Genomic DNA, 57,671 nt, shown 5'->3' with positions numbered 1-57,671 from the left:
GAAAGAACTGTTGTTGCATCTAAGTGAGAGAATGTTGTTGCTGGAGCTGGGTCAGTTAAGTCATCCGCAGGAACGTATACTGCTTGAACTGATGTAATTGAACCATGTTTTGTAGAAGTAATTCTTTCTTGTAAAGCTCCCATTTCTGTAGCAAGTGTTGGTTGGTAACCAACTGCTGATGGTATTCTTCCAAGTAAAGCTGAAACTTCTGATCCAGCTTGTGTAAATCTGAATATATTATCTATAAATAGTAACACATCTTGACCTTTATCTCTAAAATATTCAGCCATAGTTAAACCTGTTAAGGCAACTCTCATTCTGGCACCAGGTGGCTCATTCATTTGACCAAATACTAAGGCAGTCTTATCTATAACTCCTGATTCCTTCATTTCATAGTATAAGTCATTTCCTTCTCTTGATCTTTCTCCAACACCTGTGAATACAGATAATCCACCATGTTGTTTTGCTATATTGTTGATAAGCTCTTGAATAAGAACTGTTTTACCAACACCGGCTCCTCCGAAAAGACCAATCTTACCACCTCTTTGATAAGGAGCAATTAAGTCTATAACCTTTATTCCTGTTTCAAACATTTCAGGTTCTGTTGCTTGTTCTTCAAATGTAGGAGCTGGTCTATGAATTGGATAAAGTTCTGCTTCTTGTAACTTAGCATCCTCATCAATAGTATCTCCTAATACATTAAATAATCTTCCTAATACTTTTTCCCCTACTGGTACAGATATTGGCTTTCCAGTATCTTCAGCATTCATGCCTCTTCTAAGTCCATCTGTAGATGACATAGCTATAGTTCTAACTATATCATCTCCCATATGTTGCTCAACTTCAGCTACTAGTGTAGTTCCGTTCATATCTATATGAACAGCGTTGTAAATGTTAGGAAGAGACTCTGTTTCAAACTTAATATCTATTACTGGTCCTATTACTTGAACCACTTTTCCTATCTTGCTAGGCATTTAGAATACCTCCTTACTAATTTTGTGCTTGTGCTCCACTTACTATTTCAGTTATTTCTTGTGTTATTGCAGTCTGTCTTATTCTATTGAATTTAGTATTTAACGCATCTAATAAGTCATTTGCATTCTTTGAAGCACCATCCATAGCAGACATTCTTGAACTATATTCACTACATTTTGAATGTAGCATTATATTTTGAACTACTGCCTTTAAATAAACATCTAATACATTTTCAACAACCTCTGAGCCTGCTGGTTCTATTAGATATTCACCTTGTGATTTTTTATCACCTTGTTCTAAAGGTAAGAATTTTTTAGTTTTAACTTCTTGTTTAACCTGAGACATAAACTCTGTATAAACTATGTTTACTTCTCCAACTTCGCCTTCTTTATATAACCTTAGCGCATGCTCAAATATTATTCTAGATTCCTTTACTGTTGGCATATCTGAAATTTGAACATATTCAGCTATCGTTTCAAAATGATACTTTCTTACATATGGAATACCTCTTTGTCCAACCACCATAATTACTGGCTTAACTTCCATTTTGTCAGCTTCAGCCTTTAGTTTTTGTACAACATTAGCATTGTATCCACCACATAATCCAGAATCAGAAGCCATAACTATGTATAACTTCTTTTTTGAATTGTTGTTGTTAAAATAAATATTGTCATTTTCAACATCTAAAGATGCTAGAAATTCATTAGTTACCTTTTCTACTGACTCAAAATACTTATTATTAACACTAAGCGCTAATCTTATTTTTCTAAGTTTAGAAGTGGCTACAAGACCCATGGCTTTTGTAATTTTTCTTGTGTTTGTAACTGATTTAATTCTACGTTTTATATCAATTAACCCAGCTGCCATAACTTCCACCTCCTAAAATTTTGCATAGCTTAAAATAAGCTATGCACCTTGTAGAAATATTTTCTTAAATTCATTTATTGATAATTCTAACTTGCTCTTTATCTCATCATCTAAAGCTTTTTTCTCTATTATAGCTTTTGTAAGATCTCTATAGTGAGTATCAACATATTCAAAATATTCTTCTTCAAAACGCTTTATATCACTAACTTTGATATCAGATAAGAAGTTGTTTGTTACAGCATATAATATCATTATTTGCTTTTCAACATCCATTGGAGAATACTGATCTTGTTTTAAAACTTCAGTGATTCTCTTACCTTTTTCAAGTCTGTAACTTGTATCTTTATCTAAATCAGAACCAAATTGAGCAAAGGCTGCAAGTTCTCTATACTGAGCTAACTCAAGTCTTAAAGTACCACTTACTTGTTTCATTGCTTTAATTTGAGCACTACCACCAACTCTTGATACAGATATACCTGCATTAACAGCTGGTCTTTGTCCTGCATAGAATAATTCTGATTCTAGGAATATTTGTCCGTCAGTAATTGATATTACGTTTGTTGGAATATAAGCAGTTACATCTCCTGCTAATGTTTCAATTATTGGAAGTGCAGTTATAGAACCGCCACCAAGTTTTGCTGATAACTTAGCTGCTCTTTCAAGTAATCTTGAATGTATATAGAATACATCTCCAGGATAAGCTTCTCTACCTGGTGCTCTCTTTAATAGTAATGACATTGTTCTATATGCAACTGCATGTTTTGATAAATCATCATATACTATTAATACATCCTTACCTTTATGCATGAAGTATTCACCCATTGAACATCCTGCATATGGTGCTAGATATTGTAATGGAGCACTTTCTGATGCAGTTGATGCTACAACTATTGTATAATCTAATGCATCTGCTTCTTGTAATGTATTTACTATATTAGCAACTGTTGATTGCTTTTGACCTATTGCAACATAAATACAAATTACATCTTTACCTTTTTGGTTAAGAATTGTATCTATAGCTATAGCTGTCTTACCTGTTTGTCTGTCACCTATAATTAACTCTCTTTGACCCCTTCCAATAGGAATCATTGAGTCTATAGCCTTTATACCTGTTTGTAATGGTTGATTAACTGAACTTCTATCTATAATACTTGGCGCATGTACTTCTATAGGTCTGAATCCATCATTATTGACAGGTCCTTTACCATCTATTGGTTGACCTAAAGAGTTTAATACTCTTCCGATCATTGCATCTCCAACTGGTACTTCAACAATCTTGCCAGTTCTCTTAACAACGTCCCCTTCTTTTATACCCTTTTCTGAGCCTAAAAGAACGCAACCTACGTTATCTTGTTCTAGGTTTAGAGCCATGCCGTATACATCATTAGGGAATATTAAAAGTTCACCTTGCATACAATCATCTAAACCGTAAACTCTAGCAACACCATCACCTATTTGTACTATTGTACCTGAATCTACAGTCTGTATATTCTTTTCATACTTTTGTATTTCATTCTTTATTATAGAAGTAATTTCTTCTGGTTTGATATTCATAGACTCACCTCTATTCTCTCTTAAGCATTAATGCTTTCATTTCGTCTAATTTAGATTTTATGGTGCCATCAATGACATCATTTCCAACTTTAACGTATAGACCGCCAATTATGCTCTTATCAATTTCTTGTTCTATTATTATTTTTTTATTATATTTAATTTGAAGTTTATTTGTTAAGTTTTCAACTTGTTCAGAAGTTAACGGAATAACACTCTTAACATTAACATTAATTGTATTGTGCTTTTCAAGATAAATATTCTCCATCTCATTTAATTTTTCTCTTAAGAAAGATATTCTTCCTTTTTCTATAAGAACAATTAAGAAAGATAATAAATCTTTATCTATCTGACCTTCAAATATTCTTGTAAAAAGTTTCTTCTTTTCTACAGTACTAATTTGAGGATGTCTTATTACTTCTTGAAAATTCTCATCATTATCGATAAAGTCGCAGATTTCTCTCAAATCATCAAGATACTCTTGAACTTTACCTTTTTCTTCTGCTACTTGGTAAAGGGCTAATGCATATCTTCTATCTAAAAACTCATACATAATTAGATACCTACCTTAGCTATAAAATCATTTATTAATGCTCTATGCTTTTCATCGTCTATTGACTCTTCAAGAGCTTTTGCTGAGATTAACATAGCTAAATCAACAACTTGTGTTTTAACTTCATGTTGAGCTTTTTCTTTCTCTCTTGAAATTTCTACAGTTGTTCTCTCTAGTATAGCTTTTGCTTCTGCATTTGCTTCTTCTACTATCTCATCGTAGATCTTATCTGCTTTTTGTTTCTTTTCTTCTACTATTTTGTTTCCTTCAACTCTAGCAGTTTGTAATGCCTTTTGATTTTCAAGTAATAACACTCTTGCCTTTTCCGCATCATCTTCTGCTTTATCAATACTATCTTTGATTGCAGTTTCTCTTTCTTCAATAACGTTTTGTACTTTATCAAAGAAAAAGTGTTTAGCAAATAAGACTATAATGACAAAGTTTATCATTGAAAATATAACTATAGACACATCTATTTTCATATATCTCCTGACCTCCCTTCGGAGTCAAATTACTTATAATTAATTACTCACAAAGTTTTTTATTTTTTAATTAAACTTTTTATCAATAAAACATTAATAAATCTTATAGTTTAGCGAATAACATGATTGCTATTACTAGACCGTAGATTGCTGTACCTTCTGCAAGAGCACCACCGATTAGAAGAGTTGATGTTATCTTTCCACTTGCTTCTGGTTGTCTTGACACACCTTCAACAGCCTTACCTGTTGCTATACCAAGACCAATACCTGCTCCAAAACCTGTTAATACTGCAATTCCTGCTCCTAATGCTATCATTATAAAATCCTCCTTAAAAATAAATATTTTAATGTTCTGGAAGTAACTTAATATTAATCATTGTTAACATTAAAAATACAACCATTTGTATTCCACCATCAAATAAGTCAAAATATAAATGACCTATGATTGGAACTCCTACTGCAAAATGTCCCATATTCTTATAAATCAAGTCCAAAATAACTGTACCCGCAAGCACATTACCAAAAAGTCTGAGTGAAAGTGTTGCTGGGAATACTGCTCTTTCCATAATGTTGATAGGCAACATTGGAATAAATGGCTTACCATATCCCAATAAATAATGACCAAAACCCATCTTTTTGATTGCATTTGCATGAATCATTAGGAATGAACATAATGCTAAACCTAAGCAAACGCTATAATCTTTTGTTGGGGGAGTAATTCCAATTAACCCCGTAAAATTCATAAGAAGTAAAAATACTGCCAATGTTCCAAATATCGGTACATAGCTTTCATAGCTATTCCCCATATTAGACGTAACCACACCTTTTATTGTCTTATAAAACATTTCTGCAACAGTTTGCTTCTTGCCTGGAACCTTCTTTAAGTTGCTCGCTAACCAAAGTAGTAAAACTCCGACAATAATCATTATAATCCATTGCACAATTAAAGATAAAGTAATGTTAATATGAAAACTACCGATTGGAATTGAAAATATTGGTTCTATTTCCTCCACCTTATTCACTTCCTCTCTCTTTTCTAAAAAAGCAGATACCTATAGATAAATAGTTGAAAACTATTCCTGCACAGTAGCACAATATATTTATAAGGTTATCCTTAAATAAAAGGGCTGCTAGCACAACAACTATTATTCTGATACTATCTAGAATTATTATTCCTATTTTGTTTATGTTACTTTTTATAAGAAGACCTTCTAGTGTATAGCCTTTTATAATTAAGCTTATATTATACAATAAAAGCCCAGTAAAAAAACTTACACCAGCATCAAACCTCAATGCTATCATTAATACTATTGTAGTTAAAGATCCCAATGTTATGTTTGATTTAGATGTACCAATTAATAATTCTTTCAACTTTGAATTCATAAATAGATTTTCTCCTTGCTCGAGCATGTTCTTATTATATTACTCTAGGTTTCCTTTGTTAAATTCTAATTTTAAAGCATTTCTATCTAATATAGATTGCTATCATAATTTATCTCTTCAGTATTCTTGTTTACTCCTTCTATCTTCAAAAACATATTGGATTATAAACCAAAAAGATTTTTTTTAAATAAGCCTTCATTTTTCTGAATTTTTTCAAAAATGATTTTTTTCATTCTTACTCCAATGTTAACATTTTCATAAAACATGTTTAGACAATATTTTATGCTTTTTTGCTAAAATTATAAGTATTTTATTGTTTTTTATTATAATTTTGTGTTTTATTATAATTTCATGTCTATAATTCTATATTGTTTTAATGAATAATTTAATTTCATTTTATTCATCATGCAATTAATTTTTTTTTAATTTTTAACACTTTGTTAACATTTATAAATATTTTAGTATCAAAATCTTTTTACATTATTCCGTTTTATGTAATATACTTTTTTCTTATCAATCTGAAACTTTAGGTAATTACAATATTTATAGAACTTTTTTATACTGTTCAGTTCAATAATACTATTTTTGATTTTTTTATATCATTATTAATTCATAATTTGTATATACATGTCTCAATTAATTCTTACAAAAATTGAATATGATAGAAATACCTCATAATTAAGTAAAAAAATCAGGTTGGAATTCAAAAAATTCCAACCTGATTTATAAAGAACTATCTTTCAACTATAATAGCTGTTCCTAGTCCTCCACCTATACATAGAGTAGCTAAACCTTTTTTAGCATCTCTTTTTTGCATTTCATGAAGTAATGTAACTAATATTCTAGCACCAGATGCTCCAACTGGGTGTCCTAAAGCTATAGCTCCACCATTTACATTTACTTTGCTCATATCGAATTTTAAATCCTTAGCTACAGCTAAGCTTTGAGCAGCAAATGCTTCATTAGCTTCAATTAAGTCTAAATCTTCTACTGTTAAGTTTGCTTTTTCTAAAGCTTTCTTTGTTGCATGGAATGGTCCATATCCCATTATAGCTGGATCTAGTCCCTTTGATCCGTAAGATACTATCTTAGCTAATGGCTTTAATCCTAATTGTTCTGCTTTTTCTGCACTCATTACTACAAAAGCAGCTGCTCCATCATTGATACCTGATGCATTACCTGCTGTAACTGTACCATCTTTTATAAATGCTGGCTTTAACTTAGCTAAAGTTTCTGCAGTTGTTCCGAATCTTGGGAATTCATCTGTATCAAATACCTTTGGCTCTCCCTTTCTTTGAGGAATAACAACTGGTACTATTTCATCCTTAAATCTTCCTGATTTAATTGCTGCTTCAGCTTTTTGTTGAGAAGCTGCTGAGAAAGCATCTTGTTCTTCTCTAGTTAAGTTCCATTGTTTTGCTATGTTTTCAGCAGTTACTCCCATGTGATAGTGGTTGAATGCATCAAATAAAGCATCGTTGATCATAGAATCTACTAGCTTACCGTCTCCCATTCTTTGACCCCATCTAGCTTGGTTTAATAGGTATGGTGCTTGAGACATACTTTCCATTCCACCTGCTATAACTACATCTGCATCTCCTGCTTTTATTGTTTGTGCAGCTAAACTTACAGCTCTTAATCCTGAACCACAAACTTTGTTTATTGTTAATGCTGATACTTCTAATGGTAATCCAGCTTTAACAGCCGCTTGTCTTGCAGTGTTTTGTCCAAGACCTGCTTGAATAACGTTACCCATGATAACTTCTTCAACACATGCTCCATCAATTCCTGCTCTTTTAACAGCTTCTTTTATAACTAATGCTCCTAAATCTACTGCAGGAACATCCTTTAAACTTCCTCCGAATGATCCTAGTGCTGTTCTTACTGCACTTACAATAACTACTTCTTTCATAAAATATGACCTCCTAAATTATCTTAAGATTATTATTATCTTTACTAGTTTGAGTTCTAAGTATTAGTTTTTATTCATAATGTAATTATAACCATGTTTCATTGTTTTATCAATAGAAATTTGTTAAAAAAAACACAAACTTTTATTTACTCTTTCCACTAGAGATTTTCTCTTATTTTTTAGGCCTACTCAAAGTATTTTTCTATTGCATCAGCTATTCTCTTAGAAGCTAATCCATCACCATAAGGATTAATTGCTCTGCTCATCTTAGCGTACTCTTCCTCATTATTAAGAAGTTTATTAGCTTCTTGTTTAATTATTTCTATATTCGTACCAACTAACTTCACAGTACCAGCTGCCACTGCTTCTGGTCTCTCTGTTACATCTCTTAACACTAATACTGGTTTTCCTAAATGTGGGGCTTCTTCTTGCAATCCACCAGAATCAGTCATAACCATAAAGCACTTATTCATTAAATTATGAGTTTCCTTTGTATCTAAAGGTGGTAATAAATGTACTCTTTCCTTATTTTTTAATTTTTTATCAACAACATCTTTTACAATTGGATTTAAATGTACTAGATATATTAATTCAACATCCTTATTTTCGTCAACAATTTCACTAAGTACATCACAAATATTTTCTATTCCTTCTCCCCAATTTTCTCTTCTATGAGCAGTAATCATAATTACCTTTTTATTCTTGAAATCTATTTTATTTAATTCATCATTTTCAAAAACATAACCTTCTTTTACAGTATGAGCCATAGCATCTATAACAGTATTTCCTGTCACATATATGTCTTCTTCGGCTACACCTTCATTTAAAAGATTTTGTTTTGAACCTACTGTTGGTGAAAAATGCATGTCAGCTAAAGAAGCTGTTAATTTTCTATTCATTTCTTCTGGAAATGGAAAATACTTATCAAAAGTTCTTAAGCCAGCCTCTACATGCCCAACCTTTATTTGTTGGTAAAATGCAGCTAGAGCACCAGCAAAAGTTGTTGTTGTATCACCATGCACTAAAATTATATCAGGCTTTTCACTTACAAATAATTCTTCTAATCCTTCCAGCACTCTGTTTGTTATACCAGTTAGGCTTTGCTTGGTTTTCATTATGTTCAGGTCGAAATCAGGCACTATTTCAAACAATTCCAAAACTTGATCTAACATTTCTCTATGTTGTGCTGTTACACAAACCTTTGACTCTATTCCTTGTCTTGATTCTAATTCCTTTACTAAAGGAGCCATTTTAACTGCTTCTGGTCTAGTTCCAAATATAGTTAGAACTTTTATCTTCTTCAAAATTATCCCTCCGATTTAATATCCTATTTCATTACTTAATGAATCATCATCATCAATCCATTCTTGGACATCAATAACTTTATATTCTTGTTTATTTTTCCTAATTACCACTGTTTTAATTCCAGCATTTATTATCAATCTCTTACACATTGCACATGAGTTTGCATCTTCTACAAAAGTCCCATCTTTTGCATCTTTTCCTACTAAATATAATGTAGCACCTATCATATCTCTTCTTGACGCACTAATTATAGCATTAGCCTCACTATGAACGCTTCTACATAATTCATAGTGTGTTCCCCTGGGAACATTTTTTTGTTCTCTAATGCACATCTTTAAATCCATGCAATTCTTTCTTCCTCTAGGAGCTCCAGTATAACCTGTTGAAATAATTTCATCATTTTTTACAATTATTGATCCATAATTTCTTCTAAGACAGGTTCCTCTTTCTAATACTGTTTCTGCTATGTCAAGATAATAATTGTATTTATCCCTTCTCTCCATTGTTCACCTCTATCATAAAACTTATACTATTATAATTATACTCAATAATAATGTAAAATGTAAATTCAAAAAATCCACCATCTCTCTAAAGATAGTGGATTTTCATCATATATTATTTTGTTCCAAATAATCTATCTCCAGCATCACCAAGACCTGGTACTATATATCCATTTTCATTTAATTTTTCATCTATTGAAGCTATATATACATCTACATCTGGATGTGCTTCTGTTATATACTTAATTCCTTCTGGTGAACCAATTAAGCATACTAATCTTATATTTATAGCGCCTCTTTTCTTAAGCATAGTTATAGCATCTGCTGCTGAACCACCTGTTGCAAGCATAGGATCTACAACTATTACATCTCTTTCAGCAATGTCTTGAGGCAATTTACAAAAATATTCTACTGGTTGAAGAGTCTTTTCATCCCTATACAATCCAATATGACCAACCTTTGCAGCTGGTATTATTCTAAGCATACCATCAACCATTCCAAGACCAGCTCTTAATATTGGAACTATAGCTGTCTTCTTTCCTGCTAGCATCTTGCACTTTGTCTTGCAAATTGGTGTTTCTATTTCTACTTCTTCTGTATCAAAATTTCTTGTTACTTCGTAAGCCATAAGCATAGAAATTTCTTCTACTAACTCTCTAAAATATTTTGATCCTGTATTTTTATCCCTAACATATGCCAACTTATGTAATATTAATGGATGTGAAACTTGTGTTACTTTACTCATTATAAAATCCCCCTATTTTGAATACTTCTCTTCAATTTTTGCTATCATATCAATTCTTCTTTGATGCTTATCACCTTGGAACTTGGCATTTAAAAATGTATCTACTATATCTAATGCTAGTCCGCCACCAACAACTCTTGCTCCAATTGTTAATATATTTGCATCATTATGTTCTCTAGTTGCATGAGCACTAAATGTATCTGAACATAAAGCTGCTCTAATTCCTGGTACCTTATTGGCTGCAATTCCAATTCCAATTCCTGTACCACAAACTAATATTCCAAATTCAAATTCTTTTGATGCTACTGCTTCTGCTACTTGTAGCGCAAATTCAGGATAATCACAAGATTGTTCAGAATAAGTTCCAAAATCTTTGTATTCAATTCCTTTTGATTTCAGATGCTCTAAAATCTCATTTTTCAAAGCAAAACCTGCATGATCACTACCTATTGCTAGTTTCATATTAATACCTCCACCTTTAAGCATCTTCAAGAAATAAACAAATCATATGCTAGTATATTTGAGTTTATTATTTATTTTCAGATGCTTTATTTAAAAATATATAAAATTTCACAAAAAAAGAAGATTAACAGCAACCTTCCTTAAGTTTTGAAATAATAAGACTAATACATTGTTCTAGTTGAGTATAAGTCTTTTCGTAAGTTTCAATAACTCCACCATACGGATCTATTATTTCCTCATTTAAACCACAATACTCACCTATAGTAAATATTTTGTATTCATATTCCATATTATTTAATTTTAAAATATGCTTCATAAAATCAGTCATCACTAAAACTAAATCATAGTCATTTAACATCGATTTAGTTAGGCCAACTGCTTTTCTGCCACTCAAATCAATTCCTAATTTATTCTTTACAACTTTATAGGAGTGGTCTGAAATTATGCTATTGTTTACAATACTTATGCCCGCAGAACTAGAAATCAAATCAGTATTACATGACAAACTATTAAAAATAGCCTCTGCCATAGGACTTCTACATGTATTACCTGTGCAAACAAATAAAATTTTCATACCGCACCTCCTAAAATTAAATATCTATTATGTTAAATCCAGCTGATTTTTTTAACCTATTCATGACAGCCACTCCAACACCAGATTCTTCAAATGATTCACATAAGATTATATCTACCCCTTTATCATCAAAAGCTCTAAGTGTTTCAAAAAGGTTTTGTGCCACTGTCCCTAGGTTGCTTCTTTTACCTACTGAAATTACATTTTCAGAATTATATTCTGATTTTGTTTCATCTGTTGCCATAACACCAACATTCTTACCTTCAATTATATAATGTACCATTAAATCATTAATCTTTTCAATAGTTTTTTGTAAATTTCCTCGAATTATTATAACTTTTGCTTTAGGAGCATAATGTCTATACTTCATTCCTGGAGCTTTAGGCTTCATATCTTCCTTGGGTTTGTCTAATATTACTGGATCTATATATATTTTTTCATCTATCTCTCTAAGATCTTCTAATGTAACTCCACCCGGTCTTAATATGCATGGTGGATAAACTGAACAATCAATTATAGTTGATTCAACCCCTACATCACATTTTTTTTCTCCAAGGATATAGTCAACTTTACCGTTTAAATCTTCTACACATCTTTCTACATCTGTTGGTGATGGTCTACCAGATATATTAGCTGATGGAGCTGCTATAGGTGTCCCACTTTTCCTAATTAATTTCCTTGCAATCTCATTGCTAGGCATCCTTACCCCTACAGTATTTAAATTTGCAGAAGTTACATTAGGAATACAATCATTTTTTTCAAGAATTATTGTCAATGGACCAGGCCAAAATTTATCCATAATTCTTTCTGCTATTTCTGGTACATTCTTAGTATATTTTTTTAATTCACTTATATCTGCTATGTGTATTATAAGCGGATTATCTTGTGGTCTTCCTTTAGCAATAAATATCTTTTCAACTGCCTCTGCATTTAATGCATCTGCACCTAAACCATATACAGTTTCAGTTGGAAAAGCTACTATTCCACCTTTTTTTATAACATCTGCTGCTTCTCTTATAAGCATGTCTTTATTTTCTGCATTTATAATAGCTATCTTTGTTTCCACAAAAAAACCTTCCTTCAAAATCGTTTATATTTTTTTCTGTCCTCTAGATATCTTAATATTTTCTATGGCATCATCTGTAAAACTTGCCTTAACGCAATTAACATATATAACATTTAGCAGTTTATATTTTATTAAACCACCCTTTTTTATTGCAGTATAATAATATATATTATTGGAAGATACTTTACGTATTTTTTTATAATATGCTTCTACATTAGGATACTTTCTTAAAAAATTTTTTTCTATTATCGGCTTCATATATTTGTTTCTTACTTTAACAGTAGTTACTACGATTATTTCCATATCCTCTTTACAATGTTCCGTATGAACCAAAACAACTTTATCGCAAAGTACTAAGTTCTCATTACGGAAAGTTCCTGTCTTTATCTTCAAACGATTGTTATTACATACAAACCATAAAGCTCCATTATTTATATTTGCAATTATCCCTAACACTATTAATAATTCCAAAATTATTAACGCTAAAAGAAAAATAAATTGCGTCTTTCCGCTTAAGAATACTATTATAGGAAGAAGAAAAAATAATAAAAGCATAGTGGTAATAAAAATATTATTAGATTGTTTTTGTTTTCTGATTGCTTTTTCTATCTCCATAAAACTCCCCCTATATAAATTAAGTGTTTCAAAAAACATTGTTCTTTGAAACACTTTCTAAAATTAATTAAAATTCTGTATTACCCATTGATTGCATCTTCTCAGCTTGATCTGCTGTAATCAATGCATTAATTACTTCCTGTATATCTCCATCTAAGAAAGCTTCAAGTTTATACAATGTTAATCCAATTCTATGATCTGTCATTCTTCCTTGTGGATAGTTGTAAGTTCTTATTCTCTCACTTCTATCTCCAGTTCCTACTTGACTTTTTCTATCCTCAGCAATTCCTGAAAGTCTTTCTCTTTCAGCTTGCTCATATAATCTAGCCTTTAAAACTTTTAATGCTTTTTCTTTGTTTTTAAGTTGTGATTTTTCATCTTGACATGAAACCACAAGACCTGTAGGAATGTGAGTCATTCTTACAGCAGAGTCAGTTGTATTAACACATTGACCTCCATTACCAGATGCTCTAAACACATCTATCTTTAAGTCTTTTTCATTTATTTCAATTTCAACATCATCAACTTCTGGTAAAACTGCTACAGTAGCTGTAGAAGTGTGTATTCTTCCACTTGATTCTGTGTCTGGCACTCTCTGTACTCTATGAACTCCACTTTCATATTTTAACATAGAATATGCTCCACTACCTTTAATCATAAATACAACTTCTTTGAAACCGCCTATATCAGTTTCATTTGTACTCATCAACTCAACCTTCCATCTTTGAGTTTCAGCATATTTTGTATACATTCTAAAAAGATTAGCTGCAAATAATGCTGCCTCATCTCCACCAGCACCTGCTCTTATTTCCACAAATACATTCTTTTCATCATTAGGATCTTTAGGTAGTAATAGTATTTGTATTTCTTTTTCTAGCTCTTCCTTTTTTGCAGCTAAAGATTTAATTTCTTCTTGCATTAATTCTTTCATCTCTGCATCAGATTCCATTGATAACATCTCTTTATTATCATTTAAATCGTCTATTGTTGACGTATATTCCTTATATTTTACAACTATAACTTCTAAATCAGCATGTTCCTTACATAGCTTTCTCCACTCATTTTGGTTAGCCATTATTGAAGGATCTGATATCTTTACCGAAAGCTCGTCATATTTATTTTCTATAAACTTTAATCTATCAAGCATTGTTATATCCACTCCGTACTATTATTTTTCATATTTTTTAATTATACCACAAAATAATACTCTCTATCAACTTTTATACCATAAAACCCCTTGGCACCATTTAGGTAACAAGTAATTGATCAAGAGTTTTTGTAAATAAGTACTGGAGCTAATAATCCTTTGGAAGATTACCTATCACTGTTCTCTCTAATCCTGCTAAATCTTTAACAATTTTTATGTTTCTAAAACCTTGTTCATACATAAGTTGTTCAACATCCTTTCCTTGATCATAACCAATCTCAAAGGCTAAAATTCTTTTTCCTATAAGTACTTCTTTACATTCTTCTATTATTCTTTTGTAAAAAATCAATCCATCCTCTCCACCTGATAAAGCTGTATGCGGTTCATAATTTTTCACATCATCCATTAATGAATCTATAACTTCTTCTTTTATATAAGGTGGATTTGAAACTATTATATCATATTTTAAGTGCTGTTTTTTTATTTCTGATAATAAATCACTCTTTATAAATCTTGCCCTTTTTTCTAAATTTAATCTTTTTATATTCTCTACAGTTACTTCTTGTGGTATAGGATATAAATCAACTAAATGAACTGTAATATTTTTTCTATAATATGCAATAGAAAGTCCTATAGCTCCACTTCCTGAACACATATCAAGCACATTAATGTCATCTTCTTCATCTATTTCTGATAAAACTTCTTCTACTAATACCTCAGTATCCCCTCTAGGTATTAACACTCCATCTTTAACCAAAAAGTCCAGTCCCATAAATTCAACATTTCCTAAAATATATTGCATTGGCATTCTATCTTTTCTCATATGGAGCAATTTTATATATTCTTTCTTTTCTTGTTCTTCTACTTCTTTATCTCCATTTATTATAAGATAAACTCTATCTTTATTTAACACCTTTCCTAATAATAAGTAAGTATCAAGATTATATGTTTCTATATCTACCTGCTTAAGTTCATTGATGCCCAGTTGTATAAGTTCTCTTATAGTAATAATGTTACTCATCGCACATCCCTTCTGCTGCCTTTAAAGCAGCAATAGCTACTTCAATCTGTTCTTGATCTGGTTCTCGCGTAGTTAACTTTTGTAATTTCAATCCTGGTGAAGCAATCATTTGAGCTAATTTAGTATCACTTTTCCCAACCCATTTTATGATTTCAAAAGTAAATCCTGAAATTACTGGAATCAATATTATTCTAAAAAACATCCTTTCCTTAAATGAACCCCAGCCTGAAAATGCAAATACAACTATACTTACAAGCATAACTAAAAATAAGAAGTTAGTTCCACACCTTGGATGAAACCGCTCAAAACTCTTTACATTTTCTGCAGTAAGTTCTTTTTCATTTTCATAACAAAATATAGTCTTGTGCTCCGCACCATGGTATTGAAAAACTCTGTTTATATCTTCAGTCTTTCCTATTAAATACATATATATTAGCAAAATAGCAACTCTAACTAAACCTTCTACGATATTAAGTATTATAACGTTGCTAATTATAGTTTTAAATAAATTAGTGAGTACTGTTGGTAATGCAACAAAAAGAACTATTGCTACTAAAAAACTAATGAGCATTGTAACAGTTGTAATTACACCATTTAATTTATCTCCTAATTTTTCTGTAAGCCACTTTTCAAATTTAGATGGTTCCTCTTCCTCATCTTCAAAAAATTCTGCAGAATAATTAAGAGCCTTAATTCCTTCCCTTAAAGAATCAATAAGACTAATAAATCCTCTTATTATTGGCAAAGAAAAAATTTTATTCTTTTTTGTCCATGGAACTATGTCCTTATACTCTACACTTATTTCCCCATCAGGCTTTCTTACAGCTATAGCAAGTCCATGAGTTCCTCTCATCATGACTCCTTCTAATACTGCCTGCCCTCCTACTTGAGTTTTTCTCATATCCAATACTCCTTCTCAATACAACAATTTTACTGTTCTTGTTGCTTATATTTGAAATAACATTCACCACACAGTGATTGATATTCTACATTATCCATGTTGTCTATAGCTATCTGCTCTCCGCTAAACACATATTTTCCATTTATCTTTCTAGCATTAAAAATAGCTTTTTTGCCACAGGTACAGATAGTTTTCATTTCTTCTATTGAATGTGCTAGTAATAATAATCTTGTACTTCCTTCAAATCCATTCATTTTAAAGTCTGTCCTCAAACCATAACATATTACTGGTATGTTTAATGTTACTGCAATCTCAAACAACTCATCAACTTGTTTTGTGGTAAAGAATTGTATCTCATCCACTAAAATGCAATTGATTTTACTTTTGTTTTCATGTAAATCATTAACCAATTCATAAATATTATCTGTTTCTTTTATAATAAAATCTGCTTTTCTTTCTACACCTAATCTTGAAACCAACTTATCAAAGCCTTTCTTATCTGTTTCCGGTTTTAAGATTAACACTTTCATTCCTCGTTCTTCATAGTTGTATGCAACCTGCATTAAGTGCGTAGACTTGCCAGAATTCATTGCACCATATCTAAAATAAAGTTTACTCATTAAAGTTCTCTCCTCAATAACTAGATTTAATATAGCTTCATTTTTCAATTAGCCACTTTTAAAAAACATATAATCAAATAAGTTGCTAATACTACTTATTTGATTATAACATTTATGTTCTACTCTAAAAAGTTTTTTCATATTTTTTTAGTTATACATCTAAAAATAAATAACAAGACTAAATGCGCTAACGTATAGACTTACTTATTTTTTTAGATATGGCTTATTGACTTCCACCTCAATTACATGCTATACTTGAGAAGTTGTTAAATTGACGTTATATAAAAAAGAGGTGAAATAAATGAGAGAAGGCATACATCCAGAATACCACAACGACGCAGTGGTTAAGTGTGCATGTGGAAATACTTTTACAACAGGTTCAGTTAAATCAGAACTTAAGGTAGAAATATGCTCTAAATGCCACCCATTCTTCACTGGAAAGCAAAAAATTGTTGATGTTGGCGGTAGAGTTGACAAATTCAAGAAAAGATTCAATCTTGAAAAATAGTCAAACAAGAGAAGTGGGAAAGACATTGTCTTTCCCATTTTTGTTATTTTTACGTATGTCTACTTGTTTATTTTAAATAAATATATATAATTTTATATATGTGGTTTTACATTTACATTTTTGATTCTATAGATTATTATTAATTTTTTAAGTAAGGTGAGTGAATTTTCATGAAAAAACTTCTTATACTAACAACTTCTACTGGAGAGGGTCACAATCAGGCTGCTAATTCCCTAAAAGAAGAGTTTTCAAATTTTGATTATGAAATTATTAAATACGATTTTTTCTATAATAGCAGTAAGTTTATAAACAAAGTTGTTGTAAGCGGTTACGAGGTCTCTGCCACTAAAACACCTACTATATATGGGTTTTTCTACCATCTTACTAATTTTAAATATATGAATAATATTTTAGCTCCATGTTTTAAAATAATAGACAAAAACTTAGCAAAATATATAAACACAATAAAACCTGACATAATAATAGCCACTCACCCACTAGCTATAAACATACTTTCAAGGCTAAAAAAGAATAATTCAATTACTGTTCCAGTTATATCAATAATAACTGATTTTGAGGCTCATTATACCTATATATCTAAAAATATAGATTGTTATATTACAGGTAGTAAATCAACTAATTCAAGCCTTATTTCTAAAGGAATAGATGAAACTAAGGTTTTTGATTATGGTATTCCTGTGCGAAGTGCCTTTTATCAAATTTATGAAGAAATAGTAACCACAAGAGATTGTGATTATTTTACTATACTTTTAATGAGTGGTAGCATGGGACTAAGTGCTATATATTCTGTAATAAAGGAACTTGTTAAAAACCCTAGAAAATTAAGGCTTATTGTTGTATGTGGCAAGAATCAGCATTTAAAAAATAAACTAACAAAACATTTTTCACATGATATTCCGAACAAAAAAATACATATATTAGGATACTCAGATACAGTGTCTGAGCTAATGGATGCATCAGATATAATAATTTCAAAACCTGGTGGACTTACTGTTACAGAATCAATTCGAAAGCAGCTTCCATTAGTAATTCCTTTTGTAATTCCTGGCCAAGAAAGTCAAAACACACAATTCTTAATCAATGAAAATTGTGCAATAAAATTAAGGCACATATCAGATGTTAATACTATAGTTAATGACCTCATGGATAACCCTTCTAAAGTATTATCTATGCGTAAAAATCTAAAAAGACTTGGTAGTAATTATTCTATGGAAAAGATAGTTGCCTTGGCAGATAACTTAATTAAAAATAATAACTAATAAAAAAAGAAAGTAATCAAGTATAACAACTTTGATTACTTTCTTTTTTTATATAAAATTACTTAGTTTTTTCAAAATCCAACTTTGAAAATGTATTTACAAATTCATCATTGTTCTTAGTCTTTGATAGCATATTAATAAGATTTTGAGTTATATTTTCTACGTTACCATCTCTGTACATAACTTTTCTAATCGAATATGCCACTTCCTTTTCTTCTGTAGTCAATAGTAAATCTTCTTTTCTTGTTCCAGATTTATATATATCTATTGCTGGGAATATTCTTCTTTCTTGAAGTTTTCTATCTAGATGAACTTCCATATTTCCAGTACCTTTAAACTCTTCAAAGATCATATCATCCATTCTACTGCCGGTATCAACTAATGCTGTGGCTAGAATAGTCAAACTTCCACCACCCTCTATATTTCTGGCTGCCCCAAAGAACTTTTTAGGCATTAGCAAAGCTCCTGGATCCAATCCTCCAGAAAGAGTTCTTCCTGTAGGTGTTATAGTAAGATTATACGCTCTTGATAACCTAGTTAAACTATCCATTAGTATTACAACATCTTTGCCATGCTCAACTATTCTCTTAGCACGCTCCAAAACCATTTGAGCAACCTTGGCATGATTTTGTGGTTCTTCATCAAAAGTCGAAAAGATAACATCTCCATTTATAGATCTTTGCATATCAGTTACTTCTTCAGGACGCTCATCAATAAGAAGAACTATAATTTTAACATCTGGATAATTTATAGATATATTTTGAGCAATTTTTTTAAGTAAAGTTGTTTTTCCTGCCTTAGGAGGTGCTACTATTATTCCTCTTTGTCCTTTTCCTATTGGACATATTATATCCATAAGTCTAGAAGATAAATCCTTTTCATTGTTAGTCTCCAATCTTAATCTCTCTTCAGGATATATCGGAACCAATGTTTCAAAAGATTTTCTTCCAACTGCTTTTTGAGGATGTTCTCCATTAATCTTTTCTACATAAATTAATGCTCTAAACTTCTCGCCTTCTTTAGGTTGTCTAACCTTTCCCTCTAATTCATCACCAGTTCTCAAATTAAATCTTCTAATCTGAGATGGAGAAACATAAACATCATTATCTCCTGTTAAATAATTAGTACATCTCAAAAATCCGAAATTATTAGTTTCTAGTATTTCTAGCACACCTTTAGCTACATCCGATGTATTATTTATCATTTCTTTAAGTTGTTCTTTTTTCTCTTCTCTGTCATTTTGTTCATCGCTAGCTTTTGTACTTTCTTGTGCATCAATTGTTTTTTCTACTTGTTTTGGTGCTATTTTTTCTTTTAAAATCACACCATCTTTTTGAATTGATTTCTGTGTACTATTTGTAATCACTTCAATTAATTCAGCCTTTTTATACTTTGAAATATTTTTTATATTTAGTTCTTTAGCTAAGTCTTTCAATTGAGCTAAAGTCATACCTTCATATGTTTCAAGTGCCAAAACTACACCTCCAATAAATTTAAAAATAACTTGGGAATTTAATAAAGATACCAATTTATATATGATTTAAACAGGAAAAAGAGTCATTTAAGATTTGTATCCGATTAAATAAATTATGTGCCATAAAAATTAGAAATACAAGTATTTTTACAATACCCTTACTATTATACACCCAGATTGTTTTTTTTTATACTTTGATTATAAGAAAAATTTCAGACCACTGAAAATATATCAGTGGTCTAAATTCATTTTACTTTTGATTTTCTATTGTTGCTTTAATAAAATCTTTAAATAATGGATGTGGTCTATTAGGTCTAGATTTCAATTCTGGATGGAATTGAGCAGCTACAAACCAAGGATGATCTTTAATTTCAACAATTTCAACTAATCTAGAGTCTGGAGATACACCTGTAATTGTCATTCCAGCTTCCTCTATTTCTTTTCTATATTGATTGTTAAATTCATATCTATGTCTATGTCTTTCATATATCAAATTATCATCATATGCAAGCTTTGCGAAAGAATCTTCTTTAAGTTTACATGGATATAAACCTAATCTCATAGTTCCACCTAATTCTTCTATATCCTTTTGCTCTGGCATTAAATCAATTACTGGATGTTCAGTATTTTCATTTAACTCTGAAGAATTAGCATCCTTATATCCTAAGATATTTCTTGCAAATTCAATTACAGCACATTGCATTCCTAAGCAAATACCTAAGAAAGGAACTCTGTTTTCTCTTGCCCATCTAATTGCTTCAATTTTGCCTTCTACACCTCTATCTCCGAAACCGCCTGGCACTAGAATACCATCAACACCTTCTAAAATTTCATCTGCATTCTCAGCTGTAACATCTACTGAATTAATCCACTTTATATCTACATTAGCATCATTGACAAAACCGCCATGATTTAAAGCTTCCACAACAGATATATAAGCATCATGTAATTCAACATACTTTCCTACTAAACCTATAGTAACATTTTTCTTTAGATTCTTGATTCTTGATACCATTTCAATCCACTCTGAATTGTCTATGTTCTTACTATTTAGTCCTAACTTCTTTACTACTAAACTATCTAGACCTTCATTATGTAATAAAAGAGGAACTTCATATAAGTTCTCAGCATCTAGGTTTTGGATTACTGAATCAGCATCTACATTACAGAATAGGCCTATCTTTCCTCTTAAGTCCTTAGAAATTTCTTTTTCAGCTCTACAAACAATTATGTCTGGTTGAATTCCTATGCTTCTTAATTCCTTAACTGAATGTTGTGTTGGTTTAGTTTTTAATTCTCCTGCTTTACCTAAGTATGGAACTAATGTAACATGTATAAAGCATACATTTTCTATACCAACTTCATATTTAATTTGTCTTATAGCTTCTAAAAATGGAAGTGACTCTATATCTCCAACTGTTCCTCCAATTTCAGTAATAACTACATCCACATCTCTTTCCTTAGCTACTCTATAAACTCTGCTCTTAAGTTCATTTGTTATATGTGGAATTACTTGAACTGTTCCCCCTAAATACTCACCTTTTCTTTCTTTAGAGATTACTGACCAATATACTTTACCTGTAGTAACATTTGAGTTTTTAGAAAGATTTTCATCTATAAATCTCTCATAATGACCTAAATCTAAATCTGTTTCAGCTCCATCATCAGTAACGAATACTTCACCATGTTGATATGGGCTCATAGTACCAGGGTCCATATTTAAATATGGATCAAATTTTTGTATAGACACATTAAACCCTCTGTTTTTTAATAGTCTACCTAAAGATGCCGCAGTTATTCCTTTTCCAAGTGATGATACAACTCCTCCAGTAACAAACACATACTTTGTTGTTTTCATTATTTATTCCTCCTTACAATTATAAAAAAACTATTGACAAATTAATTTTCATTTATTATAATAACAATTACCACTTTATTAAGATGGCGTTTTTGTTGCCTGAATAACATGTATAGTATAGTATCATACTGATTTTTTTTTTTCAAGTCTTTTTTTAGATTATTTTATTGATTTTTTCTTCCATTTCAAAATACTTATCCCTGAAAGCCTTATTTATAAAAAACTTTTCTTCAGCTTTCTTAACTGAATAAGCTATACTTCTAGTAGATTTCATATCTAATACCTCTATTATTTTTCCCTTATCAAAACAATTATTATTTCGCAATAAAAGCAACGCTATATATTTATTATCTTTATTTTTAGTTAAGCTAATTAATTCCTCCTTGCTTATTGAAAAATACTCACATAAAATATCTATAATTTTAATATACTTTTCTTCCATACTTTCCTCCTAAATTAATTTATACTACATACAAATCAAGTTTCAACTCATATCTAAAGTATTACCGTCTAAATTACTATTAATTCACACAATTCAAAAAAACTGCCAACCTAAAAAAGTTGACAGTTTCACACTAAGATTTAATATTTATTTTTAAATTAGTATTTTGAGTACTTTCTCCGCCTACGATCATTTTGTAGTTTATAAATACTTCTCCACCATTATCATCAACATTTACTTTTAATTCTTGTGTTCTTATCTTTAACTCTAGCATACCATATGGAGTATTGTATAAGCTTACGCTATCTTTATCTTTTTCAAAATGCATCTTCGTAGTTGTTGTTCCTTCTCTTTCTAAGGATACTGAATTATCTTTTATAAATAACTTTGTTTTTGTGCCTTCCATTCCTGATATTTCTGTTTCATCATAAACTGCTGTAAATCCATCCTCATTTTTTACGAAGTGACCTGGAGTTACAACTTCTATCTTCTCATCTTCATCATCTATTTGATTACTAATTATAGAAATAACTGCTTTCTTTTTCATAATACCCTCCCTCACTACAAATAGCTTGTACTTAATTTATATAAATAACTCTAATTTGAAATAAAGTCAACTATTTTATCAAATATTTCTTTGATTTTAAATTTATATTCAATATGAGTTTGTTCTTTTCTATTGTCAATTTCATCATATTCTTTATCATTTAGGACCTTTTTCATTTCATTCTCAGTTTTATCATATGAAACTTGTCCTTTTGTTATATCTATAAAACATAGTGGTGGAAACATTACACACCACCAATTCTGTCCTTTGCCACTTCCTATAATTACCCTATAAGCTTCATAATTTCCTTGTGGCAATGTTATATTACCGTAGGTTTTTACTGGGAAGTTTTCATGTCCTAAAGTTGATTTTACGGTATAATTATACCCATTACTTTTAATACAATTTACTGCAATTTTCTTTATTTCATTATCATTGTCTTTTAAAATCTTTCTACTTTCTTCTATTGAAGAAGAATTTTTAAGCTTAGGTGATATATATTTTAATATCTCATCTCTAACCTTTAATTTCAAACTTTGATCTTCTTTTGTATCACTATTTGCTATAACATGAAATCTTATTAATTTACCACTAATCTCATTTGACAAATCTGTTGCTTCAGTGTCACTATAGACCTTTATTTTATTTAAATTTTCAAAGCCATTACTTGAAGTCACAACCATAACTACTAAAATTATAAAACTTATCATTATTAATACAAAAAATTTTCTTTTCATAATACGTACCCCCTGACATTTTTAATTATTGCCAGAGGATACTTTTTTATTCACATATGATTAAATTGTTCTTGTTATAAATACATCATTATATCTTTTTTTCATAAACTCAAAACATTTCTGCGCTGAAAGCATATTATCAAATATACCAAACACTGTTGGACCACTTCCACTCATTAAAGCTCCTTGAGCCCCAAGAACAATCATATCATTTTTTATGGCCTTTATAACAGGGTATTGTTTTATAGTTACATTTTCAAGGACATTCTTCATATTGTAACATACCAACTTTAAATCTCTACGTTCCATACCTTTGATTATATTATTTATGCCAACATGCCTTCTTATTTTACTTAAATCCAAGTTATTGTAAACTGCTTTTGTAGATACACCAAAAGGAGGTTTTACTACAACTAAAATAATGTTATTAAAATCAGGTAACTTAGTTATTTCTTCCCCAATACCTTCACATAGAGCTGTTCCGCCATCTATACAGTACGGTACATCTGCACCTATTTTCACACCTAACTCCATTAACTCTTGATTAGATGCTCCTACACTAAATAATTTGTTTAATCCTTTTAATATGGCTGCTGCGTCAGTACTTCCACCTGCCATTCCTGCCGCAACTGGAATGTTCTTCTTTACATCTATTAACACACCCATTTTAATGTTATATTTATTTTTGAATAATTCAGCAGCCTTATATACTAAATTACGGCTATCTGTGGGGATATATGGTAAATTACATTTTATCTTTATTTCATTTTCTTCTAATTTCTCTAATTCAATTTCGTCATATATATCTACAGTTTGCATTATCATTCTTAAAATATGATATCCATCTTCTCTTTTCCCAACTACATCTAAGCCAATATTAACTTTGGCATAAGCTCTTAGCAACATAAAATACCAGCCTTTCACGCTTAAAATTACCTTTTTATTATGTTACATGCTTAAGCTTTTGTAAAGTAAAAACATTATTATCTTAGTAAGATTGAGCAACTGCATTTAATCCTTCATCCATTCTTTCTTTTAAATAAGATGACAATTTATCAAAATCTTCATAGAATTCAATTATCAATGTCCCTGGTTTAGAATTATTTATTGCTGCGTCTAATGCATCTAATTCACTTAAAATTATCTTTGGTGACTTAGAATTAGTTTTTGTTACTCCTATTTTCAATAGCTCAGCAACCTCTCCAATTTCTCTACCTCTTCTATCACAATCTTCTTTAATATAAATCTCATCAAAAGCCTTACCACATATTTCTCCTACTTTGGTTATTACTTCGTCACTTCTATCCCCAGGCATACCTATAATTCCTACCATTGATTTATAATTCATACTCTTTAGCCCATCAATTACAGATAAGTAACCATCTATATTGTGTCCATAATCTAAAACAACACTAACACCATCAACATTAAATAAGTTAAACCTTCCCAAATTATCACTTCCATCTCCGTTAAAGTTAGTGATTCCTTTTGCAATCATGCAATAATCTATCTTCATAGCAACCAATGCAGCGCATGCAGCCATAGAATTTTTCACGTTATACTTTAACTTTCCATCGAGTGTTATTGGTATATCTTTAATATCTGCAATTTCATAAATCTTACCGTTATTTCTTACTACTATCTTCTCATTTTTTTCATAGACAACAGGCAGACCTCTCTCTATGTTTCTTTGTATATATTGGTTATTTTCATCTTCTGAAAAATAGATTATTGGTGCCTTTACCCTATCTACAATTGATAAACTCCATTTATCATCTGCATTCATAACCACAAATCCATCTGGTTTTACAGCTTCAAGTACTAAAGCTTTAACCTTACTCAAATCTTCCATAGTGTTAATGCCATCTATACCGAGATGATCTTCTGTTATGTTAGTCAATACAGCTACATCGGCTAAATCATAAGCTAACCCCTGCCTAATAATTCCACCCCTTGCAGTTTCAAGCACAGCTACATCCACATCTTTATTTATTAATATACTTCTCGCTGAACATGCTCCAGTATCATCTCCTATATCTATAGCTTCATCTCCTATAAATATGCCACTAGTAGTAGTCATACCAACATTATATCCCTTAAGAGAATATACATACGAAATCAACCTTGTTGTGGTAGTCTTGCCATTAGTCCCTGTAACAGCTATTAACGGAATATTATCAAAGTTATTTTTATACATCATATCTACTATAGCGCCAGCTACATCTCTAGGCTTTCCTTTACTAGGAAAATGATGCATCCTAATACCTGGTGCAGAATTGACTTCTACAACTACACCATCACTCTTTAAATCAGCTCCTATATCCTTAGTACAGATATCTATTCCACAAACATCTAATCCTAAAGCTTTTGCCACTCTCTCACACATTGCCCTATTTGCTTCACTGATTTTATCTGTACAATCAATTGCCATACCTCCGGTAGATAAGTTTGCGTTTTCTCTAAGATAAAGTTTTTGACCTTCTGGTATTACAGAATTTAATTTTAGATTCTGTTTATCTAAATAATTAATTAATATATCATCAATTTTTATTTTTGTGAGAGATTTTTCATGATCTTCTCCTCTTTTTAAATCCTTATTCAAAATATTAATAAGAGTTTTAACAGTATCCTTTCCATTTCCAATTACATATGGAGGAATTCTATGAGCTACTGCTACAACTTTATAATCAACTACACATACTCTATAATCTTTTCCTTTAACATATTTTTCAATAATGATATCATCACATTTTTTCTTAAGTTCAGAATATGCCTCTACTAACTCTGTTTTATTTTTAATGTTAAGAATAACACCAGTTCCCTTGTTTCCAAATTGAGGTTTTATTACTAGCGGATACCCTATCTTTTCTCCAATTTTTATTAATTCTATAGTATCCACTACTTTATCCCCTTGTGCTACAGGGATAAAATTCTCTCTCAATATTTTTTTTGTAAGTAATTTATCACAAGAAATATCGACCCCTATACATCTAGTGTTATCTCCTAAAGTCGCTGCAAATAGCCTACCTTTTTTCCCATAACCTATTTGATATATACCAGAGTCTCCTAAGTTTAAACTGGGCAATCCTCTTTTTTGTGCAGCTTCTAATATAGCTTTGGTAGACTGACCAACGCTATCATGAAGCAATATATTTTTTAAATATTCAAATCTTTTATTAAAATTAATCTTGTTTTGATTGATTAGTGAATTTATTATATCAATAGCTAAATATGCTGCATTTAGTGCTACTCTTTTATATTTGTACTGAAAAATTATATAATATATATCACCTTGTATTTCTCTTGCTTTTCCATAAGCTACGTCTATACCTAGTTTGTTTTGTATTGCTATAATCATATGTTCACAGACATGAGCTAAATAAGTACCTTCCTTTAATCTTTTCACAAATCCACCATCTTCATCTATTCCACATCTATGAGTTTTTAATTCTGGCAGCATATCAACCAAATGCTTATTAAAGTCGGGTATGTTCTTTGTAGGGGTTTCACAATATCCTTCTAAATCTAAATCTAGCCTTATACACGTTTTATGCGAGTATATGTTCTTGCCCTCAAAGACTTTTTCACTTATTATTTTCATTCTTTTCTTTTGCCTCCTCAAAGTGTACCTTTGCTGTTAAATCAAACATTTTATTTTTAGTTAATACATGAACTTTTACATTATACATGCTTAATATTTCGTCACTAAATTGTTCAGACACGTTGCTATAAGTAATTTCACTACCATCAACAATATAAACTGAACCATTTCCTATTACTTTTAATTTATTTTCTTTATTTACAACTATAGCTGTATCTTCATCTATCCCAATGCCTAATATCTGTGGATTCTGTGCAACAGCAGCTAATAATCTTCCTATTCTGCCACGTTGAGAGAAATGTTGATCAATTATAACCTCATCTATAAGTCCTAACCCTGGTGCCATCTTTATTGTACATTTTCTAGGTGAATCTTCATCCTTGCCACCTATTATCATGGTAGTGCTCATAACAGAAGCCCCAGCTGAAGTTCCTACAAAATAACATTCTCTCTTACTAGCTCGCTTCATCTCATCATATATAGGGGTTCCTCCTAATATACTAGTAATTCTAAGTTGATCTCCTCCAGTAAAAAATATTAAATCTGCAGTTTTAATTAACTCTATATTCTTTTGATCAAATGCATCTAGTCTCTTATCAATATTTAATGTTTTTATATTCGCAACTCCTAGTTCTTTGAATACCTTATTGTATTTCTCTCTAGCCTTTTTAGGTTCCTCGCTAGCTACTGTCGCAACTACTATTTGATCTTTTGACACATCTACTAATGAGACGATAAATTTTAATATTTCCTTATCATGTTCTTTATCTTCTGCGCCTCCAATAATTATTAAACTTGTATCTGGATTCTTTTCCAACAAATCACCCCACAATCTAACTTCTTTTATTTTATCCATATAAAAAAATATTTATTCAAATATTTTTACACATCTTCATTTTTAAACACCTAAATATGTGCAAAAAACTGCAAACAAAAAAATCTGTGCTACTAGAGAGTATTCTCTAAAAGTAACACAGATATTCTTTAATTTAGACATCTTCAAAAATAAACAAGCCATTGTGATAGACATTGTGACTTATTATATATTGCTAAATGCCTTATTTTATGCTATTAATGCTTTTCCTGGTATTATTAATTTATCTCCAACTTCTATATCCTTTTCTTCTTCTAAATCATTAATTTTCATAATGTTATCTACAGTTGTATTGTATAGTTTTGCTAGATCCCAAAGAGTATCTCCTTGTTGTATTGTGTATATAGTAACTGAATGTTTTTTACTAGGAACTTCCCCATCTAATTCTTCTATATCTACAACACAATTCTTCTTTGATTCTCCCCAAGCTCTTACTGCTGTATTAACTACTGCTTTTACAGCTATAGTATTAGCTTCAATTGAAGATTGAATATTATCAATAGAGCACTTTACAACTGCTTTAGCATTAGAATTAGAAGCATCTAAATCCATACTTGTATTGAACGGAATTTCTCCATTTATTCTGTTCATATTCCCAGTTTCATCGACTCTATATATAACCTCTACCTTAACAAATCCTTCAACTTTAATCTTTCCATCCTCTACTTTTTTATCTAGAACTTCAACCTTTCCTTTGCAATTTATAACTTCTACAGGCTTAGAGTCCTTATCTGACATATATAAATTATCCTTAACAATAGATTCTAGCTTTGAAAATCCTAATAAATAAGACAACTCTACTTCTTTTCTTTTAACATCAATTAATGCATCAGTCATATATGCATCATCTAATACCTCTACAGTTAACTTGTCATATACCTTTAAGTTAACTTGTATAGCTCCCTCTAAATCTATTATTCTCTTTTCACCTAAATCATCTTCTTCTAAAGCACATCTCGCTTGGATTAAATTAAAATCATCTAATATAGTCATATTAGAATCCATAGAATCTGCATCTTCTTCTTTGCTTACGAAAATATCTTCCTCAAGAGAGTATAGCTCACCAGAGTTCTTTCCCTTATAAATAATATTAAATTTTACAAAGCAAGAACATATAATTTTTCCATCAGAAATTTTTACATCCTTCTTGTGCAATAATCCAACACATTTTACTATGCTATCTATTTCATTTTTCTCTGACCCTATAGTAATTTTCTCTTTACCTGCCATATCCAAGTTTTTCTCGGCTACTATCTTGTCAAAATTTTCTACCTTTTTCTTCATTTCTATATGGTCATCTGCCTCTATATCTTTTACAACATCTATACTACCTTTATTATAAATCTCATATACTAGATTAACGATTCCTTCTAGCCCAACTTTTCTCTCATTAATTATATTTGCATAAATATGTTCAATATTGCATTCAACTTCACATATCATATTATGTTCCAAGCCAGATATGTCAATATAATTTGCAAATTTATCATTGTAAGTTACTGTGTGTACACCTAATCTTTCTTCTTCCTTTGTTAGATACATAACATCATATTGAATTTCACCTTCTACAAGAAATTTATCATTCAATGTTTCAATATTATTTATTACTGGTTTAGCATCAACAGCTACTACCTTATACACGTCAGGATGTGTATCTGGTATTAAATATTCCCCTTTCACTACATTTTCCCAATTGCCTTCGTTAAATAGTTTTTCAAAACCAATATTTTCCTTTATTATATTAATATTTTCCATAGCTTACCTCCCTATATATATTTCTACTTATATATACTTGGTTAGCTTATTAAATATTCTTATATGTAAAATAAAAAATATATATTTTTTAGGCTTTGATTTTAAATCTAAACGCATTTAATATATTTTTCAACAATTTTTTTGAAAATAATTGTTGACATTTATTTAAGTATGTCGTATTATAGTAATTGGTTATTGACCATATAACCTCTCATAAATTCTCAATACCCTTTTATACCATAGTTGAAAGATGGCAACCCACCGTCTTTCTTTTTTTTGTTTAATTATAATTTAAGTAGAATTAAATCCCTAAAATCATCTGAGCAAACTTCAATGATTTTAGGGATTTATTAATAATGTAAAACATTAATTAGTCTATTGATATAAAAACCTAATGAAAAAACATTAAGTTTATCATGCAAAAACTAACTGTACTGTCTTAGTCAAAACATCTGAATAACTAAATGTTACCGTTCTTTGGGTGTCACTATCTAATCTTACTACAAATATACTAGGGTATGCACTTTCAAGTGTTCCATTATTGACTAATACTTTTCTTCTACCACCATTAGCCTTCAAAGTAACTTTTTCTCCAAGATGTCCCTCTATGTCTTTTCGGATAGAATATAATGTTCTTATTTTTTCCAAAATTAACACCCTCTTTCATTTTATATTATAAATAATATTTCTTCTTTTGTCAAGTAAATATTATATTTTATCACCGCTTTAACACTTTGTCAATGTTAAAAAAATATTAATTTTTCATTAATATCATGTAATATATTGTGATTTAGGGTATCCTTCTCTGTATTTCCCCCTTGTTTGTAATCCACCTATTCCTTTATTCCCTGTTATCGTATTTTCAAGTACTTCAGATATAGATACCACTTTATCAATTCTTGTATACGCTATTTTTTCGCACACAAACACAGGATCCAAACAATGAATCAACACCCTATTAGGAGAACTAGCAAAATTAGCCCCTGCATCTAAAATATTTTCATAGCATGATTGACAAGCACCTGCAAATATAACAAGTTCATCATAACTAGAATTGAAACTTCTAAGTTGTTTTACAGCCTCAATAAAATATTTGGAATTTCTGTAGTTATTGAGATTAAGATAATCTTTAGAATTCCTAAGCAATCCATCGTGACCTGTCAAAACTACTATATCTGGTCTTATTTCTTTTACTATATCTACAACTTTGCTTGACTGTTCACTCTCTGCTATAGCTCTCCCTACAGCATCTAAATTTAATTGCTTATATACTTTCAGACATGCATTTAAGTAATTGTTATCTCCATCAATGTGTAGAATTTTCCCTGGCCTTCCGAAAAATAATTCTTCTTTTTGTTCGATTTTGCCAACCTTAGTAAATCTAGTTCCTATCTCTGCTCGATTAATCATTACTCTCTTTATTGTTTCATTAATTCTAGTATTAAATATTTTATCTTGTTCACCTACATAATCGCTGTCTACCTCTTCTAAATCTTCTGTTTTAGCATCTGCAATTATTCTTATATTTATACCCTTCAATACATAAATAATTTGATTTTCTTCTTCCCTTATATCAATTATTTTAAAAGTAACATCTTTTCCATAAGATTTCCTTACTACTGTATCTCCAATTTTCATAGATTTTCTCCTAAAATTACTCTATTTAATATAATATGATTAGGCTTATAATTTTGTTATTGAATTCCTCCAAAATAGCATTATATATAACTAAATAAAGATACCCCAAATTTACATTTAAGGTATCTTTACTTACACAAATATATATTTTTTTATTCATATATCCTCTTAAATTCATTGATGAATGTTAAGTAGAAGTCCTTCTCTTCAAATATGCTATCAATCTTCTTAAGCATATTTGTTCTCATAGAATTTCCATCATTATAGTAATATCTATTAGCTAATCTCCAAAACCTTTGAGGAAATAATAGAAATGCATATATAACCTTGTATTCACTTTCTTTTATTGGTGAAACTTCATTATATGAATCTAATATAGCTTTAGCATATTCAATATTCCACTCTACCCTTTTCAACACTTTAACAATAAAATTAGCAATATCATAAGCTCTAATCTCTCTCTTGCAATAATCAAAGTCTATTACATATACATTATCATCTTCAGATAAAATTATATTATGATAAGTAAAATCATGGTGACAGAATATCTTATTTTCCTCAGCCTCAGCGCTTAAAATAAAATAGTCTGACTCATTTAAATTCTCATAAGCCTGCTTACCTAGTTCCTTATAAAATTCCATATTCTTTAAGTATTTTAAATCAAAATCACTTTTTATATTTTTCTTTCTACACATGTCTCTCATCTTATCAAAGGACTTAATCCTCTTTTCCATTATCTTAGGCCATCTTCCTATATCTGTTTTTAATGTTGAATTTTCAGGTGGGTCATACCCCTTTGAACATTCGTGTAAATTTGCTAGAGTCTTAGCTGCAATCTTTACATCTTCTATGTTATTGAAATCACATTCCCTACCTGGTATCCATTCAGATAATGTATACAAATCCTCGTTAACTAAAGCAAATGGTTCACCTTCAACATTTAAATCATATTTATCAACATATGGAAATCCATTATTAATTAAATGCTGCTTGGCACCATAAATAAATGCTAATTTTTGTGGTCCATAATTTATCTTTTTTAAGCATTTGTCCCCCTTTTCAGTCTTTATATGATACACTCCTTTTTTAGGCTTCAGATCTAGTATTTTTATATTGAATTGTCTTTCTATTTCAAATTCTCTCATCATAGACTCCCACCTCCTTTATATTTATATGTGGCAGTAAAATTATTTATTAACATTTTTTCACATTAATTAATATAATAAACTATAATCACTGTACGAGGGTTTTCTATGAATATTGCTATAGATGGCAGAGCTGCAAAATGGTATCGTGGAACTGGTATTGGAACTTACACCTATCAATTAATAAATAATATAAATCAAATAGATTTTCTTAATTCCTATACAATTTTTATGCCTGAAAACATAACTTTTGATAAAAAATTAAGAGATAATTTCACTCAAATAAGTGTTAATCAGCAATCTGATTCAAACTTTTGGGAGCAAGTCGAAATACCTAATATATTAACAGACGATAATATAAATATCTATCACGTACCTCAAAATGGTGTTGGTTTGTCAGATAATATTAACTGCAAAAAAATAATTACTCTACACGATATTATTCCATTAAGAATGCCAGAAACATGCTCAGAACGATATCTTAATATCTTTCATGAGGCTATTCCTAAGATGATAAAAAATATTGATGGTATCATAACTGTTTCTGAATTTTCTAAAAATGATATCTGTAAAGAATTTAATTATCCTAAGGAAAAAGTATTTGTAACTTATTTAGCTGCTGAGGATATATATACGCCTTTGAATTTACATCATTGTAAAAATATATTGAATAGCAAATACTCTATTGATTCTGATTATATATTATATGTTGGTGGCTTTAGTCCAAGAAAAAATATACTATCATTAATAGATGCTTTTGCTTTACTTCGTTCAAAATATAAAAAAGATATTAAACTAGTTATAGTAGGCAATAAAGGTATTTCTTATCCTATATATAAGAAAAGAGCTGATGAATTAAATCTATCTTCTGATATAATTTTCCCAGGATTTATTCCAATGTCTGATATGCCTATTTTTTATAATTCAGCTAAACTCTTTGCTTATCCTTCTTCTTATGAAGGTTTTGGATTACCTCCACTAGAAGCTATGGCCTGCGGTACACCAGTTATTGCGTCTACAGAAACTTCTATCCCTGAAATTTTACAAGATAACGCTCTTCTTGTTAATCCTATGGATACTAACTCACTGGCAGAAGGTATGCTTAATATCTTGCAAGATAAATCACTTGCCTCAAACTTAATTACCAAAGGACTTGTACATGCTTCAAGATTCAATTGGAAAAAAACTGCTTATGATACCTTAGAGGCATATAATCATATTGCCTATGATACAAGTAATTACTAACTTTATATGTTATTAAAAATAGAAGGTATAAATTCTAGAATTTATACCTTCTATTTTATATTTATTTGCTATTTAAAGTTTGAATTCCAAAACTGTACTTTTTGCTTTTCCTGTTCTATTTTTGTATCCATCAATGAAATAAATGTTTCTTGAGTCCAATTCTTTCTTTTATAATAATAGTTAATTATTAGTTCAACTATTTCTTTAGGATACCTTAAAAATACTTTTAACAACTTCTTCTCTTCTTCATCTAGTCTATTTATTGCTTCATATTCAGCAATGATAATTTCATACATTTCTTTATCATAGTCTGTACTTTTTATACTTTTCACAATAAACTCTGCAATATCCTTTACTCTATAATCTATGCTACAATAATCAAAATCTATAAAATAAGCTTCTTGATCTTTAATTAATATATTATGATAAGCTAAATCATTATGGCATAAAACTATAGCTTCCATATTTTCATTAATCCTCTTTAAGTTAATTGCTTGTATCATAGAATCACAAATTTTTAGTTCATTTATTATATAATTAACTTCACCTAAAAATCTTGTATCAAATTCATCCTTATACTCATAATTTAATACTTGTAATTTTAATCTCTCTAACTCTGCTATATTACTTGGGCATAGATTAATTACTTGATTATAAGTTTGAAATTGCTTAGAAACTTTATCTTTTATTCCGATTCCAGCCCTGTGTAAATTAGCAATACCTCTGGTGGCTAACTGTAAATCTATTGGATTTTCTACAGAGCATTCTCTTCCTTCTATTAAATTAATTAGCACATAAGATTTTCCCGCATATTCAGCAATATACTTTCCATCTTTAGTTTTTTCAATTTCAAGAATATAATTAAATTTTTTTCTAATATACTCTAAACTCTCATTCAAAAATTCATTAAATTCCTTTGTGTAATTAACTCTTTTTAATATATATTTTTTTTCGCTACTATTAATTATAAATACCTTTCGTAATGGATATAAATCCTCTATTTTTAATCCCCAAATATCAAATAATCTAATATCCAAATCATATTCTGCAAGATACTCCCTGTAAATATATCTTACTTTATTCAAAATTACCACCCTTTACTTATTATTTATAACTAGGATTTTAATTTAGGCATCTTCAAAAAATAAGTAAGTCAGTATATATATTTGAACTTGCTATTTATTTTCAGATGCCTTATTGATATATAGATATAATTTATTCTCATACTGCTGAACTGTCCAAGGCTTTTTATCTTGTCTTTTTTTGTCACATAATTTCATAAATTCCAAAGGATATTCTAGAATTGACTTAATGAAATCTTCGCTACTCTGCTCTAAATCTTCTTGTCTAATAAATTCTTTTATCACTTTATTACAATCAAATTTTATGTTTCTTCTCTTCATTCTAAATAAAAAATTAATCATATCCCATTCCACCATATCTAAAGTTATCTTCTTTAAATTCTTAACATTTATTTTTTTATTAAGAAATAAATTTTCACTACTTCCATCTCCTATGGATAATTCATTTCTATTCATAGATCTTAAAATCAACTCTAGATAACCACAATCATTTTCTGCTTTCTGCAAAGAATATTTTGCTTGTTGAAAAATGCTTGAACAATTTTCTATTAGTGCATTTTCAAACTTATCCGTTGCCCCTCTCTCTCTAATTTCATTAAAATAACGCTCATTTCTCTTTAACTGAACCTTTAATCTTTGAAATCTTTTCCCCAAATTGCTCTCTAGGATTAGTAAATACTCACCATTAACATTTTGAGCCGCTTTATGAAATTCTGATATAATCTTAACTTGCTTTAAAATATCATTTTCATCATAAATAATATTTCCAGACTTCTGAGGAGAATATTCCATATTCAATTCATCAAGCAATTTATAGATTAGCTCCATAATATCAACTCCTATACTTTATAATAACTAAACTCCTCTACAAATTCTTCTCTATCCTTAACATCTTCCCTATATTTCATTAACTTTTCTATAAAAAAGTCTTCTTCCCATGGCTGCATCTCCCAATAATATTGAAGTCCTATCTGCCAATACTGCTGCGGAAATTCAATAAATGCATCCATTATAGGTATATCCTCTTTCACAATCTCCTTGCACTGTCCATAGCTATCCAAAATAATCTTTGTTGTATTCATATCCCACTTTCCATCCTTCATAGTTCTAATCATTAATGAACACAAATCATGAAGATGAGTATCTAATATACAATAATCAAAATCTATAACTGTAATTTGTCCTTTTTCATCAATTAAGATATTATGATGTGCATAGTCATGATGACAAAACCCTAATTTCATAACCTCTTTATTCATGTATTCAATATAATTACTTTTCTCAAGCTTTTCCAAAACCCTGTTTACTCTTGATATTTCTCCCTCTATCATCTCTAAATATAACTTATCAAAATTAGATTTTTTTACTTTCTGATAAATACGTTTCTTAAAATCTAATATTTCTTCAGCTCTTGTAGTAAATATCTCAATCCATCTTCCCCAATATATCCTAGGATTCATATCTTCAGTAATTATAAAACCTTCACTGCAATTATGAAGTTCAGCTAATTTTTTAGATACACATCTTAAATCAAAGGGATTGTCATAGTTACTTAGTCTTGAATATATCCACGGAATTAGATAAGCATAACAATCACCAAATTCTATATAATCTTTATGTTCTTTAGTTTGTACAAACCTTGGCACACTTTTAAATTCATTTCTTTGCAAATGATTCATTGCCTCTAATATGAAATTTAAGTGTTTTCTCTCATATCTAATTATTTTTAATACAAAAACGCCTTCATCCGTAACTATCTTATATATGTTTTTTAATTTATCATAATTAATTACTTTTAAATCATATTGTTCTTCTATTACATCCTTTACCTTCAATATCATAGGCCTCCATAAATAATCACTATATAGTATATGATTTTTTTCATATTAAGTTCACTATTGTATTTATTTTGAATATTAATAATATATAAATCGTTTATAAGGAGTGAATTAAATGAAAATATCAATTGATGCTAGAAGTATCAATTGGGCCAAAGGCACTGGAATAGGAACATATACTTACAACATAATACAAGAACTAGGAAAAATTAATAGTGCTAATGAGTATCTGCTTTTTTGGACTCAAAATGATTATAATAGTATATCAAAAGAAATATTTAGAACAGTGATGACCTCAAATAAACATAGCCGGTTCTTTGATAATATATATATACCTAAATATATTGCAAAAAATAATATTGATTTATATCATATTCCTCAAAATGGAATGGGACTTAATTCACAAATACAGTGCAAAAAAATAGTAACCATTCATGACCTAATTCCATATGTGATGCCAGAAACAGTTGGAAGTGGATATCTAAAAAAATTTTTGGAAAGCATGCCAGAGATTATAGGTTTATGTGATGGAATTATTACTGTTTCTGAATATTCTAAGTCTGATATATTAAAATTCTTTCCTTCCTTTGATAAGGATAAGATTTTTGTAACACCTTTAGCTACTAATGAAAATTATCATGTTTTAGATAGATACAAGTGCAAGAAATATGTACAAAATAAATTTGATTTTAGCACTGATTACATCTTATATATTGGTGGCTTTAGCGCTAGAAAAAATGTTAAGCATTTAATATATTCCTTTAAAAAATCTTTATCTAGCCTGAATAAAGAAATAAAACTAGTATTAGTAGGTGCATTAAGAGATGAAGGAGAGGCATTAAAAAAATATACCTCTTATCTGCATCTAGATGATCATGTAATATTTACTGGCTATGTGAATGATGATATGTTACCTATATTATACAATGGATGTGATGCTTTTATATACCCTTCTCTTTATGAAGGATTTGGTCTCCCACCTTTAGAAGCCATGAGCTGCGGAGCCCCTGTTATAACGTCAAATACAACTTCTATACCTGAGGTAATATCTGACTGTGGCATGCTAATTAATCCACATTCAAGAGATTCATTAGCTAAAGCTATCGTAAAGCTAATGAATGATCCACAATTAAGATTAAAATTAAGTATATTAGGCTTGAAACATAGTGAGTCCTTTTCTTGGAGTAACACTGCCATGAATACCATAAAAGCATATAATGCCGTGTTAAATGAAGTATAATGAAAAATGAGTATAGTACTAAAATAAAGCACTATACTCATTTTTCATTATTGAATCTCTATTTTCTTTTATAAAATTATTCATTTTATTTATAAACTTAATATCTTCTTCTTTAAGAATTATATTAGACATTCTATCTAATAACTTATCTTCTCCTAATCCACTAAATGAATTATCAAAAACCTTTCTCATATATACAGTAGTATTAGCCGAATATATTCCATTATTTTGTATTGCTGAAATAGAATTTTCATCATTTACAACATATTTAATAAATTCTATTAATCCCTCAATGTTTTCTCCATTATTGGTAACCAAAAGATTGTTTCCCTCTAAACTAATAAACTTATCTCCGCCTGCTTCTGTAGTAGGTATATTAGAAACTACATAGCCCTCTACTGATGATTTTTTATTTAGTTCTATAGCTTCTTTATAAGATCCTATACTTGCTACTCCAGTAAATTGTTCATTAACTATTTTAAGTGTATTTGTCTTCTTTAATTGATTTATAATAGATCCTGCTTTTTTAACCGCTAAATCTGCATCATTAATTAAATTAAAATTTTCATCACTTTGTTTAAACTGTCTTACAAGTATACTAATAAATTCTGTTTCTTGATTTGATGTTATCTTGAAAAGAAAATCGCCACCTTTTGATTTAGAGTAAATCTGATTTCCTATTTTTATAGCATCCTGCCATGTGTTTATGTCAGACGCTTCAAACCCGTACTTTTCCATCTTAGCTTTATCAATTATCATAACCAATGGTCTGCAATCTATAGGTATACCGTATATCCCTTGGTTATTAATTACTTGGTCAAGTCTTGCTTCAGTAAACTTTTTCTTAATCCCATCAATATCAGAAGAAATATTTCTAAAACATTTACTATTATAGTTTATAATATCTATCATATCACTGCCCTTAAATAATACCGCTGATGGCAATTCTTTTTTATCTATAGCAGTTTTCAAATTTTCTTTATATTTAGTAATATCCTCATTTTTTATATTAATCTTAATTTTAGGATTTATTTTCATGAACTTACCAGCTATCTCTTTTAAATATGAATAATAATCTCCATAGGCCCAAATATTATAATTTCCTTCTACTACTTTATCATCTTTAAATGTATTTACACTACATGATATTGTTGTGAAAGAGAATATAATTATCATTATAAGGGCTGCAGCAATCCTTTTCATAAGCACTCTCCTGTATTATATAAATAAACCTAATAATATGGTTCATACACTTTCTTTTAATATCATAACTTAATGTATTAATTAAATCAACTTTTACCAACAAAATATACAAAAAATTCTATGGGTAAAATTAAATATACCCATAGAATTTTTTGTATACATATGCTTTTAGCCTTTAGCAAAGGCATCATTTCCTTTACTGTTAAAATCTGTTTGCCAAGCCTCATCTGCTACAGGAGCAAAATCATTAGCTAACTTTTCTAACTTATGCTGAAATTCAACATCATTAAGCATTGCAGCTGCACTAGGATCTGTTGGATGAGCGCCACTTGCTTTAGCTACTTCTCTAATTACATGAGGATTATCAATCATCATACATGGTCTAAGCATATTTTTATTATATGGTTGACGCTGTCTAAGTTCTTTAAACATACTTCCTCTAAATACATCAATCAGATCTTTATTTCTAATGTTGTCCACTGAAATGTGAGCAAAAATGCAAGGTTCTACATCTCCATTAGAATTTATGTGACAGTAATACTTTCCTGCAATACAGCCTCCCACATATGGAGCATCATTAAAGAAATCTATTGTAAAATATGGCTTTGTTGTTCTTATCCTTCTTGTGCTTCTTCCAAGTTCAATTCTTTGTTCAGGTGTAAGCATATTATCTACATTTGGTTTTTCTCCCACTGGCATATAAATAAAATACCAACTCATTCTTGCACCTTTCTCTATAAGCATATCAATAAAAGCATCTGAAGTTACTGTTTCTACATTATTTCTTGCAGTTGCTGAAGAAACTCCAAAAGGAACTCCTCTGCTATTTAAAAGATCCATTCCCTTCATTACTGTATTAAAAGTACCAGCACCTCTTCTTGCGTCTGTCTCTTTCTCGAACCCTTCTAATGAGAACATTGGCATCACATTACCAAGTCTAGCCATATTATCTGCAACTTCATCAGTAAATAATGTTCCATTTGTAAATGGAACAAACTGTATATCACTATACTTTTCATATATTTTCCACATGAAGTCAACAAAGAAAGGTTCTCCACCTAAAACAATTATAAAATGTATTCCTAAATCGTGCGCTTGTCCAACTATTCTATCAACTTCTTCATAGCTAAGGCCAGATGTTTTATCATATTCTGCAGCATAACAACCCACACATCTCTTGTTGCATCTCATAGAGGGACTTATTAATAAAACAAATGGTACCTTTGTATCCTCTTTTTCCAACCATTTAGCCCTCTTAGGCACTCCACTCCAAATAGCGTTAGCTAAAAAGTTTGTAAAAAATTTTTTCAAACAATTTTTATTTGTATTTTTTAAAATATCATTAACATATTCATTTACAGACGGTATATCTCTATAATAGCTTTGAACATTCTCTATTCCTTCTTTTGAATCATCATCCTTTGCCAAAGCCTTTATTAATGAGAATATTTTGTCCACATTTTTTTCTGGATTTTTATCAATTATTTCAAAGACACTTTTAACCACTGTTTCCTTAGCATATTTCTCTAAATTCTCAACTACTTTCATATTAATCCCCCTAATTCCTAATTATCAGATTATTTATACCGACTGGTCATAATACAACATTACACCTTTATATCTTACAACTCAACTTACGGCAAATTCTCTGTTTGCTTAAATTTAGGTAAATTACATATTAAACTAATATTTAGTTCCTTAATTCATAGAAAATCTTAATTTACCACGTAAATTAATTGCTTTTTCTTTTTATGCAATAAAATGCAATAATTAAGGCACTTCCACCACTAATAATTTTTGAGACAATATAAGGTATTAAGAAATTTCTAGCCATCATAGATATAAAACCCATCTGCCCACCCAAGACAAATGCTCCAGATACGCTAAATGCCGTTATTAATAATTTTTCATCATCATTAATATCATTATAACTAGCAAATGCAATTATATTAGATGCAAGACTTCCTATAAGTGCTGATATAGCAACTTTACCACATCTGAATTTTTTACCTATTAGCTCTAAATAATTTCCCAAATATCTTTTCATAGCTTCAATCATTGGCAAAGCACCACCTACTACTAAAGCTATTCTCCCTACTACCTTAAATGTATCACTTAGTGGCGTAATCCCCTCTGGTAAATTAACAGAACATACCTCCAAACTTCCTAATATAATGAATATAATAATAGCTAATATAAAAATTGACTTACCTAATATCTTAAAGGCCTTTATCATATAATATGCAGAACATCTAAAACCTATAACTAATAATATTGAGAGAATAATTATTGGCATAGAATTAATTATTAATAATTGAAACTTTATTCCCATCATTAATCCAGCTACAACTCCACCTACTGGAACAGTAATTATTCCTATTATTATTCCTTTGAAAAATACATCATAATCCTTATCTTTTATCATTCCTAAAGCTAATGGAATAGAAAAACTTATTGTTGCTCCTAAATTAGATGAAATTATTATTCCTGTGTACTGCCCAATAATGCTTCCTCCACTTAACTGCCTCGCAATTTGCAAACCACCCATATCACTAGCTAAAAATATTGAAGTAAATATAGATGGATCAACGCTTGTCCATCTGGCAATTGGTATTACAATTCCTCTTAATGCATTACCAAAAAGAGGTGATATAGCTAATATTCCTCCCATAGCCAAAGCTAAGGCCCCCATAGATTTTATTCCTGTCTCAAACTTTTCTCCATAACCATATCGATTATTTAATATGTAATCAATTCCTCCTATCACAAAAAAGATAGATATAATCACTAAAACTATTTTATCCACGGTACTTCTCCTAATACTATATTTTTAATTTGTGAAATATATTATTAAACTTTTTTTCATATACATAATAACAAGTAATTACAAAGAGGTTTTTTATGAAAAAAGATAATATAGATTTTTTAGGACTTACGCCTTTAGAGGAAATATCCAAATCAGATTATTATAATCATTTGTTAATTCAGGATACCGATTTATTTTTTACCAAAAGAAAAAGTCCTTCTATTAAATATATTACTAAAATGGTCATTGATTTTTACACTACTAATAATAGCATAATTAAATTAAAAAAAAATAAAATTTTGTCATTTGATGGAATAAAAAAGTATACACTTGAATTTATAGATAATGATAATAAACATAGTACCCTTACTAGAGAATACCCTTTATGCATAAGTGCATCTATTCCTATTAATGTTTCAAACTATAAATTATTTCTAATTGATGCTAATATATATCCACTAGAAAAACGTGTGGTTAAAGCAAATCTGCAATTCATTTTATGCTATTCTTTGGATACTTCTATGGAGTTAACTTCTTCTAAGTCATCAACAGACAAAATTGAAGTTTCCGAAAAAGATACTCAGGATTTACTTACAGCTAATAAAGAAATCTTAGACATTGATGAAGAGTTTATGTAAGGAGGTTTGACTATGAAATTATGTATAGATGCTTTAGCTTCTTCTAAATTACCTGGGACTTCTCTATTTTCTTATTCCAGAGAAATCATAACCTATGCAAATCAAAGTAACAGTTTTGAACAAATTTTTGCATTATGGGATAGTTTTCCATTAAAACACTATTGGGAGAGGCTCACAAATGTGAATTATATTCCACTAAGTATCGATAGAACTTCTAGTAATTTTTCAGAATTAATTAAATTTCTTGAAGAAAATCAAGTTGACATATATCATTCACCTAACAATGGCTTTAGTATTCCAAAAGAAAAATGCTGCAAATATATATCTACAATTCATTCTGTATATCCAATAACACACAAAGACGCGGTAAATGAGAAATACTATAATAAATTTATATCTTTAGTGCCGAATGCCTTAGAAAATTCAGATAAGATCATCACATTATCTGAATTTACTAAAGGTGAAATTATAAACAATTTTAATGTTGTAGAAGATAAAATCGAAGTCATTCCACCTAAAATAAGCAGCTTTTTTAATGATAAAGGCTTTTTATTCTCAACAGATTTTATAAAAAAGCACTACGAAATTAACTTTCCATTCATTCTTTTTGTAGGAAGCATTACAGAAAAAAAGATGCTAGACAAGGTCTTGTTGCTTTTAAAAGAAATAAATGATAAAGATAAAAGCATTCATTTAGTTATAGCTGGAGATTATACTGGAAAAAGAGATGATTACTACTCAAAGTTAAAAACCTTAATAGCTGAATATATGCTAGAAGATAATGTACATTTTTTAGGCTTAGTAAAATATTCACACATACCTGTATTATATTCAGCTGCAATATGTACTATAGACTTTTCTGACTATAATGACTATCCTTTATCAGCTATGGAAGCAATTTATTGCAATTCAATTGTCATATGCAATAAGACTGAAGCAAATAATAGCATATTAGATAAAGCTGCCATTTTTGCATCTTTTGATGATTTCAATTCCATAGCAGACCTAGTAATCTCAACTTCAATAAACTTTGAGATTAAAGAAAAAATAAATTCTATGCTTGCAAAACCTACTCCTGTTTCTGATGATAAGATACTATCTATATATGAAAAATAGAATTACTCTTTATTATTTTCAACATGTTATCCACAATTCATCAACAATTTGTCAACATTTTTAATATTGCTTGTGGATAATACTATATAAGTATTTTTGCTCTACTACTTCACAAGTATATTATTGCTCTAACCTAAAGGAATAAAAAAGCTACAAACTAAAAGTTTGTAGCTTTTTGGTAGCCTGTAGGGGAATCTAAACCCTGATTCATCTTTCATAGTGAATAGCTGAAACTCTCTGTAAAATGTAGAACCGGTTAACTACATATTGTATAAATAATTCAAATCACTCTTATCTATTAAAAACCATGTAAATTCTTATTCCTATTACCAATAGTAGTACTACCAAAATTATAAGTTGTATATTTATTGTTGAATCATCTACATAGCTTTCTACATCATCTTCTCTCCATATTTTGTGAAGCTTATTTTTCTTTTTCTTCATTCAATCACCTCCATATATAAATATCTAATAGTTCCTCAAAGTTTAAATCTAACCTATAATCTATCTTCTTTAAGTTTATGTATTCTAAAATAATACAGATAGCGTAATATCTCTATCCTATCTTCTATTCTTCCATAATGAAGTAACTTATGACAAATTACACATATCAAAACTATATTAGACTTATAGTCTATATTATAATTTTATTATATCATTTAAAATTTCCATTTTCAAACACTGCTGTATTAAATATCAATTAAGTCCTATTAGGTTTAATTACTTTGGAGTTAAATTGGGGTTAAATTGCAATTCTATTATAAATATTGGGATAAAATAAAAAACTCTCAAAGCCTATTCTATAAGCTTTAAGAGTTACTTTGGTAGCCTGTAGGGGAATCGAACCCCTGATTTCACCGTGAGAGGGTGACGTCTTAACCACTTGACCAACAGGCCTTATTAACAAGACAATTATTATTGTAACACTTTTAAAATTTTTTTCAAGTCTTATTAATAAATTTTATTATTTAATCATTTTATCTAAACAATTCTTATTAAATTTTGTAAAAACAAACACATCTTCATGCTCTTTTGTTATTCTATTATAAAAATAACCTATTAATCTAGCCTCATTTTTCAGATTTAGCTTTTTACATAAATTAATACATGATTCATTTTCTATATTTACTAATAAACTTACCTTATAAATGTTATATTTCTGAAAAAGAAGTTCTATAATCCATTCTAGTATATATTTCATAATGCCTTTTCCTCTATATTCTTTACTAAGAATAAACCCTAATTCAACCCTTAAATCTATAAAAGATATATTATGAATTGCTAATAACCCTATAATTTTTTCCTCTTCTTCATCCAATATAACCAAATCAATTCTTTCTTTTCTCTTAAAAAACTCATGTAACGAGTCAATAAAGTTAATTGCCTCTTTTTTAGACGTTAACTTAGGAGCTCTTATCAATTCCATAGTATAGTCATCACTGAATATATTAAAAATATCTTCAGCATCTCCCCTATCTGGCTTTCTCAAAATATATTTCCCCTTCTGAAATATGGGATATTTCTCAAATAAACTAATAAATTTATCTACAGATATATTTCTGAAATACATAATTATTCCTGCTATCATTGCTTTATAAATTAATATGTATCCTTCAAATCTTATAGAACATAAAAAAATCACAGGCGAGTATGTAGCCTGTGATTTTTTTACGCATCTGCCTTTTGAAATGAATGTGAGAAAAACTTGGCAGGAAAATATAATTTATTTTTCTATTCTATAATTAGTTTGAACTTTCTTCTAAAGTTATCTTTAGAGTTACTTCTTTATTATCTCTAGATACTACTATTGGAACTACATCTCCATTCTTATAAGTACCTTTTAATTTATTAAGTTCTTCTCCAGTCTTAACTGTTTTTCCACCGAACTTTATAATTACATCATTTACTTTAATTCCAGCCTTAGCTGCTGGGCTAAATTCTTGAACTTCAGTAACACCAACTCCAACTGGAACATTATATTGTTTAGCAAGATCTGATGTTATATTTGTAATAGTTATTCCCATTTTTAATAATGGCTTTGATAATGCAGTGATTCTTTCTTTAGCTGTATTTATTGGAATAGAGAAACCAATTCCTTCTACTGCATTTCCACCCTCTGATGATGAATCTGAAGCTATCTTTGATGTATTAATACCAATAACCTGTCCTTTAGAGTTAATTAATGGTCCACCACTATTTCCTGGATTTATAGCTGCATCAGTTTGTAAGAATGTTGAACTGCTATTAGAACTTAAAGATCTATTCACTGCACTAATTATCCCTTTAGTAACTGTTCCTGTAAATTGTTTTCCTAAAGGACTTCCTATAGCAATTACCTCTTCTCCAGCTTGAACTGAATCTGAATCTCCTAATTCAGCTATTCCTGGCAACTGAACATTGTCTGTAATTTTAATAACAGCTAAATCTTGAGATTGATCATAGTTTACTACTTTAGCATTAACTTCTTTATTATTACTTAATGTTACCTTTACTTGTGTAGAATTTGCTATAACATGATAATTAGTAAGTATATGTCCTTCTTTATCTATTATAAATCCAGAACCAACTCCTTCTTGTTGTTGCGAGAAAACTCCATTTGAAGCTACTGATTTTGTTGACACCGTAACAACTGCTGGTTTTACTTTATTAACTGCATTCACAACTGAAAGAGTTGAATTATCTGATTTAAAGGTTGGTGATTCATATACCACCTTTTTAACATTCGTTGCACCCAATAATTCTGTATTTTTACTTAAGTAAATTGTAGTTCCTACTCCTACTCCTGCACCTAATAATGTACAAACTAATACTCCACATAAAACTCCAACAACCTTTTTGCCTTTTCCACTAGCTTTCTTAGGTTTTTTTTCTTTAGTCATAGATTGTGAACTAAAATTCACATAATAATCATCGAAATTTTCTTTTCCGTTATTTGTATTGGATGAATTAGCTTCATACACTGTATAATTTTGATTTGTATTTTTAACTTCGTTTTGATCATTTAATATAATGAAGTCATTATTTTGATTATTATTATTAATTTCATTATTGTTATTATCCATATTAAATCCCTCCATGAATCAATTCCTTATCTAATCTATACTCTTATATTAATATATCTTTGTGGCAAAATAATGTCAAAATAGAATAAAAGGAACAAAACTAATCAGAAATTTTAATTTACTGTTATTTTGCCCCCTTATTTACTGAATATTATTGAGAATTCTTAATCTTATCTTGTTGTAATTTAATTATAACCTTTAACTTCTTAGCAATGTTACTTACATTACTAGCTATTATGTCTGCTTTTTCCGTAGCTATTATATCTTTCTCTGAAGATACTTCTATTATGTTTGTATTATCTTTGTCCCCTAACCTCTGTAAATCAACCTGTTGATTTTTGAATCTGCTGTCATTTACTATTATGCTAAATGGTTTACCTTTTAGTAAATTATCTTTTTGTAAAACATTACCATTTTCTTCATTTTTATAATTTATAATGTTATTTAATTCAGTATAATAAGCTGAATTATATGAATTTTGTATTCTGTTTCTATTAAAATCCTTTAAATCTTCATCTGATAATGCATCCATCAAACCCGTAGGATTTTTAGTTAAATTCAAACTGTTTAATATCGCTGTTAAAGAAAAATATGATCCATTTTTCTCTATAACCTTTCTTATTTTTTGACTCTTATATTGTCTTATATAATTGCTATCTCCAAGATACTTTTCATTTAATGGATTAATAAAAATCACGCCTTGAACCTCATCTGGATATAAAGAAGAAAATGCAGATAAAACAAGGCACCCATATTCTTCTCCTACCAATAAGTATGGTGATGGTTTTCCAGACTTCTTCAATAGCATTCTTAAAGTTCTAGCCTGACTTTCTATAGATTGCTTTTCAAAATCGTTAAATCCATATCCAGACCTATCATATGAAAAAATATTTCCATCAAAATCTACTCCAAGTTTTTTTATAGACTCACTCCACTGTTCCATACCACTGCCTAAAGCCCCATCATAAACTACTGTATAATCTCCTTGCCCTCTATCTTTAAAGTAATACTTATTATTATTCACGCGAACATATTTATTTCTTGATTTAGAATTTTCAGCATTAAACTTTGTTATAATAACTTGCCCTAAAACCCCAGAAACTATCAATAAAATTAGTACTATTAATATTATGTTTCCTAGCCTCCAATGATCCCTCTTTTTTTTAGAATTAAACTTATGAACACTATTAGAATAAGGTATAAATCTCATATAGCCCTCCCTATCTTTCTCCTAATCTTAAATTAGGTTTTGCATTTAAATCTAAACTAGCAATATTACCACGAATCAATTCATAATAAGCAGCACTACCTATCATTGCCGCATTATCAGTACATAATATCATTGAAGGAAATAGTACATCTATGCCAAGCTTATCTCCAGCTTCCATTAAACTCTTTCTTAAAGCAGAATTAGATGCTACCCCTCCAGCTATAGCTATCTTATCTACTTTTCGTCTTTTACAGGTCTCTATCACGTTATCAGTTAAAACTTCCACTACTGCCTTTTGAAAAGATGCTGCTACATCAGCTTTATTTATATCTTCTCCTGACATATTCATCTTGTTCAAATAATTCAATACAGCTGATTTTACTCCACTAAAAGAAAAATCTAATGTATCATCATGAAAATTAGCCTTTGGAAATTTCATAGCATTTTCATTTCCTTCTTTCGATATTTTATCAATTTTTGGTCCCCCTGGATATCCAAGTCCAATTGCTCTAGCTACTTTATCAAATGCTTCTCCAGCTGCATCATCTCTTGTTTCTCCTAAAATCTCAAAATCTCCATAATCCTTCATATGAACTATAAATGTATGTCCTCCTGAAACTACAAGACAAACAAAAGGTGGCTTCAAATCTTTATGTTCTATAAAATTAGCACAAATATGCCCCTCTATATGATTTACTCCTACCAAAGGTACACCTAAAGAATATGCAAGTCCTTTCGCATATTGCAATCCTACAAGCAGTGCCCCTACAAGTCCTGGACCATATGTAACTCCTACTGCATCTATATCATCAAGAGTTACTTTTGCCTCTGATAATGCTTCAGTAACTACTGCATTTATTGCTTCTATATGTTGCCTAGATGCCACTTCTGGCACAACTCCACCAAACTTTGTATGTATGTCTATTTGTGATGCAATAACATTTGATAAAACTTCTCTTCCATTTACAACTATAGCTGCAGAAGTTTCATCGCAACTACTTTCTATCGCAAGTATAATTTTTTTACTCATCTTCTTATCCCTCATTCTATCTTCATTAATAACACTTGTATTATACTTTAATAAGTATTTATATTCAAATTTTTATTATACTAATATTAGCATATCATTCTTTAATAACCTGATATCTTGTATTTTAATCGATTATAGATTAAAATACTATTGAACACTTGTTCTGATTAACTTAATTAAACATCCGAAAATGAATAACAAGTCAAAATATGCTTTAAAGGAGTCTAGTATGGATATACCCTATGCAAAAGTAATAATAAAAGGATCACCTATAACAAAATCTAACTTTAAACTTTTTAACACTCAAGGTAGAGCTATTCTTCCTTCTAATTCAGGAAAATATCATGATAGGTATGCTATATACGAGCAACAAATTGCACTTGAAGCTAGACTGCAAAACCCTAACATTATACTTGAGGAATCACTAATAGCAGTTTTAAAAGTATACTATAAAAGTGATAAAAGACATCCTGATACTATTAACATAACTAAAAGTATATTCGATGGTATTGAAAAAAGTGGTCTTATATTAAATGATGTTCAAATAAGAAAGATAATCACTGAAGAATATTACGATAAAGAAAATCCACGATTTGAATTAGAACTCTTTGGTGAAAGTCATTTTAACATAAGTTATTCAATTAATAAAAATCAAATTATTAATAAACCAATTAACTTCAAGACACCTGCAGCTAAGAAAAAAACATCTACTGCTCCTACCATATCTGCAAAAGCAGACCTAAATAATAGATGTTCTATATGTAATTGCATTATAGAATCAAGTGACTTTATAAGTGCGGATAATGGAAAAACTTTAATTTGCAGAAAATGTTTTATAAAATCATTTTAACTAATTTTAAATGAAGGTTACATTATTTGTTGGGATGCTAATCTGACTTCCATAAAAGAATAACTTAACCTTCATCTCCATTAAATAATTCAAATATACCAATTATCTATATTCTTTACTATATAAATAGTCTGCAGCTCTTTTGCCAACTTTTAACCCTTCAATTGTTACATCATCAGCATAAGCACAAGGATGTATTATACTACCACTAACAAAAATTCCTTGATGTAAATTATCTAATTGTTCAGATATCTCTGTATATATACCATTTTTATTACTAATCTTTATAGCTAAACTTTTTAAAAGATCCATCTCTGGAATCAAGTCTACTGTTAAGAGTACACAATCACAGTCTACAGTTTCTACATCATCTCCTGTACCCTTTATACCATTCCTAAGTCTCCCTATTTTTATATTTTCTACTCTTTCTCCGCCATTAACCTCTAAAATAATTGATGATAATTTTACAGGTATATCAAACTCCTCTATTATATTAACTGCAGCTTCTCTATCACAAACTATTTCCGATTTTTCCTCTATAAGTGCTTTAACTTCTGCTCCCTCTAAAATTAATCTTCTTGCAATTATTATTGATCTTTCTGAAGTGCCAACAATAACAACTTTCTTTCCTGGCAGATATCCATGCAGATTTACAAGTCGTTGTGCTGTCCCTATTGTATAAACTCCAGTCAATTTATTATTTACTATATTCATATTACCTGTATACATTTCCCTACTGCCTGTAGAAATTATTATAGATTTAAATTGTTTTTTTACTATTCCTTCATTAGGATTAACATAAGTTACCAACTTGTTTTCGTCTATATTTAGTACCATAGTATTTAATTTATAATTTATTTTTAAAGCATTAATATCATTAATTAAATTTTGAACATATTCTGTTCCGGTCATACATGCCCCAAAAAATTTTTCTCCAAAATCATTATGGATGCATTGATTTACAACTCCTCCTAAGTAATCTTCTCTTTCAATTAACATAACATTATTAACTCCAGCTTGCTTAGCTCCAATGGCAGCTGCCATCCCTGATACACCGCCACCTATAATCAGTAAATCTATAACCTCCAAAATATCTCCCCCTTTAACTGTCATTATTTTATCTCACTATAGTTTCCATATGATTTAAATGCTTTTGTCCATGAATTTACAAATTCATTATTCGCCCATTCAGCCATAATTATTTCTTCATCATCCTTTAAATCTATCTGTTTCAATGGTTCTTTATCTAACTCTCCATTGATTATATTATAAATTAACAATTTAGTTTTAGTTGTGACTACTGCTATCCTTGCTGTTGGAGAAGTAACTGCATCTAATGCATTTGGAACCCTATCCTTTATTGCAGGCCAACTAACAAATAATTTATCATAAGTAATAAGCTTTTTTCCAGGCAATATATTAAGATTAAATTCAGAATAATCATCATCATATACAGCTCTGCCTTTCAAACTCCAGTACCCATTCTGCCTTATTACACCAAAATCTTGAGTATTAGGTTTATAAACTTTCCCGCTTTTATTTTTTAAAACTTCTACAGCACTACTATAGGATTTAGTTGCTTCTTTACCTAAAGTTCCAAGGTATAATCCTACTTCATTATTAGGATTATCCACTGGCAATGTCTTAAGTGTTGGATAAGAGTTATTAAATAAATTTCCATCATAATACTGAGCAGAAAAATAATCATTGCTTACAAATAATATATCTATTAATTTTTGAATTGGAGCTACTCTAGTGCTTTCTCTATTTACTTCCGCTCCCTTAGGCAAACCACCCTTAACTTTATTATTTTCTACAATTCCATTTAACGTTATTCCAAAAATATCCACATACTCTTGGTTACTGGAATTAGAAGCATTAAATGAATTTTTTACATTCATTACTGAGAACCCTTTTAACCTAGGCATAAAAATGTCATTTCTCTCATATATAGGATTTAACTTACCATCAAAGCTAATCCATAGTGTTCTATACCTATCTTCATTGTATGAACCATCTTTATTTTTCACTCTTGCGCTTTTCAATCCAAGTAAGACACCAGTAGGACTATCATAGGAATAAGCTTTACTTTCAACTTTAGGTCCATATACTGGATCCTTTTTACTAATCTCAGGTAATTTATCAACCATTTCACTTATTTTATATACCTGATATATCACACCATTTTGATATATATAACCATCTTTACTGTCTGTTAATATAGCTTCACAAAACATATTATTATTCTCGTATACAGAAATAACTTTTACTGGTGTATTGGCTGCCAAATTCAATTGTTCCAAATTAATATTATACTGATACAATAAATAATGTTCTGAATAATATACTTTAAGCTTAGTTTTAGGGTTCATAAGAGTGTTACTTCCTACAACTGCCATACTATCTGAAAAACTAATAGATACATTCATTAGATCTGATTCCGACTTATTGTTGGCTAAATTACTATCTACTATCTTCACACTCTTTACTTTCCATACTCCACTTAAATAATTAGCATTATTATTAGGCGCTGTAATAAGTTCATCTGTACTCTTAATATTAAACCTTTTGCAAGAAATAAAATTTAATAGAATGAATGGTATGAAAATTATAACAATAGCCCTACTTATTTTCCTCATATAACTCACCTTCATCTATAACTATTGGAATAGATATTATTACTTTAGTTCCCTTACCTAATTCACTTTGTATATCAAAAGTTCCATCATGTAATTTAATAATCTCATCACATATAGATAATCCAATACCATTTTGAGATTTTGAATTTTTTCCTTTATAAAATTTTTCTTTTACTCTTGGCAATTCCTCTTCACTAATGCCACAACCATTATCCTCTACAATAACTACTAAATAGTTCTTTTTAATTGCAACATTAACCAAAACATAGCCACCACTATTATTAAATTTTATAGCATTATCTATCACGTTTAATAAAACTTGCTTAATTCTATCTGCATCAATTAAAATACTAGGCATCTTTTGCATAGAAACAACTTGAAAATCTATATTTTCTCGATTTGCTCTTGGAGTTAAGTAATCCCTTATATAGTTTACCACCTCATCAAAATCTGTCACTGCTTTCTTAAGCTGAGTTTTTCCTGATGTAAGTCTTGAAAAATCTAATAATTCTTCAACCATATTGGTCAATCTATCAGTTTCTTTTTCTATTATATCAAATCCAAGTTTTAGCATATCTTTATCTGTTTCCTTATTATTTAAAGTAATTATCCATCCCTTAATAGCTGTAAGGGGAGTTCTAAGCTCATGTGATACAGATGAAATAAATTCACTCTTTAATCTATCTCTTTCTGCAAGTTCATCTGCCATAAGATTAAAAGTGCTAGATAACTTACCAAATTCATCTTTGCTTTTATTTTTACTTCGGATACCCAAGTTTCCTTCAGCAAAATGTTCTGCAACTTCTGTAAGCTCCTTTACAGGATTTACAACACCATCTGCTAAAAAGTAACTTAGTACCGCCCCAATAGCTATTACAACTATGCCTATTATAATAAATAATAAAATTATTGAATTAAGAGTATTGTTTATCTCAGATAGAGAAGTGATATATCTCAATACCCCTACTACTTTATCACCTGATTTAATTGGATATGATACTGCCATTACCTTATTATTGTCATATGATACTTTTCCAATCCAACGAGCTGGTTCCCCTGCAAGTGCCTTCTTTATATCAATACTATCATTAGATATTTTTTCACTTCCTATGCTCAATGAATCCATAAGTAGATTACCCTCATTGTCGAAAATTTCAACCTGAGCATTGGTTCTATTCCAAAATGAATCAACATTACTTACTACATTTTCTTTTAAAGGTATATCAGCACAATATTTAGAATAAAAATCAGTAGACATTTTTAATTGATTTGTAAGAAGAATTGCAGTGTTATCGTAATAATGATTTCTAAGTAAAATTACAAACAGAAATTCCAACAAAATTACAATTGTAATGACTATGGCCATAAAATTTACTACTAGTTTATTTTTTATACTCTTCATATTCATCTACCTTGTTTCCATCTGTATCCTGTCCCCCACACTGTTTCTATATATTTAGGTTCAGATGCATCATCTTCAACTTTTGAACGCAATCTTCTAATATTTACATCAACAATTTTTGAATCGCCAAAGAAATCTATTCCCCATACTAAGTTTAAAAGCTCATCTCTACTAAAAGCTTTTCCTCTATTTTGCATAAATATCTTCATTAACATAAATTCCTTTGGTGTTAAATCAACTTCCATATCATTTTTATAAAGTATTTGAGAATATAAATCTAATTTAAACGGTCCTATAACTATTTGATCATCATCTTGAAATTCTTCTTTTGACTTTAATCTTCTTAATAAGGCCTTTACTCTAAGTGTTACTTCAATCGGGTTAAATGGCTTAACTATATAGTCATCAGCTCCATATTCCAATCCCATAATTTTGTCCATATCTTGACCTTTGGCTGTTAACATTATTATTCCTATGTCCGAAAATTCTTTTCTTAACTCATTACATACTTGATATCCATCAATTCCAGGCAACATTACATCCAAAATAGCTACATCTGGTTTCTCTAACAACGCCTTTCTCAGTCCTTCTTCTCCTGATTCAGCTTCTATTACTTTAAAATTACTTCTTTCAAAATTAATTTTCAAAAAACCTCTTATACTGGTTTCATCCTCAACTAAAAGTATCTTTTCCATAAAGCACCTTCCTCATACTAACACTTAATAAAATATATAGGCATTAAAAAATAACATTCAAAATACTTCTGTATATAATAAATAGAGAAGTTTATACCTTCTCTACTTATTATATCATAATTATACTTCCCCTATAGTTCTAAATTCATATCCCAATTCTTTTAGATGTTTTATAATTTCAGGCAAAGCTTGTACAGTAGTTGTTTTTGGATTTGAATCATGCATTAATGAAACAAGTATTTGTTTGTTACCTATATTTTTTTCGAATGTATTAATCAATTCCTGCTTACTCTTTATTTTTCCTTCTGCATCTCCACTCATTATATCCCAATCAACATAATAATAACCTTTAGTAGCTAATGCACTATCAAGGGCCGCTGTCCCCTTCCATGACATATGTCCACCTGGCATACGTATCACATTAGTATCAAAATTACTTCCTAATATCTCTCTAAGCTTATTATTAGTTTTCTCTACTTCTGCTATATATGTGTTTACATCAACTCTACCATGAGGATAAAGTTTATTATAATTATGAGAAAAACTATGATTACCTATCGCATGTCCTTCTCTTACCATTCTTTTCACTAGCTCTGAGTCACTATCACTTTGCAACTCACATCCTAAAATCATAAATGTTGCCTTAATATTTTCTTCTTTTAAAATATCTAATATTTTTGTAGTATTCTTACTTGATGGACCATCATCAAAAGTTAAGTAAGCTACCTTTTTAGAGTTAGCTAAGTTTTTAGTCGTATTTGCCATCTTCTGGACTGCTTGCACATCATCAACAAACGGTTGACCAACTTTTGAATAATTTTTTCCCTTAAGAACTAATCCATTATCTTGCTCATCTTCTTGTTTGGTAGTTACTACATTTTCATTTTTATCTTTTTCTACTTCTTTCGTTGCCGCATTTGCTTTTATTTCAGCTTTCCCATGATCCTTTTTATTAAAAATCACAGTATAAATTGCTCCTAAGCTTACTGCTACAATAATCACTATCAATATTAACAAAAATTGTTTTTTAACTCTAGTTTGATTGTTTTTCTTTTTTTTACTCATATCTCACTGCTTCTACATTTTTTTTAAATGTATTTCCTCCAAACTTTATATTTAACATTCATCTTTCTATATTATACTACATTATATGCAAATAATAATTACAAATGCATAAACTTATATTTCAAAAAAGTTACATCATACAAAAAAGAAAACTGATTTAAAAATTCATGAAATTCTTAAATCAGTTTTCTTAAGTAAAATGGCTCCGCGAAGAGGGCTCGAACCTCCAACCTATCGGTTAACAGCCGAGTGCTCCACCATTGAGCTATCGCGGAACATTATTTTTCTTGTATATACAAGAATACCTGGCGACCACTTACTCTCCCACACAGTCGCCCATGCAGTACCATCAGCTGTAATTGGCTTAACCATCCTGTTCGGAATGGGAAGGGGTGTAACCCAAAAACACATCATCACCAGATGCTTAATTTGCAGAAATTTTATATTTCTTTGCAAATTTGTACTCCTCAGCTTTGCTGAGTGAGTTTCCTAAAAGAACTTTTATGTTCTTTCAAAATTGCACACAAGTTTTATCTCTTTTTGTTAATCTATTTTATTGGTCAAGCCCTCGATCTATTAGTATCAGTCAGCTAAATATGTTACCACACTTACACCTCTGACCTATCAACCTTGTGTTCTTCAAGGGATCTTACTAGCTTACGCTATGGGAAATCTCATCTTGAGGTGGGCTTCACGCTTAGATGCTTTCAGCGTTTATCCCTTCCCGACTTAGCTACCCAGCCATGCTCCTGGCGGAACAACTGGTACACCAGAGGTCAGTCCATCCCGGTCCTCTCGTACTAAGGACAGCTCCTCTCAAATTTCCTGCGCCCGCGACGGATAGGGACCGAACTGTCTCACGACGTTCTGAACCCAGCTCGCGTGCCGCTTTAATGGGCGAACAGCCCAACCCTTGGGACCTACTTCAGCCCCAGGATGCGACGAGCCGACATCGAGGTGCCAAACCTCCCCGTCGATGTGGACTCTTGGGGGAGATCAGCCTGTTATCCCCGAGGTAGCTTTTATCCGTTGAGCGATGGCCCTCCCACGAGGTACCACCGGATCACTAAGCCCGACTTTCGTCCCTGCTCCACTTGTAGGTGTCGCAGTCAGGCTCCCTTCTGCCTTTGCACTCTTCGAACGATTTCCGACCGTTCTGAGGGAACCTTTGGGCGCCTCCGTTACTTTTTTGGAGGCGACCGCCCCAGTCAAACTGCCCATCTAACAATGTCCCGTCACCAGTTTCATGGCGCCCGGTTAGAATTCCAGTACTGTCAGGGTGGTATCCCAAGGGTGACTCCACCAAGGCTGACGCCCTGGTTTCTCAGTCTCCCACCTATCCTGTACAGACAATACCGAAACTCAATGCTAAACTACAGTAAAGCTCTACGGGGTCTTTCCGTCCAATCGCGGGTAACCAGCATCTTCACTGGTACTACAACTTCGCCGGATTTACAGTTGAGACAGTGCTCAAGTCATTACGCCATTCGTGCGGGTCGGAACTTACCCGACAAGGAATTTCGCTACCTTAGGACCGTTATAGTTACGGCCGCCGTTTACTGGGGCTTAAGTTCATACCTTCGCTTGCGCTAAGTATTCCCCTTAACCTTCCAGCACCGGGCAGGCGTCAGCCCCTATACATCAGCTTTCGCTTTAGCAGAGACCTGTGTTTTTGCTAAACAGTTGCTTGAGCCTATTCTCTGCGACCTACTCTCGTAGGCACCCCTTCTCCCGAAGTTACGGGGTCAATTTGCCTAGTTCCTTAACTGTAATTCTTCCGCCGGCCTTAGGATTCTCTCCTCACCTACCTGTGTCGGTTTGCGGTACGGGCACTATTTCTCTCCCTAGAAGCTTTTCTTGACAGCGTGGAATCAGATACTTCGGAACCGTAGTTCCTTCCCCATCACACCTCAAGATTGTTGCGACGGATTTGCCTATCACAACTCTCTAAGTGCTTAGACTAGCATCCAATAGCTAGCACATCCTATCCTCCTGTGTCACTCCATCGGTAA

The 57,671-nt window shown here is 30.2% G+C and carries 53 protein-coding genes, 2 tRNA genes, 2 rRNA genes and 1 pseudogene (2 of these 58 running past the window's edge); 7 read left to right on the top strand and 51 right to left on the bottom strand.

Annotated features, from left to right (window positions below):
- The 19 genes and pseudogenes from atpD to OCU47_RS01090 form a co-directional block, all read right to left on the bottom strand.
- Positions 1 to 974: the 5' portion of a F0F1 ATP synthase subunit beta gene (gene atpD / locus OCU47_RS01180; protein WP_261826773.1), read on the bottom strand. 421 nt of this gene lie to the left of the window's left edge; the window shows 974 of its 1,395 coding nt (coding positions 1–974); the start codon lies at positions 972 to 974; its stop codon lies off the left edge, out of view.
- Positions 975 to 990: 16 nt separating this feature from the next.
- A complete protein-coding gene (gene atpG, locus OCU47_RS01175) occupies positions 991 to 1,842 on the bottom strand; it encodes an ATP synthase F1 subunit gamma (protein WP_261826772.1) in 852 nt (283 codons plus the stop codon).
- 39 nt (positions 1,843 to 1,881) lie between these two features.
- Complete coding sequence (gene atpA / locus OCU47_RS01170; RefSeq protein WP_261826771.1) at positions 1,882 to 3,396, bottom strand: F0F1 ATP synthase subunit alpha; 1,515 nt, start codon at positions 3,394 to 3,396, stop codon at positions 1,882 to 1,884.
- A 10-nt stretch (positions 3,397 to 3,406) separates the two neighbouring features.
- A complete protein-coding gene (locus tag OCU47_RS01165; protein WP_261826770.1) occupies positions 3,407 to 3,946 on the bottom strand; it encodes a F0F1 ATP synthase subunit delta in 540 nt (179 codons plus the stop codon).
- Between the two features lie 2 nt (positions 3,947 to 3,948).
- On the bottom strand, positions 3,949 to 4,428 hold the full coding sequence (locus tag OCU47_RS01160) for a F0F1 ATP synthase subunit B (protein WP_261826769.1): 480 nt from the start codon (positions 4,426 to 4,428) through the stop codon (positions 3,949 to 3,951).
- Positions 4,429 to 4,531: 103 nt separating this feature from the next.
- Complete coding sequence (gene atpE, locus OCU47_RS01155) at positions 4,532 to 4,744, bottom strand: ATP synthase F0 subunit C (protein WP_376778020.1); 213 nt, start codon at positions 4,742 to 4,744, stop codon at positions 4,532 to 4,534.
- Between the two features lie 28 nt (positions 4,745 to 4,772).
- The gene (locus OCU47_RS01150; RefSeq protein WP_261826768.1) at positions 4,773 to 5,441 is read right to left on the bottom strand and encodes a F0F1 ATP synthase subunit A; all 669 of its coding nucleotides are present in this window, start codon (positions 5,439 to 5,441) and stop codon (positions 4,773 to 4,775) included.
- Position 5,442: 1 nt separating this feature from the next.
- The gene (locus OCU47_RS01145; protein ID WP_261826767.1) at positions 5,443 to 5,811 is read right to left on the bottom strand and encodes a hypothetical protein; all 369 of its coding nucleotides are present in this window, start codon (positions 5,809 to 5,811) and stop codon (positions 5,443 to 5,445) included.
- Positions 5,812 to 6,544: 733 nt separating this feature from the next.
- Positions 6,545 to 7,723, bottom strand: coding sequence for an acetyl-CoA C-acetyltransferase (locus OCU47_RS01140; protein ID WP_261826766.1), 1,179 nt, complete (start codon positions 7,721 to 7,723; stop codon positions 6,545 to 6,547).
- A gap of 185 nt (positions 7,724 to 7,908) precedes the next feature.
- Positions 7,909 to 9,027, bottom strand: coding sequence for a non-hydrolyzing UDP-N-acetylglucosamine 2-epimerase (gene wecB, locus OCU47_RS01135; protein WP_261826765.1), 1,119 nt, complete (start codon positions 9,025 to 9,027; stop codon positions 7,909 to 7,911).
- A 15-nt stretch (positions 9,028 to 9,042) separates the two neighbouring features.
- Positions 9,043 to 9,531: a deaminase gene (locus OCU47_RS01130; protein ID WP_261826764.1), complete on the bottom strand. Its 489-nt coding sequence runs from the start codon at positions 9,529 to 9,531 to the stop codon at positions 9,043 to 9,045.
- A 112-nt stretch (positions 9,532 to 9,643) separates the two neighbouring features.
- Positions 9,644 to 10,273, bottom strand: a complete 630-nt coding sequence (upp, locus tag OCU47_RS01125) for a uracil phosphoribosyltransferase (RefSeq protein WP_261826763.1) — start codon at positions 10,271 to 10,273, stop codon at positions 9,644 to 9,646.
- 12 nt (positions 10,274 to 10,285) lie between these two features.
- Positions 10,286 to 10,735, bottom strand: a complete 450-nt coding sequence (gene rpiB, locus OCU47_RS01120) for a ribose 5-phosphate isomerase B (protein WP_261826762.1) — start codon at positions 10,733 to 10,735, stop codon at positions 10,286 to 10,288.
- A gap of 124 nt (positions 10,736 to 10,859) precedes the next feature.
- Positions 10,860 to 11,309 carry a low molecular weight protein arginine phosphatase gene (locus OCU47_RS01115; RefSeq protein WP_261826761.1) on the bottom strand — a complete coding sequence of 150 codons (450 nt, stop codon included), beginning with the start codon at positions 11,307 to 11,309 and terminating at the stop codon, positions 10,860 to 10,862.
- Positions 11,310 to 11,325: 16 nt separating this feature from the next.
- Positions 11,326 to 12,375 (bottom strand): L-threonylcarbamoyladenylate synthase, encoded by a 1,050-nt coding sequence (locus tag OCU47_RS01110; protein WP_261826760.1) that lies wholly within the window; start codon positions 12,373 to 12,375, stop codon positions 11,326 to 11,328.
- Positions 12,376 to 12,399: 24 nt separating this feature from the next.
- Positions 12,400 to 12,990 carry a hypothetical protein gene (locus tag OCU47_RS01105; protein WP_261826759.1) on the bottom strand — a complete coding sequence of 197 codons (591 nt, stop codon included), beginning with the start codon at positions 12,988 to 12,990 and terminating at the stop codon, positions 12,400 to 12,402.
- A gap of 67 nt (positions 12,991 to 13,057) precedes the next feature.
- Positions 13,058 to 14,137: a peptide chain release factor 1 gene (prfA, locus tag OCU47_RS01100; RefSeq protein ID WP_261826758.1), complete on the bottom strand. Its 1,080-nt coding sequence runs from the start codon at positions 14,135 to 14,137 to the stop codon at positions 13,058 to 13,060.
- A gap of 148 nt (positions 14,138 to 14,285) precedes the next feature.
- Positions 14,286 to 16,059, bottom strand: a pseudogene (gene prmC, locus OCU47_RS01095) (peptide chain release factor N(5)-glutamine methyltransferase).
- Between the two features lie 29 nt (positions 16,060 to 16,088).
- Positions 16,089 to 16,679 carry a thymidine kinase gene (locus OCU47_RS01090; protein ID WP_261826757.1) on the bottom strand — a complete coding sequence of 197 codons (591 nt, stop codon included), beginning with the start codon at positions 16,677 to 16,679 and terminating at the stop codon, positions 16,089 to 16,091.
- Positions 16,680 to 16,980: 301 nt separating this feature from the next.
- Here OCU47_RS01090 and rpmE point away from each other — a divergent pair, with 301 nt between their 5' ends.
- Positions 16,981 to 17,187 carry a 50S ribosomal protein L31 gene (gene rpmE / locus OCU47_RS01085; protein ID WP_261826756.1) on the top strand — a complete coding sequence of 69 codons (207 nt, stop codon included), beginning with the start codon at positions 16,981 to 16,983 and terminating at the stop codon, positions 17,185 to 17,187.
- A gap of 170 nt (positions 17,188 to 17,357) precedes the next feature.
- The gene (locus OCU47_RS01080) at positions 17,358 to 18,467 is read left to right on the top strand and encodes an MGDG synthase family glycosyltransferase (protein WP_261826755.1); all 1,110 of its coding nucleotides are present in this window, start codon (positions 17,358 to 17,360) and stop codon (positions 18,465 to 18,467) included.
- 58 nt (positions 18,468 to 18,525) lie between these two features.
- On the opposite strand, the gene rho is transcribed toward OCU47_RS01080, so the two are convergent.
- The 12 genes from rho to OCU47_RS01020 all read right to left on the bottom strand — a co-directional run bounded on the left by rho (position 18,526) and on the right by OCU47_RS01020 (position 32,541).
- Entirely contained in the window at positions 18,526 to 19,941 is a 1,416-nt protein-coding gene (rho, locus tag OCU47_RS01075) for a transcription termination factor Rho (RefSeq protein WP_261826754.1), read from the bottom strand.
- Positions 19,942 to 20,191: 250 nt separating this feature from the next.
- The gene (locus OCU47_RS01070; protein ID WP_261830562.1) at positions 20,192 to 21,802 is read right to left on the bottom strand and encodes a CTP synthase; all 1,611 of its coding nucleotides are present in this window, start codon (positions 21,800 to 21,802) and stop codon (positions 20,192 to 20,194) included.
- A gap of 151 nt (positions 21,803 to 21,953) precedes the next feature.
- Positions 21,954 to 22,241, bottom strand: a complete 288-nt coding sequence (locus tag OCU47_RS01065; RefSeq protein ID WP_261826753.1) for a hypothetical protein — start codon at positions 22,239 to 22,241, stop codon at positions 21,954 to 21,956.
- 133 nt (positions 22,242 to 22,374) lie between these two features.
- Positions 22,375 to 22,788 (bottom strand): YwiB family protein, encoded by a 414-nt coding sequence (locus tag OCU47_RS01060; RefSeq protein WP_261826752.1) that lies wholly within the window; start codon positions 22,786 to 22,788, stop codon positions 22,375 to 22,377.
- A gap of 50 nt (positions 22,789 to 22,838) precedes the next feature.
- On the bottom strand, positions 22,839 to 23,525 hold the full coding sequence (spoIIR, locus tag OCU47_RS01055; protein WP_261826751.1) for a stage II sporulation protein R: 687 nt from the start codon (positions 23,523 to 23,525) through the stop codon (positions 22,839 to 22,841).
- 60 nt (positions 23,526 to 23,585) lie between these two features.
- Positions 23,586 to 24,431 carry a 4-(cytidine 5'-diphospho)-2-C-methyl-D-erythritol kinase gene (gene ispE, locus OCU47_RS01050; protein ID WP_261826750.1) on the bottom strand — a complete coding sequence of 282 codons (846 nt, stop codon included), beginning with the start codon at positions 24,429 to 24,431 and terminating at the stop codon, positions 23,586 to 23,588.
- A gap of 82 nt (positions 24,432 to 24,513) precedes the next feature.
- Positions 24,514 to 27,126, bottom strand: coding sequence for a cyanophycin synthetase (gene cphA, locus OCU47_RS01045; protein ID WP_261826749.1), 2,613 nt, complete (start codon positions 27,124 to 27,126; stop codon positions 24,514 to 24,516).
- On the bottom strand, positions 27,110 to 27,943 hold the full coding sequence (locus tag OCU47_RS01040; RefSeq protein ID WP_261826748.1) for a cyanophycinase: 834 nt from the start codon (positions 27,941 to 27,943) through the stop codon (positions 27,110 to 27,112). Before OCU47_RS01040 ends, cphA begins: the two co-directional genes overlap by 17 nt.
- Positions 27,944 to 28,189: 246 nt before the next feature.
- A complete protein-coding gene (locus OCU47_RS01035) occupies positions 28,190 to 29,755 on the bottom strand; it encodes a DUF3794 and LysM peptidoglycan-binding domain-containing protein (RefSeq protein ID WP_261826747.1) in 1,566 nt (521 codons plus the stop codon).
- Positions 29,756 to 30,169: 414 nt separating this feature from the next.
- Positions 30,170 to 30,403 (bottom strand): Veg family protein, encoded by a 234-nt coding sequence (locus OCU47_RS01030; protein WP_261826746.1) that lies wholly within the window; start codon positions 30,401 to 30,403, stop codon positions 30,170 to 30,172.
- A 123-nt stretch (positions 30,404 to 30,526) separates the two neighbouring features.
- On the bottom strand, positions 30,527 to 31,393 hold the full coding sequence (gene yabG, locus OCU47_RS01025; RefSeq protein WP_261826745.1) for a sporulation peptidase YabG: 867 nt from the start codon (positions 31,391 to 31,393) through the stop codon (positions 30,527 to 30,529).
- 152 nt (positions 31,394 to 31,545) lie between these two features.
- On the bottom strand, positions 31,546 to 32,541 hold the full coding sequence (locus OCU47_RS01020; RefSeq protein WP_261826744.1) for a CotS family spore coat protein: 996 nt from the start codon (positions 32,539 to 32,541) through the stop codon (positions 31,546 to 31,548).
- A 105-nt stretch (positions 32,542 to 32,646) separates the two neighbouring features.
- Here OCU47_RS01020 and OCU47_RS01015 point away from each other — a divergent pair, with 105 nt between their 5' ends.
- On the top strand, positions 32,647 to 33,783 hold the full coding sequence (locus OCU47_RS01015; protein WP_261826743.1) for a glycosyltransferase family 4 protein: 1,137 nt from the start codon (positions 32,647 to 32,649) through the stop codon (positions 33,781 to 33,783).
- A gap of 68 nt (positions 33,784 to 33,851) precedes the next feature.
- Here OCU47_RS01015 and OCU47_RS01010 read toward each other — a convergent pair whose 3' ends face one another.
- From OCU47_RS01010 to OCU47_RS01000, 3 genes are all read right to left on the bottom strand, one after another.
- The gene (locus tag OCU47_RS01010) at positions 33,852 to 34,868 is read right to left on the bottom strand and encodes a CotS family spore coat protein (protein ID WP_261826742.1); all 1,017 of its coding nucleotides are present in this window, start codon (positions 34,866 to 34,868) and stop codon (positions 33,852 to 33,854) included.
- 90 nt (positions 34,869 to 34,958) lie between these two features.
- Complete coding sequence (locus OCU47_RS01005; protein ID WP_261826741.1) at positions 34,959 to 35,693, bottom strand: hypothetical protein; 735 nt, start codon at positions 35,691 to 35,693, stop codon at positions 34,959 to 34,961.
- 11 nt (positions 35,694 to 35,704) lie between these two features.
- Positions 35,705 to 36,706 carry a CotS family spore coat protein gene (locus OCU47_RS01000; RefSeq protein WP_261826740.1) on the bottom strand — a complete coding sequence of 334 codons (1,002 nt, stop codon included), beginning with the start codon at positions 36,704 to 36,706 and terminating at the stop codon, positions 35,705 to 35,707.
- 112 nt (positions 36,707 to 36,818) lie between these two features.
- Between OCU47_RS01000 and OCU47_RS00995 the strand changes: the two genes are divergently transcribed.
- The gene (locus OCU47_RS00995) at positions 36,819 to 37,943 is read left to right on the top strand and encodes a glycosyltransferase family 4 protein (RefSeq protein ID WP_261826739.1); all 1,125 of its coding nucleotides are present in this window, start codon (positions 36,819 to 36,821) and stop codon (positions 37,941 to 37,943) included.
- Between the two features lie 18 nt (positions 37,944 to 37,961).
- Here OCU47_RS00995 and OCU47_RS00990 read toward each other — a convergent pair whose 3' ends face one another.
- The 3 genes from OCU47_RS00990 to eutH all read right to left on the bottom strand — a co-directional run bounded on the left by OCU47_RS00990 (position 37,962) and on the right by eutH (position 41,952).
- Positions 37,962 to 39,146 carry an ABC transporter substrate-binding protein gene (locus OCU47_RS00990; protein ID WP_261826738.1) on the bottom strand — a complete coding sequence of 395 codons (1,185 nt, stop codon included), beginning with the start codon at positions 39,144 to 39,146 and terminating at the stop codon, positions 37,962 to 37,964.
- 168 nt (positions 39,147 to 39,314) lie between these two features.
- Positions 39,315 to 40,694, bottom strand: a complete 1,380-nt coding sequence (locus OCU47_RS00985; protein WP_261826737.1) for a radical SAM/SPASM domain-containing protein — start codon at positions 40,692 to 40,694, stop codon at positions 39,315 to 39,317.
- Between the two features lie 184 nt (positions 40,695 to 40,878).
- Entirely contained in the window at positions 40,879 to 41,952 is a 1,074-nt protein-coding gene (gene eutH / locus OCU47_RS00980) for an ethanolamine utilization protein EutH (protein WP_261826736.1), read from the bottom strand.
- A gap of 95 nt (positions 41,953 to 42,047) precedes the next feature.
- On the opposite strand from eutH, the gene OCU47_RS00975 reads away from it, so the two are divergent.
- Entirely contained in the window at positions 42,048 to 42,590 is a 543-nt protein-coding gene (locus OCU47_RS00975; protein ID WP_261826735.1) for a hypothetical protein, read from the top strand.
- A 12-nt stretch (positions 42,591 to 42,602) separates the two neighbouring features.
- Complete coding sequence (locus OCU47_RS00970) at positions 42,603 to 43,706, top strand: glycosyltransferase (RefSeq protein WP_261826734.1); 1,104 nt, start codon at positions 42,603 to 42,605, stop codon at positions 43,704 to 43,706.
- 291 nt (positions 43,707 to 43,997) lie between these two features.
- Here OCU47_RS00970 and OCU47_RS00965 read toward each other — a convergent pair whose 3' ends face one another.
- The 6 genes from OCU47_RS00965 to tsaD form a co-directional block, all read right to left on the bottom strand.
- Positions 43,998 to 44,150, bottom strand: a complete 153-nt coding sequence (locus tag OCU47_RS00965) for a hypothetical protein (protein ID WP_261826733.1) — start codon at positions 44,148 to 44,150, stop codon at positions 43,998 to 44,000.
- A 378-nt stretch (positions 44,151 to 44,528) separates the two neighbouring features.
- Positions 44,529 to 44,603, bottom strand: a tRNA-Glu gene (locus OCU47_RS00960).
- Positions 44,604 to 44,670: 67 nt separating this feature from the next.
- Positions 44,671 to 45,195, bottom strand: a complete 525-nt coding sequence (locus OCU47_RS00955; protein WP_261826732.1) for a GNAT family N-acetyltransferase — start codon at positions 45,193 to 45,195, stop codon at positions 44,671 to 44,673.
- A gap of 253 nt (positions 45,196 to 45,448) precedes the next feature.
- On the bottom strand, positions 45,449 to 46,768 hold the full coding sequence (locus OCU47_RS00950; protein WP_261826731.1) for a S1C family serine protease: 1,320 nt from the start codon (positions 46,766 to 46,768) through the stop codon (positions 45,449 to 45,451).
- A 151-nt stretch (positions 46,769 to 46,919) separates the two neighbouring features.
- Positions 46,920 to 47,978: an alpha/beta fold hydrolase gene (locus tag OCU47_RS00945; protein ID WP_261826730.1), complete on the bottom strand. Its 1,059-nt coding sequence runs from the start codon at positions 47,976 to 47,978 to the stop codon at positions 46,920 to 46,922.
- Positions 47,979 to 47,988: 10 nt separating this feature from the next.
- Positions 47,989 to 49,008: a tRNA (adenosine(37)-N6)-threonylcarbamoyltransferase complex transferase subunit TsaD gene (gene tsaD / locus OCU47_RS00940; protein ID WP_261826729.1), complete on the bottom strand. Its 1,020-nt coding sequence runs from the start codon at positions 49,006 to 49,008 to the stop codon at positions 47,989 to 47,991.
- A gap of 229 nt (positions 49,009 to 49,237) precedes the next feature.
- On the opposite strand from tsaD, the gene OCU47_RS00935 reads away from it, so the two are divergent.
- Positions 49,238 to 49,858 carry a RusA family crossover junction endodeoxyribonuclease gene (locus OCU47_RS00935; protein WP_261826728.1) on the top strand — a complete coding sequence of 207 codons (621 nt, stop codon included), beginning with the start codon at positions 49,238 to 49,240 and terminating at the stop codon, positions 49,856 to 49,858.
- 102 nt (positions 49,859 to 49,960) lie between these two features.
- On the opposite strand, the gene OCU47_RS00930 is transcribed toward OCU47_RS00935, so the two are convergent.
- From OCU47_RS00930 to OCU47_RS00895, 8 genes are all read right to left on the bottom strand, one after another.
- Entirely contained in the window at positions 49,961 to 50,947 is a 987-nt protein-coding gene (locus OCU47_RS00930) for an NAD(P)/FAD-dependent oxidoreductase (RefSeq protein ID WP_261826727.1), read from the bottom strand.
- A 23-nt stretch (positions 50,948 to 50,970) separates the two neighbouring features.
- On the bottom strand, positions 50,971 to 52,497 hold the full coding sequence (locus tag OCU47_RS00925; protein ID WP_261826726.1) for a hypothetical protein: 1,527 nt from the start codon (positions 52,495 to 52,497) through the stop codon (positions 50,971 to 50,973).
- Positions 52,481 to 53,905: a sensor histidine kinase gene (locus tag OCU47_RS00920; RefSeq protein WP_261826725.1), complete on the bottom strand. Its 1,425-nt coding sequence runs from the start codon at positions 53,903 to 53,905 to the stop codon at positions 52,481 to 52,483. Before OCU47_RS00920 ends, OCU47_RS00925 begins: the two co-directional genes overlap by 17 nt.
- Positions 53,902 to 54,594, bottom strand: coding sequence for a response regulator transcription factor (locus OCU47_RS00915; protein ID WP_261826724.1), 693 nt, complete (start codon positions 54,592 to 54,594; stop codon positions 53,902 to 53,904). Before OCU47_RS00915 ends, OCU47_RS00920 begins: the two co-directional genes overlap by 4 nt.
- Before the next feature lie 120 nt (positions 54,595 to 54,714).
- Entirely contained in the window at positions 54,715 to 55,659 is a 945-nt protein-coding gene (locus OCU47_RS00910) for a polysaccharide deacetylase family protein (RefSeq protein WP_261826723.1), read from the bottom strand.
- Between the two features lie 200 nt (positions 55,660 to 55,859).
- Positions 55,860 to 55,934, bottom strand: a tRNA-Asn gene (locus tag OCU47_RS00905).
- 28 nt (positions 55,935 to 55,962) lie between these two features.
- Positions 55,963 to 56,080, bottom strand: a 5S ribosomal RNA gene (gene rrf, locus OCU47_RS00900).
- 135 nt (positions 56,081 to 56,215) lie between these two features.
- Positions 56,216 to 57,671: ribosomal RNA gene (locus tag OCU47_RS00895) — 23S ribosomal RNA — on the bottom strand (it continues 1,446 nt past the right edge of the window).

The organism is Clostridium sp. TW13 (genome assembly GCF_024345225.1).
GTDB classification, from domain to species: domain Bacteria; phylum Bacillota; class Clostridia; order Clostridiales; family Clostridiaceae; genus Inconstantimicrobium; species Inconstantimicrobium mannanitabidum.
The sequence above is the reverse complement of the archived record's forward strand: the minus strand, read 5'-3'. Positions and strand labels throughout refer to the sequence as shown.

Excerpts from the sequence above, each read along its gene's own strand:
- OCU47_RS01160 (WP_261826769.1), bottom strand. The coding sequence starts at position 4,428 with ATGAAAATAGATGTGTCTATAGTTATATTTTCAATGATAAACTTTGTC.
- OCU47_RS01000 (WP_261826740.1), bottom strand. The coding sequence starts at position 36,706 with ATGATATTGAAGGTAAAGGATGTAATAGAAGAACAATATGATTTAAAA.
- OCU47_RS00975 (WP_261826735.1), top strand. The coding sequence starts at position 42,048 with ATGAAAAAAGATAATATAGATTTTTTAGGACTTACGCCTTTAGAGGAA.
- OCU47_RS00985 (WP_261826737.1), bottom strand. The coding sequence starts at position 40,694 with ATGAAAGTAGTTGAGAATTTAGAGAAATATGCTAAGGAAACAGTGGTT.
- OCU47_RS01035 (WP_261826747.1), bottom strand. The coding sequence starts at position 29,755 with ATGGAAAATATTAATATAATAAAGGAAAATATTGGTTTTGAAAAACTA.
- OCU47_RS01130 (WP_261826764.1), bottom strand. The coding sequence starts at position 9,531 with ATGGAGAGAAGGGATAAATACAATTATTATCTTGACATAGCAGAAACA.
- OCU47_RS00910 (WP_261826723.1), bottom strand. The coding sequence starts at position 55,659 with ATGAGTAAAAAAAAGAAAAACAATCAAACTAGAGTTAAAAAACAATTT.
- OCU47_RS01080 (WP_261826755.1), top strand. The coding sequence starts at position 17,358 with ATGAAAAAACTTCTTATACTAACAACTTCTACTGGAGAGGGTCACAAT.
- OCU47_RS01140 (WP_261826766.1), bottom strand. The coding sequence starts at position 7,723 with ATGAAAGAAGTAGTTATTGTAAGTGCAGTAAGAACAGCACTAGGATCA.
- upp (WP_261826763.1), bottom strand. The coding sequence starts at position 10,273 with ATGAGTAAAGTAACACAAGTTTCACATCCATTAATATTACATAAGTTG.
- cphA (WP_261826749.1), bottom strand. The coding sequence starts at position 27,126 with ATGAAAATAATAAGTGAAAAAGTCTTTGAGGGCAAGAACATATACTCG.
- OCU47_RS01005 (WP_261826741.1), bottom strand. The coding sequence starts at position 35,693 with ATGGAGCTAATCTATAAATTGCTTGATGAATTGAATATGGAATATTCT.
- OCU47_RS01060 (WP_261826752.1), bottom strand. The coding sequence starts at position 22,788 with ATGAAAAAGAAAGCAGTTATTTCTATAATTAGTAATCAAATAGATGAT.
- OCU47_RS00965 (WP_261826733.1), bottom strand. The coding sequence starts at position 44,150 with ATGAAGAAAAAGAAAAATAAGCTTCACAAAATATGGAGAGAAGATGAT.
- OCU47_RS01090 (WP_261826757.1), bottom strand. The coding sequence starts at position 16,679 with ATGAGTAAACTTTATTTTAGATATGGTGCAATGAATTCTGGCAAGTCT.
- OCU47_RS00950 (WP_261826731.1), bottom strand. The coding sequence starts at position 46,768 with ATGGATAATAACAATAATGAAATTAATAATAATAATCAAAATAATGAC.
- OCU47_RS01115 (WP_261826761.1), bottom strand. The coding sequence starts at position 11,309 with ATGAAAATTTTATTTGTTTGCACAGGTAATACATGTAGAAGTCCTATG.
- OCU47_RS00945 (WP_261826730.1), bottom strand. The coding sequence starts at position 47,978 with ATGAGATTTATACCTTATTCTAATAGTGTTCATAAGTTTAATTCTAAA.
- atpE (WP_376778020.1), bottom strand. The coding sequence starts at position 4,744 with ATGATAGCATTAGGAGCAGGAATTGCAGTATTAACAGGTTTTGGAGCA.
- OCU47_RS00935 (WP_261826728.1), top strand. The coding sequence starts at position 49,238 with ATGGATATACCCTATGCAAAAGTAATAATAAAAGGATCACCTATAACA.
- atpG (WP_261826772.1), bottom strand. The coding sequence starts at position 1,842 with ATGGCAGCTGGGTTAATTGATATAAAACGTAGAATTAAATCAGTTACA.
- prfA (WP_261826758.1), bottom strand. The coding sequence starts at position 14,137 with ATGCTTGATAGATTAAAGTTTATAGAAAATAAATATGACGAGCTTTCG.
- OCU47_RS00920 (WP_261826725.1), bottom strand. The coding sequence starts at position 53,905 with ATGAATATGAAGAGTATAAAAAATAAACTAGTAGTAAATTTTATGGCC.
- OCU47_RS01105 (WP_261826759.1), bottom strand. The coding sequence starts at position 12,990 with ATGGAGATAGAAAAAGCAATCAGAAAACAAAAACAATCTAATAATATT.
- OCU47_RS00925 (WP_261826726.1), bottom strand. The coding sequence starts at position 52,497 with ATGAGGAAAATAAGTAGGGCTATTGTTATAATTTTCATACCATTCATT.
- OCU47_RS01015 (WP_261826743.1), top strand. The coding sequence starts at position 32,647 with ATGAATATTGCTATAGATGGCAGAGCTGCAAAATGGTATCGTGGAACT.
- OCU47_RS00990 (WP_261826738.1), bottom strand. The coding sequence starts at position 39,146 with ATGAAAAGGATTGCTGCAGCCCTTATAATGATAATTATATTCTCTTTC.
- OCU47_RS01020 (WP_261826744.1), bottom strand. The coding sequence starts at position 32,541 with ATGATGAGAGAATTTGAAATAGAAAGACAATTCAATATAAAAATACTA.
- atpA (WP_261826771.1), bottom strand. The coding sequence starts at position 3,396 with ATGAATATCAAACCAGAAGAAATTACTTCTATAATAAAGAATGAAATA.
- OCU47_RS00915 (WP_261826724.1), bottom strand. The coding sequence starts at position 54,594 with ATGGAAAAGATACTTTTAGTTGAGGATGAAACCAGTATAAGAGGTTTT.
- ispE (WP_261826750.1), bottom strand. The coding sequence starts at position 24,431 with ATGTTGCTAAGAGCTTATGCCAAAGTTAATATTGGCTTAGATGTAGTT.
- OCU47_RS00995 (WP_261826739.1), top strand. The coding sequence starts at position 36,819 with ATGAAAATATCAATTGATGCTAGAAGTATCAATTGGGCCAAAGGCACT.
- spoIIR (WP_261826751.1), bottom strand. The coding sequence starts at position 23,525 with ATGAAAAGAAAATTTTTTGTATTAATAATGATAAGTTTTATAATTTTA.
- OCU47_RS01145 (WP_261826767.1), bottom strand. The coding sequence starts at position 5,811 with ATGAATTCAAAGTTGAAAGAATTATTAATTGGTACATCTAAATCAAAC.
- OCU47_RS00970 (WP_261826734.1), top strand. The coding sequence starts at position 42,603 with ATGAAATTATGTATAGATGCTTTAGCTTCTTCTAAATTACCTGGGACT.
- rpmE (WP_261826756.1), top strand. The coding sequence starts at position 16,981 with ATGAGAGAAGGCATACATCCAGAATACCACAACGACGCAGTGGTTAAG.
- OCU47_RS01165 (WP_261826770.1), bottom strand. The coding sequence starts at position 3,946 with ATGTATGAGTTTTTAGATAGAAGATATGCATTAGCCCTTTACCAAGTA.
- tsaD (WP_261826729.1), bottom strand. The coding sequence starts at position 49,008 with ATGAGTAAAAAAATTATACTTGCGATAGAAAGTAGTTGCGATGAAACT.
- yabG (WP_261826745.1), bottom strand. The coding sequence starts at position 31,393 with ATGAAAATTGGAGATACAGTAGTAAGGAAATCTTATGGAAAAGATGTT.
- OCU47_RS01065 (WP_261826753.1), bottom strand. The coding sequence starts at position 22,241 with ATGGAAGAAAAGTATATTAAAATTATAGATATTTTATGTGAGTATTTT.
- rpiB (WP_261826762.1), bottom strand. The coding sequence starts at position 10,735 with ATGAAACTAGCAATAGGTAGTGATCATGCAGGTTTTGCTTTGAAAAAT.